This is a genomic window from Modestobacter marinus (assembly GCF_019799945.1).
In the GTDB taxonomy this organism is placed as follows: Bacteria; Actinomycetota; Actinomycetes; order Mycobacteriales; family Geodermatophilaceae; genus Modestobacter; species Modestobacter marinus_B.
The window spans coordinates 1-41,199 of record NZ_JABGCH010000036.1; the positions used below are offsets into that span (position 1 = coordinate 1).

The 41,199-nt window shown below is 70.8% G+C and carries 32 protein-coding genes; 29 read left to right on the forward strand and 3 right to left on the reverse strand.

Translation table 11 applies throughout. The features are described from left to right. Window positions 1-191: 191 nt before the first annotated feature. The 26 genes from HK417_RS21415 to HK417_RS27040 all read left to right on the forward strand — a co-directional run bounded on the left by HK417_RS21415 (window position 192) and on the right by HK417_RS27040 (window position 31,061). Window positions 192-674 carry a helix-turn-helix domain-containing protein gene (locus HK417_RS21415; protein ID WP_222271490.1) on the forward strand — a complete coding sequence of 161 codons (483 nt, stop codon included), beginning with the start codon at window positions 192-194 and terminating at the stop codon, window positions 672-674. Window positions 675-696: 22 nt separating this feature from the next. Next, window positions 697-912, forward strand: coding sequence for a hypothetical protein (locus HK417_RS21420; protein ID WP_222271499.1), 216 nt, complete (start codon window positions 697-699; stop codon window positions 910-912). Beyond that, window positions 900-1,343 (forward strand): transposase, encoded by a 444-nt coding sequence (locus tag HK417_RS21425; protein ID WP_222271509.1) that lies wholly within the window; start codon window positions 900-902, stop codon window positions 1,341-1,343. The genes HK417_RS21420 and HK417_RS21425 overlap by 13 nt, the downstream gene beginning before the upstream one ends. Before the next feature lie 79 nt (window positions 1,344-1,422). Then, window positions 1,423-1,725: a Pvc16 family protein gene (locus HK417_RS21430; protein WP_222271511.1), complete on the forward strand. Its 303-nt coding sequence runs from the start codon at window positions 1,423-1,425 to the stop codon at window positions 1,723-1,725. Between the two features lie 786 nt (window positions 1,726-2,511). After that, the gene (locus HK417_RS21435) at window positions 2,512-4,848 is read left to right on the forward strand and encodes an ATP-binding protein (RefSeq protein WP_222271513.1); all 2,337 of its coding nucleotides are present in this window, start codon (window positions 2,512-2,514) and stop codon (window positions 4,846-4,848) included. A 7-nt stretch (window positions 4,849-4,855) separates the two neighbouring features. Beyond that, a complete protein-coding gene (locus HK417_RS21440) occupies window positions 4,856-5,437 on the forward strand; it encodes a DUF4255 domain-containing protein (protein WP_222271515.1) in 582 nt (193 codons plus the stop codon). Further along, window positions 5,434-6,129 (forward strand): hypothetical protein, encoded by a 696-nt coding sequence (locus HK417_RS21445; RefSeq protein ID WP_222271517.1) that lies wholly within the window; start codon window positions 5,434-5,436, stop codon window positions 6,127-6,129. The genes HK417_RS21440 and HK417_RS21445 overlap by 4 nt, the downstream gene beginning before the upstream one ends. Before the next feature lie 40 nt (window positions 6,130-6,169). Beyond that, entirely contained in the window at window positions 6,170-7,087 is a 918-nt protein-coding gene (locus HK417_RS21450) for a hypothetical protein (RefSeq protein WP_222271518.1), read from the forward strand. A 5-nt stretch (window positions 7,088-7,092) separates the two neighbouring features. Further along, window positions 7,093-8,619, forward strand: coding sequence for a phage tail sheath family protein (locus tag HK417_RS21455; protein ID WP_222271520.1), 1,527 nt, complete (start codon window positions 7,093-7,095; stop codon window positions 8,617-8,619). 35 nt (window positions 8,620-8,654) lie between these two features. Further along, window positions 8,655-9,095, forward strand: a complete 441-nt coding sequence (locus HK417_RS21460) for a phage tail protein (protein ID WP_222271522.1) — start codon at window positions 8,655-8,657, stop codon at window positions 9,093-9,095. A gap of 25 nt (window positions 9,096-9,120) precedes the next feature. Beyond that, window positions 9,121-9,477 carry a hypothetical protein gene (locus tag HK417_RS21465; RefSeq protein WP_222271525.1) on the forward strand — a complete coding sequence of 119 codons (357 nt, stop codon included), beginning with the start codon at window positions 9,121-9,123 and terminating at the stop codon, window positions 9,475-9,477. Then, window positions 9,474-9,656 carry a DUF6760 family protein gene (locus tag HK417_RS21470; RefSeq protein WP_222271527.1) on the forward strand — a complete coding sequence of 61 codons (183 nt, stop codon included), beginning with the start codon at window positions 9,474-9,476 and terminating at the stop codon, window positions 9,654-9,656. Before HK417_RS21465 ends, HK417_RS21470 begins: the two co-directional genes overlap by 4 nt. An 11-nt stretch (window positions 9,657-9,667) precedes the next feature. Next, window positions 9,668-10,093: a phage tail protein gene (locus HK417_RS21475; protein ID WP_222271530.1), complete on the forward strand. Its 426-nt coding sequence runs from the start codon at window positions 9,668-9,670 to the stop codon at window positions 10,091-10,093. A gap of 182 nt (window positions 10,094-10,275) precedes the next feature. Further along, a complete protein-coding gene (locus tag HK417_RS21480) occupies window positions 10,276-11,430 on the forward strand; it encodes a hypothetical protein (RefSeq protein ID WP_222271531.1) in 1,155 nt (384 codons plus the stop codon). A gap of 6 nt (window positions 11,431-11,436) precedes the next feature. Beyond that, a complete protein-coding gene (locus HK417_RS21485; RefSeq protein WP_222271533.1) occupies window positions 11,437-12,120 on the forward strand; it encodes a CIS tube protein in 684 nt (227 codons plus the stop codon). Next, complete coding sequence (locus HK417_RS21490) at window positions 12,101-13,207, forward strand: phage late control D family protein (protein ID WP_222271540.1); 1,107 nt, start codon at window positions 12,101-12,103, stop codon at window positions 13,205-13,207. Before HK417_RS21485 ends, HK417_RS21490 begins: the two co-directional genes overlap by 20 nt. Further along, complete coding sequence (locus HK417_RS21495; RefSeq protein ID WP_222271549.1) at window positions 13,207-13,851, forward strand: phage baseplate assembly protein V; 645 nt, start codon at window positions 13,207-13,209, stop codon at window positions 13,849-13,851. Before HK417_RS21490 ends, HK417_RS21495 begins: the two co-directional genes overlap by 1 nt. A 9-nt stretch (window positions 13,852-13,860) precedes the next feature. After that, a complete protein-coding gene (locus HK417_RS21500; protein ID WP_222271558.1) occupies window positions 13,861-14,157 on the forward strand; it encodes a PAAR domain-containing protein in 297 nt (98 codons plus the stop codon). 2 nt (window positions 14,158-14,159) lie between these two features. Beyond that, window positions 14,160-14,585 (forward strand): GPW/gp25 family protein, encoded by a 426-nt coding sequence (locus tag HK417_RS21505; RefSeq protein WP_222271559.1) that lies wholly within the window; start codon window positions 14,160-14,162, stop codon window positions 14,583-14,585. Further along, entirely contained in the window at window positions 14,582-19,675 is a 5,094-nt protein-coding gene (locus HK417_RS21510; protein WP_222271562.1) for a hypothetical protein, read from the forward strand. Before HK417_RS21505 ends, HK417_RS21510 begins: the two co-directional genes overlap by 4 nt. Next, window positions 19,672-21,591, forward strand: a complete 1,920-nt coding sequence (locus tag HK417_RS26630; protein WP_222271564.1) for a baseplate J/gp47 family protein — start codon at window positions 19,672-19,674, stop codon at window positions 21,589-21,591. Before HK417_RS21510 ends, HK417_RS26630 begins: the two co-directional genes overlap by 4 nt. After that, entirely contained in the window at window positions 21,588-23,729 is a 2,142-nt protein-coding gene (locus HK417_RS21520; RefSeq protein ID WP_222271566.1) for a hypothetical protein, read from the forward strand. Before HK417_RS26630 ends, HK417_RS21520 begins: the two co-directional genes overlap by 4 nt. Before the next feature lie 17 nt (window positions 23,730-23,746). Further along, window positions 23,747-25,111 (forward strand): hypothetical protein, encoded by a 1,365-nt coding sequence (locus tag HK417_RS21525; protein WP_222271568.1) that lies wholly within the window; start codon window positions 23,747-23,749, stop codon window positions 25,109-25,111. Between the two features lie 27 nt (window positions 25,112-25,138). Then, complete coding sequence (locus tag HK417_RS21530) at window positions 25,139-25,945, forward strand: hypothetical protein (protein WP_222271570.1); 807 nt, start codon at window positions 25,139-25,141, stop codon at window positions 25,943-25,945. A 396-nt stretch (window positions 25,946-26,341) separates the two neighbouring features. Then, window positions 26,342-29,836, forward strand: a complete 3,495-nt coding sequence (locus HK417_RS21535; protein WP_222271572.1) for a hypothetical protein — start codon at window positions 26,342-26,344, stop codon at window positions 29,834-29,836. A gap of 913 nt (window positions 29,837-30,749) precedes the next feature. Beyond that, window positions 30,750-31,061 (forward strand): cyclic nucleotide-binding domain-containing protein, encoded by a 312-nt coding sequence (locus HK417_RS27040; protein WP_222271574.1) that lies wholly within the window; start codon window positions 30,750-30,752, stop codon window positions 31,059-31,061. A gap of 376 nt (window positions 31,062-31,437) precedes the next feature. Here HK417_RS27040 and HK417_RS21545 read toward each other — a convergent pair whose 3' ends face one another. The 3 genes from HK417_RS21545 to HK417_RS21555 all read right to left on the reverse strand — a co-directional run bounded on the left by HK417_RS21545 (window position 31,438) and on the right by HK417_RS21555 (window position 34,295). Further along, a complete protein-coding gene (locus HK417_RS21545) occupies window positions 31,438-32,478 on the reverse strand; it encodes a hypothetical protein (protein WP_222271577.1) in 1,041 nt (346 codons plus the stop codon). A gap of 27 nt (window positions 32,479-32,505) precedes the next feature. Then, window positions 32,506-32,961, reverse strand: coding sequence for a hypothetical protein (locus HK417_RS21550; RefSeq protein ID WP_222271581.1), 456 nt, complete (start codon window positions 32,959-32,961; stop codon window positions 32,506-32,508). Window positions 32,962-33,125: 164 nt separating this feature from the next. Continuing rightward, window positions 33,126-34,295, reverse strand: coding sequence for a LysM peptidoglycan-binding domain-containing protein (locus HK417_RS21555; protein WP_222271582.1), 1,170 nt, complete (start codon window positions 34,293-34,295; stop codon window positions 33,126-33,128). A gap of 703 nt (window positions 34,296-34,998) precedes the next feature. Between HK417_RS21555 and HK417_RS21565 the strand changes: the two genes are divergently transcribed. The 3 genes from HK417_RS21565 to HK417_RS21575 all read left to right on the forward strand — a co-directional run bounded on the left by HK417_RS21565 (window position 34,999) and on the right by HK417_RS21575 (window position 40,845). Then, window positions 34,999-35,766: an AfsR/SARP family transcriptional regulator gene (locus HK417_RS21565; protein WP_222271586.1), complete on the forward strand. Its 768-nt coding sequence runs from the start codon at window positions 34,999-35,001 to the stop codon at window positions 35,764-35,766. A 99-nt stretch (window positions 35,767-35,865) separates the two neighbouring features. Further along, on the forward strand, window positions 35,866-40,419 hold the full coding sequence (locus tag HK417_RS21570) for an eCIS core domain-containing protein (RefSeq protein WP_222271592.1): 4,554 nt from the start codon (window positions 35,866-35,868) through the stop codon (window positions 40,417-40,419). A gap of 9 nt (window positions 40,420-40,428) precedes the next feature. Further along, the gene (locus HK417_RS21575; RefSeq protein WP_222271595.1) at window positions 40,429-40,845 is read left to right on the forward strand and encodes a hypothetical protein; all 417 of its coding nucleotides are present in this window, start codon (window positions 40,429-40,431) and stop codon (window positions 40,843-40,845) included. Window positions 40,846-41,199: the final 354 nt, after the last annotated feature.

A 41,199-nucleotide genomic window follows, 5' to 3' on the forward strand; every position in this document is an offset into this window, starting at 1 on the left:
GAACTACGCCGGCGCCATCAACCTCGCCGCACTACTCACATGGCTCCCGTGATCCGCCAGACACGTCCTAGTGCTGCGGCTGCCAACCTTGGTCCCGCTTGGTGACACACCGGCCGGCGTCCCTGGTTGAGGTCCTAAGTGGGTGGACCGTCGCGCTCGTCTGATCCTGTCTTCCCCGCAGGAGATGAGAGATGGTGCATCGCGTGCAGGTCCGGCCCATCAGTAACGACGAGGGCAACAAGTTGCTGCGCATCGTCCGCCGGTCCAGCGGTTCGGTGGTGACCTGGCGGCGGGCTCAGATGGTGTTGCTGTCGGCCCAGGGCATGGCCGTGCCGCAGATCGCCGAGGTGACGTTCACCAGCGCCGACCGTGTGCGAGACGTGATCCACAACTTCAACGCCGACGGCTTCGACTCGCTGAGACCGCGCTACGCCGGCGGCCGACCACCGAAGTTCACCCTGGCCCAGCGGCAGGAGATCAAGAGAGCCGCGCTGAGTCGGCCGACCGACCACGGGCTGCCGTTCTCCACCTGGAGCCTGTCGAAGCTGGCCGATTTCCTGGTCGCCGAGGGGGTGGTCGACGACATCTCCCACGAGGGCCTGCGCACGCTGCTGCGCGAGGAGGGCGTCTCCTTTCCAAGCCGTCAAGACCTGGAAGACCAGCACCGATCCTGACTACGAGGCCAAGAAGAACCGGGTGCTGGAGCTCTACGCGATCGCCGACGGACACCGCCAAGTCGGCCCCGGCGACCCGGCCGTGGTGATCTGCATGGACGAGTTCGGGCCGCTGAACCTCCAACCCCACCCGGCAAGCAGTGGGCCCCGGTCGCCGCCGGCAAGGGCGAGCCCGACGCCCCGCGGCGGCGCCGCCGGCGGGCCACCTACACCCGGCCGCATGGCGTGCGGCACCTGATCGCCGGCTACGACCTGTCCACGAACAAGCTCTACGGCCACGTCAAAGCCCGTAAGGGCCGCACGGAGTTCCTCGCCTTCTGCCGCTACCTCCGCTCGCTGCATCCGGCCGGCGTGCGGATCGCGATCGTGCTGGACAACTTCAGCCCGCACCCGTCCACCCGCACCGATCCCCGGGTCGGTCGGTGGGCCGCGGCGAACAACGTCGAGCTGGCCTACGTGCCGTTCTACGGCTCCTGGCTCAACCGGATCGAGGCCCAGTTCACCGCGCTGCGCTACTTCGCCCTCGACGGCACCGACCACGACTCCCACCGCGAGCAAGCAAGCATGATCCGCCGCTACATCGCCTGGCGAAACCGGCACGTCACCGATCCCAGGCTCCGCAAGGTCATCCGCCGAGCCGAGACCATCAACAGGGCGAAGGTTGCCTGACCCGGCACTAGCCGCCGATGGCGCTGCTGCTCCGGTACCTCCCCACGCCGTGGGGCGACACACGGGTCACCCACACGAGATGCTCGGCTGCACGCTGCAAGCCCTCTACGACGACTCGATCCTGGAGGGGGCGCAGCTGTCCGGCAGCCTCGCCGGCAGCACGGATGCACTGCGGTCCACCTTGGCGCTGCTCTCCCTCGAGCAGAAGTCCTGGGTCTGGTACGCGCTCCAGAAGCCGCACCGCCTGTCGCTGAACTACGAGGTCCGGGTCGTCAACGTGGACGCGGGAGTCGGCCAGCCCGTCGTCCCGGTGTCCACTCGCAGCCTGGTGCCGGCGGCCCATCCCGGGCCGTCGACCCCGGCCCCGGAGCCGGTCCCGTGACCACCGCGGGGGCGCGTCCTGTTCGCCGACGAGCGGCGGACCACGAGCAGCCCGGTGTGCCTCGTCTCGGTCGACGACTTCCGCCGCGCCGGACATCTGGGACGGGACGCGGTGGCGCCCAACGGAGGTGCGGCCTTGCCGGACTCCCGGCGACGCGATCGTCTACCCGGGGCTGAACCGCCGCACCTGGCCGTTCGACCCGCAGCCCCAGCTGTTCCGCTGCCGTCTCACCGCAGCCGGTCGGTATGCGCTCGGACTCGCTGAGGACGGCTCGTTCTCGGCCAACGCGGTCTGGGGTCGAGTTCCTCGCCTATCCCACGACGACGACCACCCGCCGAAGACACGGGTGGTCCGCGGCACTGCCCGCGACGCGAGCACCGGCCGGCCGGCGGGAACTGCCCTGGCGCAGGCGGGGGGCGCCACCGACCCGGACGAGTGGACTGGACCGAGCGTGCGCTCACCGGGCCGGACGGCGCCTTGCACTGGCCCTGTGCTGCCAGGGGCAGACGGAGCCCAAGGGCGAGGCATTCCACCTCACCGCCACCGGAAGCCCGGAGCGCACCGGGACCCGGACGACATCTGACTCGGCTCTGATGTCGATTCTCCGCGCCGGCTGACGCGGAGCTGATCGAGGCCTGAGAACGCCCGGTAAGAATCGCGGCAGTCGAAACTCTTGAGGACCTGGTGTCTAGCTCATGCAACCGAGAATCACTCTCCCGGAAACGCACGGCGATCGCCGTCGTCCGGCTGGTGGTGAATGGCTCCGGAAAGCTCACCCACGGCGAGGTGCTGAACGGCACGGGCCGGGTCGTGGCTCGGTTTCGCGCGTGGCCGGGACTCGTGCCGGCATTGCAGAGTTGGTTGGCGCGGCAAAGCGCGGGAAACGGCACGGTGGAAGCCGAGCGAATAGACCGGACGCAGGCCGGCAAGGAAAGTCGGCCGGACCAGGTGTGGAGCGCTGAGATGGCGGACTCCACCGTTGTCGATGACGTTCCGAGGATCTCCGTCCGGAGACAGCCGGAGGCGTTCGCGAAGCTGCCGCCCGTGCCGGTGGTCGAGCTGAACTCGGCCGCGATAGCACCACTGACGGAATGGCTGGAGCTCAGGCTCGGTCATTCGCTGTTGCGGCGCATCGGCCGCGACGCGCCCGGTGTGCCCGGCTGGTCGATCGCCCCGGTCGAGGCGCTCGACCTGCTGGCCCTCGACCCGCAGTCGAGGACCGAATCCGCGCTCGTCGATCGCCTGAACTCGGCCGACGACGCCCTCATCGTGACGCGCACCTCCCTGCCCGGCCCGCTGGCACGCGTCGCCGAGGTGTTCTCGCTCTCCGATCTCGAACTGCGGCTGCTCGGCCTGGTGCTGGCGCCTGAGCTGGACGGTCGATACGCGACCGTCATCGGTGTACTGCAGGACGACCTGACCCGCCGCCGGCCCGGCCTCACGCTGCTGGCTGAGCTGCTGGCGCAGAACGAGGTCGGCACCTGGGACCTCCGGCGCGCGATCCACGCCTCGAACTCGGTCAGCTCGCAGGGATTGTTCCAACCGGCCGGGGCGGAGGGCCTTCCGGTCGACGCGGGCGTCGCTCCCAGTCGGGCAATCGTCTCCCTCCTGCTCGCTTCGTCGATCGAACGCGCAGTCACCGAGTCGGAAGCCGTGCTGCGCCGTCCGTCCCCGGTCGAGGTCCCGTTGTCCGCCGAGGAGACCGAGCTGGCGCTGCAGCTCGAACGGTGCATCTCGACGTCGTCGGCCGCGATCCACCTCGTGGGCGGCGGGCCGTCGAAGGGATGGTTCGCCAGACTGGCCGCCTCGATCGGCCTTTCCCTCGTGACTGGGGACCTGGGACAGGTCGAGCCCGGCCCACAGCGGGTCACGGCCGTCAGCGACTGGGGAGTGCTCAGCCGTCTGGCCGGAAGCGGGCTGATGGTCCTGGGGAGCGACACACTGGACGCGGTCGAACGGAGCCGGGTGGGGGCACGGCTGGCGGACATTGCGCGAACGGCGCGGTTGGTGGCCACGGACGGGGAGCCTTCGGCCGACTGGTCATGGCAGGGATCCGCCCTGCAGATGCGCGCCCCGACCATCTCGACCGCCCAACGGGCCGCGTGGTGGAGGGGCGCAGCGGCGAAAGCCGGGCTTCCGCTCGGCGCCGACGACATCCGGCGGCTGGCCGCCACCGTCCCGATCGACCCGGAGCGCATCGACCGGAGCCTGGCCGCGGCCGTCCGGCACGGGCCCGACCCCGAAAGCTTGACCGTCGCCGTGGTGCAGCGCGCGGCCCGGGAGCTCTCGTCGACGCCACTTCCACAGGGCGTCCGACAGATCGTGCCCACCTACACGTGGAACGACATCGTGCTGTCCGGCCCGCGCAAGGAGCTGCTGCAGGCGATCCCCGTGCACGTTCTGCAGGCGGGTCGCGTGCTGGAGGAGTGGGGGTTCGCCAGCCGCATCCCCTACGGGCAGGGCGTGGCCGCCCTGTTCAGCGGCCCGAGCGGCACCGGAAAGACCATGGCGGCGCAGATCATCGCCGGTGCGCTCGGCGTTGAGCTCCTCCAGGTCGACCTTTCGAAGACGATCTCGAAGTACATCGGTGAGACCGAGAAGAACCTGGAGCGCATCTTCGAGGCGGCCGAGGCATCGGGAGCCGTCCTGCTCTTCGACGAGGCCGACGCGATCTTCGGCAAGCGGACCGAGATCAAAGACGCGCACGACCGGCACGCCAATGTCGAGGTGGCCTATCTGCTCCAGCGGATGGAGTCGTTCCGCGGTTTGGCAGTCCTCACCACCAACTTCAAGCAGAACATCGACAACGCCTTCGTGCGCCGGCTGCGTTTCGTCGTGGAGTTCGCCCTTCCCACCGCGGCCGAGCGGGAACGGATCTGGCGCAAGGCCTTCCCGAAGGACGCGCCGCTGGCTCGCAACGTCGACGTCTCGCAGATGGCGAACCGGCTGCAGCTCCCGGGCGGCAGCATCCAGAACATCGCCCTGCACGCGGCCTTCATCGCGGCCGGGGACGGCGGCCCAATCTCCGCGGCGCACCTCCTGGCCGCCACCCGCCGGGAGCTGATCAAGATCGGCATGCTGACCGCGGAACGCGGCCTCGACGAGCTGGCGGCGACGTCGTGAGCGGGTCATGAGCGCCGACGCCATCGCCCGCGTGACCGTGGCGCTGCAGAACCGGCTGGCGAGCGCCATCGCAAGCCCTGTGTACGTCGGTCCGCCCATCCCCGATGACGTCGGCGGGCACAAGGCCGCGCTCTTCCTGTTCCACGTCGTCCCCAACCAGGCGCTGCGCAACGAGCCGCACTACGTGGCGCGCTCCAGCGACCCCGCGGGTCCGCTCGTCGAAGCCCCGGCGCTGCCGCTCGACCTGCGGTTCCTCGTGTCCGTCTTTCGGACGGCGGGTTCGGGCGGGGGCGGCGTGAGCGACCCGGACGAGCTGCGCACGCTGGGCCTGATCGTCCGGGCCCTCCACGAGCATCCCTTCATCGACGGCAACCAGGTGCCTGACCAGCTCGTCCGGATCACGCCCGAGCCGTACCCGATGGAAGAGCTCAGCCGAGTGTGGGCGCTGTTCCCGCAGACGTCGTACCGGACGTCGATGGTCTACCTCCTCAGCCCGGTGTCGGTCGCCGTCCCGGCGCCACCCGCAGGCCCGCCGGTCCTCCAGCGCACCTCGCGCCAAGGCCCGCTCGTCGAGGGGGTGGCGCCATGACGACCCGCCCGCCGATCGCGTTCGAGCAGGGACGGACCGACGTCGTCACGGCCGTGCTGATCCCCGTGGACGGGGTGACCCGACGCCCGGTGCGCGGCGGCCTCGACGCGCAGCTCTGGGACCCGGTGCGACAGGCCGCCCGGCCCCGACGCCTGGTGCACAACCTCAGCGGCCATGTTGTGCTCCTGAACGAGCCCGCCGAGCAGGACCTGACGTTCCGAGTCGATCCCGCAGCCGCGGGCTACCGAGGCCCGCTGTTCGTCAGGTTCAACCCCGCAAGGGACGGAGTCAGCAAGGTCGTGGCCCTCGAGCCACGAGCGGACCGCGCGTTCGACGACGGCACGACGCTGGTGCGCGGGTCGGTCGTCCGGTCGGGCGGCGGCAGTCCCGCCCAGCCCCTCCCGGTCGAGGGACTCACCGTGACGGCGAGCCCGCCGGCCGGCTCCGCGGGCCACCAGTTCCCAGCCACCACCGACGAGCGGGGGGTCTTCGCGCTCGCCGTCGGCCTGAAGCTGGCCGCGACGGCCGAAGGCCCGGCCCCGATCCCGACGGTCCTGCGCTTCGAGAAGCCGGGCCTCCCGGTACGCGAGTTCACCCTCGCCCTCGACGAAGGGCGCGCCCATGTCTTGGCGACGGCCGTCGACCTCGACAGCGACGACCAGCCCCACTTCACCCACCAGGCCCGACCGTGACGAATTGGCGTACGACGAGGAGCGGAAGGAGCACGCAGCCGTGAGCGACGACGCAGCCACGGTCGCACCAGGCACGGAGAAGCCGGGTTACGGGGCCACGCCGCCCCCGCCACCCCCGACGGACCCACTGCAGGGTGCCATCGACGAGATCCGGACGAAGGCCGACGACGCGAAGGAGGCCAAGGTCAAGGCCGAGGGCGTGTCCGCCGCGCTCGACGGCCAACTGGCGGCCTTGCTGAGCCTGAAGAAGGACAGCGACAAGGCGAAGCAGGCCTACGAGGCGGCTCACGAGCAGCTGACGATCGATCAGCAAGCCTTCGAGGACTACGACGAGTCGGCGAAGGAGGAACTCGAGAAGCAGCTCAAGGACAAGGGGATCAAGGCCGTCAACGACCTGGTCGCCGCAAAGAAGAAGGCGGACACGGACCGCGCGAACGCGGTGGCCACGGCGAGGAAGAACCTGCAGGACGCCAAGGACGCCGCCGAGGCCGCCGAGCAGGACCGCAAGGCCAAGGCGGACGACCTGGCCCAGTACAAGCAGCTGGCCACCACGATCGGCGCCAAGCACGCGAAGCTGAAGGCCCTGCGCGACGAGACGACGAAGGCCCGCCAGGCGAGCCAGCCCGGCCTCGCCTACTGGCTGCTCACGCGCAAGACCGGTTTCGAGGCGCAACTGGAGGACGTCGGCGGCTGGCTCATCGAGCCGAGCGAGCTGCCAGACCGCTTGCTCGACGCCATCAACAAGCTCGCCGCGGCCGAGGCGACGAAGGCCGCGGCCGACGGCACCGTCGCCAAGCGCCAGGCCGAGCTGGCCGAGGCCGAACGGCAGAACGCGGACCAGACGGCCAACGCCGAGAAGAAGCTCCGCGACGACCTCGCCAAAATTCCCGCTGCCCCGGCCGCCGCGGCCGCCGCGGCCGCCCCGGCCGCCACGGCGCCCGAGAAGCCCGAGGAGTGACTCCCATGCCCGAGTACCTGTCGCCAGGGGTCTACATCGAGGAGATCGAGCGCGGGCCCAAGCCGATCGAAGGCGTGGCGACGAGCACCGCCGCCTTCCTCGGCGAAACCCAGCGGGGGCCGCAGGCCCCGACGCTGATCACCAGCTACAGCGAGTACCTGCGCCTGTTCGGCGACATCTTCGGCCCCGACAAGTACATGCCGTACGCGGTCAAAATGTTTTTCGACAACGGCGGCCGCCGCTGCTACGTCACTCGCATCGTGGGCGGCGGGGCCGAGACCGCCACTGTCACGCTTTCGGGGCTGAGGGTGACGGCGACCGGCCCCGGGAACGACTACAACAAGGTCTGGGTCCGCATCAGGGAGGGGAGCACGAAGGACAAGGCTGGCAACCCGGTCGGGTTCCGCCTGACTGTCTACTACTGGGCCAATGCGCAGGACGTGCCCGCCGACGAGGGATCGATCGACACCGGCAAGCCGGCGACAATCGTCGAGGACTTCAACGACCTGAGCCCCGATCCAGCCTCTACCTCCCACGTCGAGAAGCGGGTCAACAACGGCAACTCGGCGCTGGTGAACGTCGTTCCGGAGGACCCCGCGGCGGTGCCGACGATGCCCGCGCCGGCCGCCGCGCAGCTGCCGGCCGTGAACGACGGCAATCCGGTCACCGCGGCTGACTACGAGGTCGACAACCCGGATCCGGGCAAGCGCGCGGGCCTGGCGGCGCTGGACCTGGACGCGTTCCGGGCGGTGGCGATCGTGCACGCCCCCGGCGCCCCCTACGAGGCCGCCAAGAAGGTCGTCACCCACTGCGAGAACAACCGGTTCCGGTTCGCCGTCGTCGATGCCGAGCGCGGCCACGCCAACACCTCCCTCATCGACGCCCGCAGGGACGTGGACGACACCCAGTACGGCGCGTTCTACTACCCCTGGATCTGGATCAGCGACCCGCGCAGCGGGGTACGGACGCTGGTGCCGCCCGGCGGCGCGACCTGCGGCATCTACGCGCTCACCGACAACAACCGAGGGGTCTTCAAGGCGCCCGCCAACGAGACGGTTGCAGGCGCCCTCGGTCTCGAATACGACGTCAACCAGCGCGTCCAGGACACGCTGAATCCCGCCGGGGTCAACGTGATTCGGCGTTTCCCGGGCCGGGGCATCCGGGTGTGGGGGGCGCGGACACTTTCCAGTGACCCGCTGTGGAAGTACGTCAACGTCCGGCGGCTGTTCATCTTCCTCGAGGCGTCGATCTACAACTCGACTCAGTGGGTGGTGTTCGAGCCCAACGACCAGCGGCTGTGGGCCCGAGTCAAGCAGACGGTCACGCTGTTCCTGCGGACCCAGTGGCGCGAGGGAGCGCTGCTCGGCGCCAAGGAGGAGGAGGCATTCACCGTCGCCGTGGGCCGGGAAACGATGACGGAGGACGACATCCTCAACGGTCGCCTGATCATCGAGATCGGCGTCGCGCCCGTGCGACCGGCCGAGTTCGTGGTCTTCCGGATCTTCCAGAAGACCCAGGAGGCGAAGTCATGATCCCCGTCATTCCACCGAGGAAGAAGGCCTGACCGATGGCCCGTCAAGACCCACTCCGCAAATTCCGCTTCCGGCTGGAGATCGACGGTATCGAGCAGGCGGCGTTCTCTGAGGTGACGATCGGCGACCTAGCGAGCGACCCGATCGACTACCGGGAAGGCGATGAGATCCCGACCGTCCGAAAGCTCAGCGGTCTGACGAAGTACGCCAACGTCACGTTGAAGTGGGGCATCACCGACTCGGTCGAGCTTGCCGAATGGCACCAGCAGATCGTCGGGGGCGCCACTCTGCTCACCGACATCCGCAAGACCGTGGTCATCCGAATCCAGGACGAGGCGGGCACCGACAAGGCGGCCTTCGAGGTCACCCGGGCCTGGCCGTGCAAGTACGACCCGAGCGACCTCAACGCGACCGGGAACGAAGTCGCCATCGACTCCCTCGAGCTCTGCAACGAGGGCATCCGGCGAATTCAGTAAACGGACTCAGTAGCGAGGAGCTGCCATGTTCGCGACCGAGATCGACTTCACCCTGCCGAAGGGCTATCTCGACCCGGACGGGGTGTTGCACACCGAGGGTGTGATGCGGCTGGCGACGGCCGCGGACGAGATCCTGCCCCTCAAAGACCCACGCGTGCAGCAGAACCCGGCCTACCTGACGATCATTGTGCTGGCCCGCGTGATCACCCGCCTCGGTGCGGTGCGCGACGTCAACACCAAGGTGGTCGAAGGGCTGTTCGCCAGCGATCTGAACTATCTGCAGAAGCTGTACGAACAGCTCAACCTCGAGGATCTCGATGCGGTCGAGCCCGCCGTCGACCACCCTTCTTCGCCGGGTTTCCAGATCGTGGGAAACCCATGAGGGCTTATCCCGTCGACGAGCTCTTCGAGGAGATGGCCTTCATCGCCTACCACTTCCACTGGGCGCGGACCGAGCTGATGGCGTTGGAGCACGGCGAGCGGCGCCGGTGGTGCGAGGAGATCTCCGCGATCAACCGGCAGCTCTCCGGGTCCCCGAGCAATCCCTTCGAGATCGCCTGAGGAGGTGACACATGGCTCGACCCGATCCCTATCGGGCGTTTCGCTTCATCGTCGAATTCGACGGCACCGAGGCGGGCGGATTCCAGTCGGTTTCCGGCATCGATCGCCAGACCACGGTCGAGCCTTATCACGAAGGCGGCGTCAACGAGTTCGAGCACCAGTTCGTCGTCAAGACCACCTATCCGCCGCTGGTCCTGAAGCGCGGACTCGTCGACGCCATGCTGTGGGACTGGCACCAGGACGTCATCGCGGGCACGGTCGTGCGGCGGACGATCTCGGTGGTCCTGTTGGACGACGCCCGCGACGAGGTTTGGCGCTGGATCTGTGAGAACGCCTACCCCACCAAGTGGACCGGCGGCGAACTCGACGCGCTGTCCGCGGCCGTGGCCACGGAGGCGGTCGAGTTCGCCCATCGCGGAATCACTCGGCAGGCATGATGATCGGCCGCCTCCCCGTCCGGCCCCTGCCCATGGGCAGGCACTCCGCCCCCAGCCGCACGCTGGAGGTGCGGTACCCGGCGCCCCGGTTCGGTCATCGACCGCTCTCCCTGGTGTTCCGCCGACCCCCGACCGCGCAGGCCCCGCCGCGGCCCTCCGCCGGGCCGCCCATCGAGGTGTCGGTGCACTTCGCCGTCCTGCTCCACTGGGCCGACCGGCTGCGGCTGATCGTGCAACAGGCCGTGGCGCCTGCGCCGCTGCCGCCGATTGCGCCGCGCCTGCTGACCCGCGGGCCCGTCGAGCCTGCAGCGCGGACGACTGCACCGCGGCCGGATCCGCCGGGCAGCCTCCTCGCCTGGCCACGCCCCGCCCCGATGGAGGGCGCGCCGGGCGTCGCTGGGGCAGCCGCCGCGATGGACCGAACGGTGATCCGGCTCGTCCGCATCCTCGAACACGTGCTGCGCCGGGCTTCGATCGCTCCCGTCGCCGCACGCGTGCCGGCTCTGCCGCCCGCGCTCGCCCCGATGCGGTGGTATATCGAAAAGCCGGCGGCGGTGGCGCCGCTGACCGTCGGCCGGGCCGGGCCATGGCAGGCGCGGCCAAGAGGGACGGGCCGGCCGCAACCGATGCGCCCGGAACGCGTCGCCGGACCGCCGCTCGTCCGGGCCTCCGCCGCGCCTGCCGCCTCGGCCACGGCGCCGCCGGTCCGCGGTCAGCGGGCAGCCACCGACCTCAGGCCGGAACCGGCCCGCCGCCCCGACACCGCACGTCGTCGGCCGGGCCGCCCGCGGCCCGCCGCCGATGTCGCCGGGACGCCGGGTCGGGCGCCGCGCCGCCCGACCGGGTTCCGACCAGCGTGGTCTGGCGCGCAGCCGCGGATGACCCCAACTGCCGGGCCGATCGGGCTGATCGGGTCCGGTGCGGCGGCGGAGCACGGGGTGCAGGCCGGGGCGATTCGCCGCCTGCCGACGCCGCAGGCCGGGCCGGAGCCGCATCCGACGACGTCCGAGCCGCGTCCCCTGGCTAGGCGGACCTTGCTGCACCGACATCCAGGTGCGCCCGACCCGCTCGCCGGCGCACGTCGGACGGGCCGCACGGGCGCGCCATCCGTCCACGACGGGATCAGTGCGTGGGCGACCCGGCCGGCCGCACGGATCCACCGGAGGACCCCAGAGGCTCCGGCCGGTCCGAGGCCCGGTTCGGTCGTGCCGGACGTGCCGGCCGGGCGGCCTGCGCCCAGCTCCCCACCGTTCGACCTCGACCAGCTCGACCGGGATCTGTGGCGGCGGTTCGAGAAGCGGATCCGGGTGGAACAGCAACGGCGCGGGCGGGGGTGATCGGGAATGGCTCAGGAGTTGGCGAAGGCGACCATCGTCCCGTTGGATGGCGGCGCCGCCCGAACGGCTTTCGAAGTGTTGTTCAACCCGACCGAGTACAGCGTCGAGTACTCCGCGGCTTTCGCCGAGACCGCGCTGCCCGGCCTCAACAACCCCATCATCCAGTTCGTCAACGGCAACGCCCAGGTGCTGACCATGGACCTGCTGTTCGACACCTTCACCAACCACGGCAGCAAAGACGTCAGCACGGTGACCAAGCCGTTCATCGACATGGTGTTGATCGACGGGGAGTTGCACGCCCCGCCGCGGGTCGAGTTCCGCTGGGGCGAGTTCGTGTTCACAGCCGTGGTGGAAAAGATCACCCAGCGGTTCACGATGTTCCGTTCCGACGGCATCCCGGTTCGGGCCACCCTCTCCGTCACCTTCAAGCAGTACCAGACTCTCGCCGACCAGCTCATCAATCCCCGGCGCAACTCGGCGGACAAGACGAAGCGCCGCGTCTTCGAGGCGCACGACAGCATCTGGCTGCTCGCCGCGCGCGAATACGGGCAGCCCCGTTACTGGCGGCTGATCGCCACCGAGAACGACATCGACGATCCCCGGCGTATCGAGCCCGGGCGGGTGTTGGTACTGCCGCCGATCGACCGGGACGAGCAGAGGGAGGCCGCCGATGCGGATCGCGGAGCTTGAGCCGAACCTCGGCGCCTTCTACGTACCCGCCTTCGTCATCAAGGTCAGCGGCGAGGACGTGCTGCGCGATTTGTGCCTGGCGGTCTCGCAGGTCAGCGTCGACCTCAAGGAGAAGGCGGCGGGCCGCTTCTCGTTCACCATCGAGAGCGCGTTCGACTGGAAAGCGGGCGAGTTCCTGGCCACCCGGAAAAAGGAGCGGATCGACCTGCTCGAGCTGTTCGCGTTCGGGAAGAAGGTCGAGATCGCGGTGGGCTACGGGGGTCCGGCGGAGCTGGCCACGCCGATGCTGACCGGCGTCGTCACCGAGATCAGCACCGACTTCCAGGCCGGGGGGAGCCCCGCGCTGTCGATCAGCGGCTTCGACGACCTCTACCCGCTGACCATCGGCAGGAGCTCCCGGGACTGGGAGAACAAGCCCGACAGCTTCGCGGTGAACGACCTCGTGGAGCCTCTGGTGACCGCCGACGTCCGCCCGACCACCCCGGTCAAGCTGCGCATCGACCAGAACAACGAGAGCGACATGGCGTTCGTCGGCAAGCTCGCCGAGCGGAACGGGGCCACGTTCTACTACCGCGACCGGACGTTCTACTTCGGCCCCCGCCAGAGCGCCAAGAGCGAGGTCGTCGAGCTGCTGTGGGGCCAGGGCCTGCTCGGGTTCAGCCCGGAAGCGAACCTGTCGCGCCAGATCACCGAGGTTCAGGTGCACGGCCGGTCGGCGAACAAGGGCGAGGTGATCGTCGGCAAAGCCAAGCGCGGCGACGAGTCGGGGCGCGAGCCGGGGACCAAGAGCGGTGGGCAGCGCCTCGTCCCGCTGGCGGCCGATCCGGTGCTGCACATGCGCGCCGCCGTCCGCACCCAGGCCGAGGCCGACGCCCGGGCCAAGGCGGTGCTGGACGACCGGGCCCAGGATTTCGTGACCGGCAGCGGCGAATCGATCGGCGTTCCCTCGATCGTGCCGGACACGACCATCGGCTTGCGCGGGCTCGGGCGGGCGTTCAGCAGGGACTACCTCGTGGCGGAGGCCACCCACAAGCTCGACCACGGGGGTTACCGCACGAGGTTCACCGTTGCGAGGGCGTCGATCTGATGGACGCGACACTGTGGCAACCGGCCGCCGAGTCCGAACGGCAGTCCGACGGCTTCCTCGCAGGCCTCGCCGTCGGCGTGGTCACCGACAACCAGGACCCGGATGACCTGGCGCGCGTGCGGGTGCAGCTGCCGTGGCACATCGGCACCGACACAAGCTACTGGGCCCGCTCGGCCATGCCGCTCGCCGGCGACGACCGCGGCACCTACTTCGTCCCCGAGATCGGCGACGAGGTACTGGTCGGGGCCGAGGACGGGGACCCCTCGCACCTGTACGTGCTCGGCATGCTGTGGAACGGCAAGCAGAAGCCCCCGGTGCAGGGCGACGCCGGAAAGAACAACACTCGGCTGATCAAGAGCCGGTCGGGGCACACCGTCCGCTTCAACGACGACCCGGCGAAACCCGAGGTCGAGGTGGCGCTGGCCGACGGCAAGCGGATCCTGCTCGACAAGGACACGGTCGTCATCGACGACGCGAACCGCAACGTCATCACGTTCACCGCGACCTCGGGAACGATCCAGATCAGCGCCGCGCAGAAGCTCAGCCTGACCGCGCCCACGGTCGCGATCGAGGCCACGACATCGCTGAACGTCAAGTCGTCGGGAACGCTCGCGCTCAGCGGCTCCCTCGTCCAGATCAACTGAGGAGACACGATGGGGCAGCCAGCCGCCCGGGTCGGTGACATCACCAGCCACGGCACCCCGCTCAGCCTCGGCCCGGGGTGCCCGACCGTGTTGATCGGGGGCAAGCCAGCGTGGCGCGCGGGCGGCGACGCCCACGTCTGCCCGCTGTTCGACGGGCCGAAGGCGCACGTCGGCGGCGTGCTCGCGGTCGGGAGCGCCACCGTGCTCATCGGCGGCCTGCCCGCCGCGCGCCAGGGCGACCAGGTCGTCGAGGTGGGCGCGCCCAACAAGATCGCGGTTGGCCTGCCCACCGTGCTGATCGGCTAGCCATGACCGTCAGCGACGACCGACTGGGCCGCGAATTCCTCGGGGTCGGCTGGGCGTTCCCGCCCCGCATCGACTCCGCAACGGGCCTGCCCGCGCGGGTGTCCTACGAGGAGGACATCCGGCAGTCGATCCTGATCATCCTCACCACGGCCAAGGGCGAGCGGGTGATGCGGCCCGACTTCGGCTGCGGCATCCACGACCTCGTGTTCGCGGCGGTCTCCGCCCAGGTCGTCGCGCAGATCGAGGCGACGGTACGCGACGCGCTGCGCACCTACGAGGCCCGCATCGAGGTCCGCGCGGTGACGGTCGGCACCGCCAACCTGGCGCGAGGCTTCCTCGAAGTGGTCATCGATTACGAGGTCCGGGCGACCAACCAGCCCGGCAACTTCGTGTACCCGTTCTACTTCCGGGAGTCGGCGAGCCGATGACCACCTATCGGACCCTCCTCGCGGCAGGCGCCCACCCGACGGTCGATCCCCGTCGGGCCGCGGCGCTGCGGACCTATCTGCGTCGTCTGGCGTCGTCGCTCACGCCGTCCTGGAGGCCGACCGAAGAACGCGACGATTTCGGCTGGGCCCTGCTCGCGATCGCCGCCCGGCTCGGCGAGGAGACGACCCGGCGGCTGGACCAGACGCCCGAACGGGACGCGATCGCGTTCTTCGACTTCCTCGGGCTGCCGCCGATGCCACCGCGCGCCGCCACCGGTGTGCTGGCCATGGCGCTGGCCGAGGGCGCGCTCCTTCCCGTGGTCGCGCCGGTCCGCACGCAGGTCGAGGTGACCGCGGGGGACGACGACGTGCCGTTCGAGACGCTCCACAAGCTGCGGATCGTGCCGGGCCGGATCGCCGAACTGGTCGCCGTCGATCCCGCCACCGATCACATCGAGCTGGCTCCGGCGCAGGTCACCGCGCTGGAACGACCCGCGCCGACCCTGGCGGGCTACTCGGTGGTGGCCGCCGCGGCCGCGGGCAGCGCGACCCTGCAGCTCAGCCCCACGGTCGGGCTGGCTCCCGAGGACGTCCTGCGCATCGGGACGGCGGCGTACCGGATCTCGACGGTCGACAAGAGCTCCGGCATCGTGACCCTCCACGACGAGCTGGAGGCCCCGGTCGCCCCCGACACGACCGTGACCAGGATCGCGACGTTCACGTCGTTCACCCTGCGGGACCAGCAGGGGCACGCCTTCTACGTCGGGCACTCCACGCTGTTCGACCTGAAGCAGCGCGCCACGATCTCGCTCGTCGTCAGGCCGCCGCACCTGGCCCGAGAGCTGGCCCGGCTCGACGTCGACTACGCGATGTGGGGCACGAAGGAGGGCGCGTCCGCGCCCGACTGGCATCCGCTGGTGCTGCTCGGCACCACCGACGGCACCCTCGAGCTCCGCAAGCCGGACGCGGGCACCGTCGAGGAGGTCGCGGTCGACGGCCGCAAGAGCCGCTGGCTGCGCGCCCAGCTCCCCGGCCCGGTGAGCCGGCTGCGCAGCCTCAGCTCGCCCGTGGCGCAGATCCAGGTCAGCGTCGCCTCCGCTGAGCCTTCCGAGCCTGGGCCGACCGCGCCGGCTCCGGCCACGGCCGAAGGCAGCGGCACCATCGCTCAGGCCTTCTACAACGGCACCCCGCTCTCCACGGCGCGCCGGTTCTTCCCGTTCGGCCCCGAGCCGCTGCGGTTCGACACGTTCGCCCTCGCCGCGCCCGAGGCGCTGTCCAAGAAGGGCGCCACCGCCACGGTGGACATCAGGATGGTGGACTCTTCGCTGGCCACATTTGACATCGTCACCGTGGCCGCCGCGGCGACCGTTCGCGGCTACGGCGTCGGCCTCAATGGTGATCTCCAGGCGCTGACGTTCCGCTCCGACGGCGGCCTGCGCTGGAACGCGCTGCCCGCGATCAGCGGCGACGGGCGGCGGATTCTCCTGGCGGGCGCCACCGCGCTCGAGACCGCGACGACGGGCACCGACCTGGTGGTCGCCGTCGACCGCACAGCGAAGGTGTGGGCGGCCACGATCAAGCGGACCGACGCGCAGCCGGCGCCGACGGTCGATGTGGCGTGGAAGGAGCTGCCTGACCTCGAGGCGTCGGCCGACACGGCACTGACGACCACCAACGGTCGGCCGCCTGGTCCGGTCCTCGCGCCTGCGCCGTCCGCGTCCGAGTTGTCGGCGGTCCTGTTCGGCGTGGCAGGCGGCAAGCTGCACGCGCTGAAGATCCCCAAGACCGCCCCGCCGGTCGGCGGCGTCTGGCAGGAGGTGGCGGGCGGCGCGGGGCCGACACTGGATGGGGCCTGGCGGCTCACCCCGGTGCAGGGCCCGGACTGGCCCGGGCGTCCGGAAAAGGTCGAGCTGGTGGCGCTCGCCCCGGACGGCGCCTTGTGGCTGGGCGGGGTCAGCAAGGTCGAGACGACGGCGGACCCGCCGACCGTGACGTGGAACCAGCTGGACGGCGCGGCTCCCGCGGCCGACGACATCGCGCCCGCCGCCACCCGGTTCCGGCCCCCTGGCGGGGGCGCAGATCGGCTCTGGATCGCCTACGCGCGGCGCGGCGACGCTGAGGCGAAGCCGCCGACACCACCGACGCTCCAGGGCCTGCTCCGTGTCGGGGAAGGCACACCGTCGCCCCACAACGGCCCGCCGGGTTCGGTGCTGGCGACGCGGACCGCGCTGCACGCCAACCCGGGCGTGTACAGCACCGACGATCGCCCCGTCACGGTCGGCCTCGGCGCGAACGGCGCGCTCGTCTGGCGGGTCCCTGACACGATCGACGCCACCCCGCCACCCCCGCGCGAGACGCCGACCGGGCGGCCGCTCCTGCTGCCCGGCGGAACCCCCCGCCCGCCCGAGGTGGTGCTCGGCGGGACCGAGGAGCGCCTCTTCCGCGCCGCGCTCGTACCGTTGATCGTCGTCGACTACGCGCTGCACAACGTCGTCACGCCGGACAGCAAGGACGCCCCGCATTGGGTCGAGATCGGCGACCCGCCCACCGCCTTGGTCAAGCTCGACGCGGTGAACCGTCAGTTCGTGCAGGGGACCTTGCGCGTCTACCGGGTCGACGTCCCGCTCGAGGTCGGCGCATCGCTCACCTTCCTGCAGCGCGTCAAGTCGTCCAAGGGGGACTTCACGGGCACGGTCGACCCGGCCGACCGGACCCTCGTGACGCTCGACACCGCCGACACGGTCACCAAGGTAGGCGCGCGATTGATCATCGACGAGGTCAGCTACCGGGTGGACGGCATGACCGCTGCCACCCCGCCGGTCGCCACCCTGTCCACTGCGGTGCTCGGGAACGCAGCCACTGTCGTCTACGAGCCCACCCGACCCATACAGTCGCTGGCGGGTGCCACGGTGCGCGCCACCGACGTAGCCACGTTGGCCGAGCTCACCACGACGGCCGCCAGGGTCTCCGCGCTCCGGTTCCGGCCGCCTGCCGACCCCGTCCGCCAAGAGCCGAGCTTGCAGGGGCACAGGGCGGACGGGGGGCCGCTGCGCGTGCTCGTGGCGGAGGCCTGGAAAACCCAACCGCCACTGCAGGGGTTGGTCCAGGTCCTGGGCGTGCGCACCGATCTCCTCGAATGGACGGAGAGCGCGCTCGAGCGCGGCTACCAGAACCCCGAGCTGTCCTGGGAGTACTACGACGGGGAAGGCTGGCGGCGCATCGCGACCGGCTTCGTCGACGGCACCGTCAACCTGTCCCGCAGCGGATGCGTCCAGTTCGAGGTGCCCGACGATCTCGCGACGACCGACGTCGGCGGCAAGACCGACTACTGGATCCGGGCCCGGCTCATCGGCGGGGACTACGGCCGCCCGAGCTATGTCGTGGTGACCGACGGCAAGAAGCAGACGGTGACCATTGACACCGCCGACATGCACCCGCCCGAGATCCTGTCGACCGAGGCAAGCTTCGTGCTGGACAAAGAGCTGGACCCGGAGGTCCTGCTCGTCGAGAACAACCTCGACGTCCGCGACCAGACCCAGGCTGCGGTGGTGCCCGAGGCCCGGTTCGACCTCTTCCAGGGCGCGGTGGCCCTGTACGACGCCGACGACGCCGATCGCGCGGTGTACGTCGGGCTCACCGGTCCGATCGGCCGCGGGTCGCTGTCCCTGCTCGTCGACGCCACCGACCAGGACGGCACCGGAACGCTCACCGTGGACCTCCGCACCGCCGACGGCTGGCGGGCGGTCGGCGTGGACGACCGCACCGCGGCCCTTCGCCGCCGCGGGATGCTCACCCTGACGCTCGAAGTCGACCCGGTCACGGTCCGGCTGTTCGGGACCGAGCGGGTCTGGCTGCGGTGCCGTCCCGCTCCGGCGGAGGCCGCGACCTGGGCGCCCAAGGTGCGGGGGCTCTTCCTCAACGCCGTCGAGATCAGCCAGGCGCGCACCGTCCAGAACGAGGTCCTCGGCTCCAGCCTGGGCGAGCCGGCCCTCACCGTCGTGCTCGCCGAGGCGCCGGTGCTGCCCGACACCGTCCGGATCCGGGTGCGCGAGCGGTTGAGCGACGAGGAGCGGGCCGCCCTCGAAGCCGCGCAGAAGACTGCGGGCGAGCCGGGTCGCGAACCGCCGGACCCCGTGGTGGTCACGGGGATCGAACAGGTCCCGGGGGCGTGGGTGCTGTGGCGGCGCGTGGACAGCCTGATCGGGCAGAGCGCCGACGCCCGGGTCTACGTGCTCGACCCCGGCTCGGGCCGGGTGACATTCGGCGACGGTCGCCACGGCAAGATCCCGCCCGCCGGGCGGGACTGCATCCGGGCGTTCGCCTACCAGCAGGGCGGCGGCGAGGCGGGCAACGTGGCGGCCTGGTCGGAGGCCAAGGTGACCTCGGCGGTGGAAGGCGTCGACACGGTCGTCCTGCCGGTCGACGCCGCGGGCGGATTCGGCGCCGCGGGCGCCGCGTCGGAGGTCGCCGCGGCCGTCCGTGCGTCCCTGCTCGCCACGGCGCCCGACCTGCTCCGCCACGCGGGCCAGGGGCTCAGCCCCGCGGACATCGAGGCGTTGGCCGTCGCGTCCGCCACCGACGTCGTCCGCGCCCGGTGCGCCCGTCCGACCGGCCCGCGCACGCCGATCACCGTCACGCTCTCGGTGCGCGACGGTGATCGGCGACGTCCGGTGCCGACGCTGGCCCGGCGCGACGCCGTCGCCGCGTTCCTGCGCGACGTCGGTTGGGGTGCGTTGGGCGAGCACGGGATCGACGTCACGGCGCCGACCTACGTCGGGGTGGCGGTGCGCGTCGACCTCGTCGCCGCGCGGGGGTTCATCGCCGACGTCGAGGATGCGGCGAAGGCGATCCTCACCACGCTGTTCCATCCCGTCGACGGCGGTCCGGACGGCACCGGCTGGCCGTTCGGCCGCACCCCGACCGACAGCGACGTGCTGCGTGCGCTGCACGGGATCGCCGGGCTCGACCGGGTGTCGGCGATCGCGCTCACCCCGATCGGCGCCAGCGTCCACGTGCCCGACGACGGCCAGGTGACCGCCGAGCCCATCGACATCACGGTGGTCGTGACCACGCTGGAGGGGCAGCCGTGAGCGACATCGTCCCCCGCATCGACACCATCGAGTTCGACGAGCTGGTCGAGCAGGCCCGTGGTGACATCCCCCGCTACGCCCCGCACTGGACCGACCACAACCTCCACGACCCCGGCATGACGCTGATCGACCTGCTGGCGTGGATCGTCGACCAGCAGGTCTTCCGCGCGGGTTTCGTCGGCGGGCGCCACCGCACGGCGTTCGCCGCGCTCCTCGGGCGGCAGGCCACGGGCCCGACGCCCGCCCGGGGCCTGATCTGGCCCGACCGCCCGGTCCGGGAGGGACGGTTCGTGGCGGTCGGATCCGACGTGGTCTGCCAGCAGCACGTCGACCTGGACTTCGCCCTCGCCTGGGACAACCCCACCGGCGACATCGGGGCGGGCTCGCTCTACTTCCCACCGGTGCGCCTCGTCGGCGTCGGCCGCACGCTCGACGGCGTCGCGCTCGCCGCGCCCTCGGCGTCGGGCGGCGGCGGCTCGTGGACGCTCGGCGCGAGTGGCCGGCTGGCGAACACCGCGGTGTCGCTGCAGTTCGACGGGCCGCTGGGCGCCACGGGCCCGGCCCAGGTCGCCCTCGGCATCGACGTGGCGCCGCCGCCGGGCCCCGCGCCCGCGCCGGGCGACCGGGAGTGGGGTCCGGTGACCTTCACCTACCGGGCAGGCACGGACCGGTGGGTCGAGCTCGACGTCGTGCACGAAGGCACGGCGGGCCTGGCCGTCACGGGCGTCGTCGTCCTCACGGTGCCGCCGACCGGAGGCGCGACCGGCAGTTCCGAGCTCCGGCTCGAGTTCGCGCGCGGGTTCTTCCCCGTCGCCCCGCAGATCCGGGCGGTGGACGTCAATGTGCTCCCGATCGTGCAGCGCCGCCGGGAGGCGCCCGCGAAGCTCGGTGACGGCAACGGCCAGCCCGACCAGGAGTTCGCGCTCGACACCACCGATCTCGTGCCGCCGCCGTCACGGCCGCGCGGTCCGGACCTGGAGATCCGGGTTGGAGGGGAGACCTGGCAGCAGCAGACCGACTTCGCCCGGTCGGGCCCCGACGACCCGCACTACGTCCGCTACCCCGATCACGTGCTGTTCGGCAACGGGGTGAACGGCCGACGCCCCGGCCGGGACATGCCGATCGTCGTGACCGAGCTGGCCCGCACCCGGGGGGTGGCGGGCAACCTCCGCCACGGCCTGCCGTGGTCAGTGCCCGCGCTCGGGCCGGGCACCTACGGGCAGAACCGCCAGTCGCTCGCGGGCGGTGCGGACCGCACAACCGCCGACGATCTGGTTCTCGCGGCCCGCGAAGCCGCCGTCGGGCGCGCGGCGCTCCTGACCGACGCCGAGCTGGCGGCGGCGGCCCGCGGGTTGACCGGGATGGCTGTCGGCCGCGCCGAGGTCGTCGCCCGCTTCGACCGCAGGCTGGGCGACCGCCGCATCGACGGGGTGCGCACCCTCGTCGTCCTTCCCCAGCAGCCTGCGTGGACCGATGACGGCAGCCCGCCGGACGTCGAGACGCCGTCGCAGGCCTACCTCGACGAGGTGGCCACCCGGCTCGCGCCCCGGCGGGTGCTGGGCGAGCGGCTCGTGGTGCAGGGCCCGGTCGTCGTGGCCGTCGACGTGGCGATCACGGCCACCGTCGAGGCCGGGGCGGTGCTCGCCGACGTCGAGCGCGCTGTCCGTCGGGCGGTCCACCGCAGGCTCGCGGCGGTGGCGGGCGCCGACGCGGACCCACCGTGGCCCCTGGGCCGGGACCTCGCCGCGATGGACCTGACGGCCGTCGCCGCCACCGTCCCCGGGGTGCGCGACGTCCTGACCGTGCGGATCGGCCGGGCGGGCGGCCCGCTCGGTACGGACCCGATCCCGGCGCCGCCCGACGGGCTCGTCGTGGCCGGGCGCGTCGACGTGGACGCGACGGGAGGTGCCCGATGACCGTCGTCGAGGAACGGATGTACCGGTTCGAGCGGGCCGAGCAGTGGGCCGCAGGCGCGCGGCGCGGCCTGGAGCTGCGCGGCGACCGGCTGGTCGTGCCGGACCGGCTGGGCCTCGTACCGATCCCGGGCCGCGCCGAGGGCGACGTGCTGCCCGCCGTCGACGGCTGCGGCGTCCTGTGGTGGCTGCGGCCTGCGTCCCGGCAACTCGTCCGCCGACCGCTGCCGGGCACCCGCGGCCCGGTCGAGTGCGGAACCCTCGACGGCCCCGGCCGCGCCCGCCGGTTGCTCTGCGGGCGGGGGGTCGTCTGGGTCCTCGGTGACCGGCGCCTCGACCGCTACGCCGCCGCCACGCTGCAGGGCCTCACCCCGGTCGATCCCGTCGAGGGCTGGCGCGCGAGCGACGCGGCCGAGGACGGCGCCGACGGGGTGTGGCTGGTCGAGGTCGACACGGTGGGGGAGTGGCGGCTGCGGCACGTCGACTGCTGGGGACGGACCTGCAGGCCACCGATCGCTGTTCCCGACGCCCACGGCGACGCGCCCGTCCTCGCCGCGACCGGCGACGGCGCGTGGATCGTGGTCCTCGACCCGGCAGCACCTGCTGTCGGCTACGTGGTCGAATCCGCCACCGGCGAGGTCCGGCCCGTTGCGCTCGACCTCGCCGGACCGACGCTGATGACCACCGCGCGCGGCACCCGGATCCACCTCCTCGGCGCCGCTGCCGCAGGCCGCGCTGTCTACCAGGTGCTGAACCTGGCGGGCGGTGTCGAGGACCACCAGGAGCTCGACCTGCCGCTCGGCGGGCCGACGGCACTCGTCGGCGGCCCGGCGGGGCTCGTCGTGGCCTGCGAGCGCGGCCTGGCTGACCTCACAACCCGACCGGGCGGCGCGGGCGAGCGCACGTCGACGTTCATCACCCCGGCGCTGGTGTCGCCGCTAGGCCCGCGCTGGGGCTGGAGCCGGGCCGAGATCGACGTGGCGTTGCCCGCGGGCACGGCGATGGACGTCACCTTCGCGGCGGCCGATGAGGAGTGGCTCGCCGTCCGCACCGCAAGCCTGCTGGCGGGGCCGCTGCCCGCCGACCTCGTCGACCGGCTGGAGACGCTGCTGCCCTGGCGGGACGATCGGGCCATCACCTACCGCGGCGACGCGGGCAGCGGGGAGGTCGAGCGGCTCGCAGGGCTGCTCGACGGGGTGCCGGAGACCACGCTGTGGGTGCGCGTGCGCCTGCGCACCCCGCCCGGCCGCACCCCGCCGGAGTTGGTCGCGCTCCGGGTCCGCTACCCCGACGTGTCCTATCTCGACCACCTGCCCGCCGTCTACCGTGACGACGAGCTGGCGGCCGCGGAACTGCGCCGGATCCTGGCCCCGTACGAGGTGGTCTTCGACGGCCTCGACGAGCGGCTGGCCCTCGTCGCGGCGGCCGTCGACCCGGCAACCGTCGGCGACGACCGCACCGACTACCTGCTGAGCTGGCTGGGGTTCCCGCCGCTCGGCGATCTCGCGCCCGGGCGGCGGTGGGCGCTCGTCGACCACGCCGCGAAGCTGCTCGAGCTGCGGGGCACGCGCCTGGGCCTTGAGCTGCTGCTCGAGCTCGTGACCGAGGGGCGAGCCACCGTGACCGACAGCGCTGACGAGCCCGCCGCCTGGTTCCTCGGGGCGGGCGCGGGCGCCTCCGTCGGCGCGGCGCCCGCCCGCCTGGGCGTCGACACGATCAGCCTGGGGCAGCGGCCCCCCGCTGCGCGGGCGGGAACGATGGTCGTCGGCTGGACGCCGCTGGGGCGGGGCTGTCCGGACCCGGAGCTCGTGCTGGCCGAGCGGGCCGCCACGGTGACAGTCACCGTGGAGGTTGACCGGGCGCAGCAACGGAAACTGCAGCCGGTGATCGAGCGGCTGGTGCCCGCGTTCGTCCCCGCCCACTGCCGGCTGAACGTCCGCTACACCGCCGCCGACGCCGCCGACCGCAGCAGGCGACTGGACATCGACTTCCAGCTGGACGCGGCGGCGCTGCACAGCGCCGTGCACTGGCGCCTCGGCGCCACGACCCGGCTCGGCGCGTGGACCCTGCCCGCACCGCCCCGCCGCCCCGTCGTCCTCGACCACGGCGTCCCGCCGCGTGGCCGCCAGCGACTGCACTAGCGACGAAGGAGCGATCGATGTCCACGACGAACCCGGCAGAGCGCAGCGTGTGGTCGGCACGACCCAGCTTCCGGCCCAGGCAGATGCTCACCGCCCACCAGCTCAACGCGGGTCTGGCCGACGAGGTCCTCCGGGAACGGCTACTCAACCGGGCCGTGCACGGCTACGGCGTGGTCGTCGGGCTCGGGCTGGTCGTCGACGAAGCCGGCAACCTGGTCGTCGAGCGCGGGTGCGTCGAGCTGACAGGCGGGCTCGCCCTGGACCGCCACGGCCGCATGCTCTACTGGAAGGGCGGGCACCTCGGTCCGTCCGACATCGTCGGCGGGCCCCCGACCGCCGCGGGGCGCTACACCCTCACCGCCCACTTCGCCAGCCACCCGCCGGAGGCCGACGGCTGCTTCCCGTTCGCGGGCGAGCGGGCCCAGTGGTGCAAGGAGGGCGTGGTCTTCAGCCTGCGACCGGAGTGCGACCCGGTCGACCGACGCTGCGCGGTCCACCCGGACGGCGCATGCATCGGCCACGACGCCTACATGTGCCGCCGGACCGGAGCCCGCCCCGGCCCCGATCCCTCGAACGTCCCGGTGAGCCCCGACGTCGGCTGGGTGCTCGCCAAACCGGGGGAGCTGTGCGCCACGGGCCTCGACGGTTGGTGGTACGACCCCGACCCCGAAGTCGGCGTCCCGATCGCCTGCGTGGCGATGCGCGACCTGGCCGAGCCGGGATGTGAACCGCGCTACGGGTTCGCGGCAGAACAGCAGGACGTCTGCGCGGTGCGGCCCATCGTCTACCGCAACCCGCTGCTGTACGAGCTGGTGGAAGGCTGCGACGTGCGGCTGCCGCGGGTGCAGGAGATCTCGTGGCAGGACTGGATCGCCCGCGGCTGGCGGGAACGGATCCCGTGGGCCGAGTTCGCCGAGCGGATCGCCGCGGGGTTGGAGATCCGGTTCACCCAACCCATCCAGATTCCGACGATCCACCATGCCAGCATCTTCGTTACGGTCGTCCGCGAGGACGAGGACACCGGTTACTGGATGAGCCGCAGACTGCCGACGCGGTTGGCCCCGATCGACGAGGAGCAGGGGACGGTGCGAGGCGTCCGGCTGGAGCTGGACCGCGACTGGCTGCAGGACGAGGTGAAGTTGCGCCGGTCGTGGCTCAACGGTGGGAGCCGGTTCGAGGTGACGATCCGGGGCCAGCTGTTGCGCGACGCCTGCGGACGCATGCTGGACGCCCGTCCCCTCGACATCGCACCCGGCGAGCGCGGTCACGAGCGGCCCGGCGGTGACTTCGTCTCGGCGTTCCGCGTCGCCGAGCGCCCACGCATCGACTACGGCGTCAACGCCGGCGTCGACCCCGGCACCGCGGACAGCTCCGCGGACTGACCGCGCCACGACCCGAGGGAGACGGCCATGACGACCACCGAGCGCACCCACGCGCTTCCCGAGACGACGAAGCCGACCACCATCGAGGCTGTCACTTTCCGTGACGGCATGATCGTCACCGCGGACGACCTGGACGCGGCCATGCGGTACCCGACCAGCCTGCTGCTCACCGTGTTCCGGGCCTTCTTCGGGTGCGGTGTCGTCTGCGGCCTGGAGTTGCGGCTGAAGCAGCCGACCGGCGGAGGCTGGGTGCTGTGCATCGACCGCGGGGTGGCCGTCGACGGCCACGGCCATCCCATCGAGCTGTGCGCCGCCGTGGAGCTCGACCTGAGCCCCGAGGCGTGCGCCTGCGAGCCGCCGCCGGACAAGGTCGGCATCGCTGTGCGGCGCATCACCTCCGACCAGGCGCCGCACGACGCCTGCACGTGTGACCTCGATGAGCCCCGGTTCGACTGCCGCCGGGTCCGCGACCACGTCGTGGTGAAGGCGTTCACCGAGCCGGAACTCGAGGCGCTGGGCGACCGGATCTGCCGTCGGACAGCGGACGACAAGACCCCGGTTTGCACCGTTCTGACCGCCTGCTCGCCGGACGCCTGTGGGGAGAGTTGGATCCTGCTGGGCTGCGTGACTCTCGACAAAGACAAGGGCGGCATCGTCGGCCCGCCGGACACCAGCGGCCGGAAGTGGGTGAAGCCGGTCGAGGCCCTCTGCGGGGGCCTTGTCGACCGACTTGTCGACGGCATCACGTCGCTGGAGAACACGGCGACCGACCTTTCCAAGCTGTCGGATCGGGTCGCCGCCCTCGAGAAGCAGCAGCCTCCGGTGAACCCGTAGCAGACCGCGATGGCTCCGACTGCTGCGTCTCTGGTCCACCAGGCGGCCCCGGAACGCCGCCCGACCGCGGCCGCGGGCACGCCGCGGCGACCGACCCGGGTGGCGCCCGCTGACCTGCAGCGTCGCCTGGGTAACCGCGGCGTGGCGACTCTGCTGCGTCGCGACGCGGCCGGTGGCGCACCGTCGACCTCTGGTGCGATCTCGGCGACGACGACGCCCGCGGGTGGACGGCAGCTCGGAGGCGGCGCTCGGGTGGAGGCTGTACCCGCCGTGCCGGGTCGCGTGCTCGAGGCGACCCTCACGGCGGTCGCGCCCGGGGGGACAGGCCCGCGCGGATCGGCCCCGGACGTAGCGTCCCAGGCGGCCCTGGGCGATCCGTCAGGCGCGGTGTCCTCCGTGGCGCCCCCGCCGGCAGGCGTGGGTGTTAGTGAGCCGCCGGCGCCCGCGCGCTCGCAGGAGTCGCCTGCGCCCGCGCGCTCGCAGGAGTCGCCTGCGTCCGCCAACCTTGCTCCGACCCCCTCCGGTGAAGCGGCACGCGGTGAGGAGCCGCAGCAGCCGCAGGCGCCGGGACCGGGGCAGGCGGTCGCGGCGGGGCCGCAAGCAGAGACCGAACAGCCACCGTCGCCGCTCGAGGCGATGGCTCCGACGGTCACCGCGATCACCCGGCGAGCAGCACAGACAGCACGCCACAGCCCAGCCCCCTCCACCGTGGCCAACGCGCAGGCCGCGGCGATGCGTCCGGCGACCGAGCAGCAGAGAAGCGCGGCGCTCGCGACGGTGAACAAGCTGGACAGCGCGCAGGAGAGCACGCAGGACTTCGAACGGGCCGCGTTCAGAGCCGCCCTGCGTGAGGCGATCGAGAAGGCGACACCGACTCCGACCACCGAAGAAAAGGCGCACGAGGTGGTCGAGAGCGGCGCGCAGACCGCGAGCGCGACCCTTCAAGGACAGCTGGCGGGCCAGAAGGACGCCGCGGTCGGTCCCTTGAGGCAGCCGGGCGACGTCCGGCCGCAAGACCTGGGGCCCGAGCCACCGCAGGTCGCCCTCCAGCCGGAGCAGGTAGGCGAGATGCCGGCACCGGTCTCCGCCGCAGCCGCCGTGCCACCCGCCCTGCCCCCGGAGCGGCTGGACTACTCCGAGGACCGGCAGGCGACCAACCAGGCGATGGAGGAGAACGGCGTCTCCCGCGCACAGCTGGAGAAGGGGAACGAGCCGGAGTTCGGACAGACCCTGGAAGCCAGGTCGCAGGCGGAGCAGCACGAGGCGCAGGCGGCCACGACGTACCGAGCCTCGGAGGCCGACCTCCGCGCCGGCGCGAAGAGCCGCGCGCAGGGCACGCTGGCGGGCGGGCTCACCGCCATGCATGGTGCCCGCGCGGTGGCCATCGGGAAGGTCGCCGGCCGGCAGGTCGGGACGATGACCAAGGACGAGGGCGAACGCCGCCGCGTCACCGCGACCATCGAGGGGATCAAGAACCAGACCCGGGCCGACGTCGACACGATCCTCAAGGAGATGGACAGCGAGGCCAGTCGGATCTTCGGCGAGGGCCTCACTGCTGCCGAACGTGCTTACGAAGAGGTCTTCGAGGAGGAGAAGGGCGGCGTCGGCACGTGGCTGACGACCTGGGGCTCCGACTGGGAGGAGCTCATCGAGAGCTCCCTGAAGAGGGCCCGGGACGAGTACCTGCGACAGGTCGACATCGCCATCGACAAGGTCGCCGACTGCGTCGACACCAAGCTCGCCGCCGCGAAGAAGCGGGTCATCGAGGGGCGGGCCCAGGTCCGGGCTTTCGTCGACGGCCTCGATCAGAGCGTCCGAGCGTTCGGCCAGGAGGCGCTGACCTCCGTCGAGGGCGAGTTCGACGCCATGACCCAGACCATCGATGCGCGCAGGGACGCGCTGGTCGACAACCTGACCACCCAGTTCACGGCCTCCTACGAGCGGATGTCCGCGAAGGAGCAGGAGCTCCGCGAGGCCAACAAGTCCCTGTGGCAGCGGGTCTACGACGCCACGGTCGGTGTCATCCAGAAGATCCTCGCGTTCAAGGACCTGCTGCTCAGCATCCTGGCGAAGGCGTCGGACGTCGTCGGCAACATCATCACCGACCCGATCGGCTTCCTCGGGAACTTGGTCGCGGGCGTCGCCCTCGGTCTGGAGAATTTTGTCGCCAACATCGGCAAGCACCTGCAGAAGGGCCTGATGGACTGGCTCTTCGGCGCCCTGGGCAAGGCGGGGATCACGATGCCCGAGACCCTGGACCTCCAGGGCATCGTCAGCATCGCCCTGCAGGTCCTCGGTCTCACCTACGCCAACTTCCGTGCCCGCGCGGTCAAGATCGTGGGGGAGCCGGTCGTCTCGGCGCTCGAGAAGACGGCGGAAGTCTTCACCATCCTCGTGACCGAGGGCGTCCCCGGGCTCTGGCGGTTCGTCAAGGAGAAGCTCGCCGAGCTGAAGTCGATGGTGCTGGACGCCATCTGGGACTTCATCAAGGGGGAGGTCATCGAGGCGGGCATCGCCTGGCTCGTCGGCCTGCTGAATCCAGCGTCCGCCTTCTTCAAGGCGTGCAAGGCCATCTACGACATCATCATGTTCTTCATCAACCGGGGCTCGCAGATCGTCGACCTCGTCAACGCCGTGCTGGACTCGGTCGGTGCCGTTGCCAAGGGCTCGATCGGGGTGGCGGCGAAGTTCGTCGAGGATGCCCTCGCCAAGGCCATACCCGTGGCGATCGGCTTCCTCGCCAGCCTGCTGGGACTCGGCGACATCAGCGCCACCATCCGCAAGACGATCGACAAGGCGCGCGCGCCGGTCGACGAAGCGATCGACTGGGTGATCGGGCAGGCAGTCAAGCTCGTCAAGGCTGCAGGCAAGCTGATCGGCGGAGCGTTGGGCAAGAAGAAGCGGCCCGACGAGGTCGCCGAGGACGACCCTGAAAAGGCGGCGAAGGTCGAAGCCGGCCTCGCGGCGATCGATGCCGAAGAGGAGAGCCGCCTTGAGGAGGAAAGACTGACTCGGGAGGCTGCGGAAGCCGTGGCGGCCACGGTGCGGAAGGATCATCCGGTGTTCACGTCGATCACTGTCATCGACGCCGAGGGCAGGTGGGACTACGACTATGTCGCCAGCCCGGGAAAGAAGAAGGAGGGTGCGCTGCACGCAGAGGATTCCGGGATAATCTACCTAACCGGCCTTGACTCGGTGGAGCCGGTCCTGAGTGATGTCGGCAGGCTTGAACACGGGGTATCGAGTCCGCAGAAGAGGGATTACTCGTCGGCTCCAAAGGTTCTTGAGCGGGACATCGGAGAGAGCCTGGCACGCGCGACGAGCCTTCCGCTTGAGGGGAAGGACGACCCCTGGAGGATGCTGACGACCAAGGGCGCGACCGTGGAGACTCCAGACGGTTCTCCGGACCAGCAGCCCCCGCCTGCCAGTCTCTCGCCGACGCCTGACCGTCGTCTGCTGGAGCAACCGACGGTCACATCGCCGATGGATGAGACCTGGGACCCGCTCACGAAGAGGGGTAAGAGAAGAGAGCACAATCCCGCTCACTCGGTGCAGCCTGACTTCCTCCTCGTCGGACCGAAGAAAATCGAGGTCTTCGAAGTCACTCTAGACGCGTCCTTCAGGCTGGGCCGTCAAGAGAAGGGCATGAAATTGAGCAAGGGCGCTAAGAAGTATCACGTTGCGCACAAGATCGAGCAGCTTGCCAACGTCGAACACCTCGCACGGCGCTTCCCGGGCCTTCCGATAGTCTTCAACATCCAGACGGGAGGGCAGCCATTGTTTAAGGACGGCGAAGTTCAGAAAGCGATCGAGGTGGAGTTACGAAATCTCCGAACGAAGTTTGCGAAAGAAGGGCTGGGCAACACCGTCACAGTTGCCTGGCGCACGTAGTGCGTAAGGACTCTGTCCCTCAAGCGCGAAAGTCGGTCTCCACTGGTGTCTCGTCGGGTTGAGCATCAGTCCGAGACTCCGCGGGGGATGCTGCCCAGGTCGTGGATGCCGGGCCGCCGGGCGTGGCATGAGGCAGAAGGTCGCGCACAAGTTCAGGGCAGGTCGGCAGTCCATCAGCAAGTGAAACGCCAGTACCCAGGACGAGGTGGGACTGGGCTTTGGCGTAAGCCTCCCGGAGCAGTTGCCCCCTCGTCGTCGCGTAGGGAAGTCCCAGACATCCGCCCCCTCGCGTCGAGGCCGGATCGAAAGGGCTTGTAGGTGAAGGTTGTGGGCAAGTCTGGCTGCGGGGGCGACGTGGGGACAAGCCCTTCAAAATATTGCCAACACGGTGATGGATGACTGTCTTGTCGACCTCGGCCGGGAACGTCACTGCATGGCACGGGTTGACCGACTCGCAGCGCCCGAAACTCCAAGGGACAGCATCCCTACAGCTATCTCTGGGACCAGGTTGGTCAAGGGCGCGACCTGTGGCTTCTCCACAGCGCCGCCCCGTCCGCGTGCACGCGTTAAGAGCCTGTTGATCCGGGGACTTTGGCGGCGGACGATGGGAGGCGTGCACGGCAGACTGCCGGCGAGCCGGTGGAGGTCGTCTTCGCGCGGCTCGGACACGCCGGCGCGACCATCACCTTGACCGTGTACCAGCAGGTGCACTCCGGCATGGGGGCGGCAGGCCGCAGACCGGTTCGCCGCGTTGCTCGACGGCTGAGCGCAGCGCCCAAGCCGCGATGTATCAAACTTCATCACGAGCCCCTTCCGGGCCCTGAAAGAGAACCACCCCCGGCTCCTGACCTGCAGGAACACCGGGGTGAAGGTGGTGTCCGAGGGGGGACTTGGGCACCCCGAGCAGCGACGGGTGGAGCCGGGTGAGTGTCTCCACCAGGCCGGCAGCCAGCCGGACCTGGTCTTCTTCGTCACCTCGGGTCGCTTCATCCTCCGAAACAGCACCGGAGATCGGGTGGCGGACAAGACCGGCGGTCAGCTGATTGGGGAGACCGCCGCACTTGACGGAGGAGCGCGGACCGTGACGGTCGAGGCCGAGGGCGTCGCGTCGGTGCTGGCTCTGCCTGCGGAGAGCTTCCGGCGGCGACTGCAGGAGGATGCCCGGGCCGCGTACGAGGTAGCGGTGTTCACCGCCAGGATTCTCCGAGACGTGAGTCGAGCCTGACAGGCGACTGATGCCATCGCCGTCCTGATCGTGGTCGCTCTGGCCGGAATCCTCGGTGTCCACATCAGCCCTCCTCGCCCGACGGAGGCGCCCGGCGCGCGAGCGTCCGTGACGCCGCCGCCCTCAGCTCGCCATCGGGCGCCGCCACGGCGGGTCTGTGCGCCGAGTCCTCAAGCGGCGATCGGGGGCCAGGTACCGGAGCGGGCAGTCGATGGCCGTCGGACTCGCCCGGGGCGAGCGGCCGCGCGAGTCTGACGGGACCCTCTGCTGCGCGTCATGGCAGGCTGCGGCGCACAGCACCCGGTGGGCCTGAGATCGCTCCCGTCCCGGCGCTGTCGCCGTCCCGCCCGACCGGGCCGGTCGGGTCGAGCACCGCTCAGTCAGCTCCGAGGTCGGGTCGACGGCGCAGATACACGACGGCTGCGGCCAGAACACCCAGGAGCGTGAGCACGTGCACCCTGGAGGCGGCGTCCCACAGCAGAGCGGCAAAGCCTACGAGGGCAGCGAGCACCCCGGGTGTGAACAACCAGCTCCACGCGCTGACCATGCCCGGGAAGACGGGACCGTGCTCCCGGGACCGGGCCTCGCGCTCCCGCTCCCGCCGCAGCCATCGCTCCTCCTGACCGGAGCGCTCCGCTCGAGCGACCGCTTGGGTCCAGCGCTGCTCGCGCCGCCGGGTGGCCCTCCGGGCCAAATGCCGGCGCAGCCGCGAGCGGGAGCCGTCGGTCCAGAAGCCCTCCGGCATGGCCAGCAGGTCGTACACGTAGACGGCGGCGACGAAGAACGCGAGGGACGTGGCGAAGGCCACGATCGCCAAGTCGTCGGCGAGGAGACGTTCCCCGGGTTTCGGGCCCTCGATGAGCATTCCCACGAGTGCCGTCAGGACGAAGCCGGCCAGCAGAGCCGCGACGGTCTTCTTGGAGTCCACCTTGGCGCGGAGTTCGGCCTCCTGGTGGTCCACGGTCGGCACGGCGAATTCGATGCTGCCGTTCCCGTGCAGGAGGTTCTGGACGGACTCGGCAGTCACGCACACGGCGCCGGCCTCGGGGAACGGCCGGTGACGTGCTCGGGTGAGTTCCGTCAGGAGGTTGCTGAGTCGGCCCTCGTGCCCAATCAGGACGACCGTGGTCTGGGACTCGAGCGGCGCCTGGGTCGAGTGGACGAGGGCGTCCAGCCCCGCAGTCGGGCTCTCCGGAGTCAGCGCGGTGCTGGTCTCCTGTGGAGCCCGGAGGGACGCCGAACGGCGGAGATGGCAGCACGTCCGCTGGGCCTGACGACGCGCGCTCACCAGGTAGAGCGTCGGTCGGACCTGGCGCTGCACCAGGGCGTCGCGGAGCCGGGCGACTTGGTCCTGCCCGTGCTCACCGAGCCAGCCGTCGACGTGCGCCGCGTGCCGGACGAGGATCCACCGGACCACCGCGTCGTCCCCTCCCGGAGTCGGCCGTCAGTGAAGCGGGCACAAGTGGCGGACGGGGCGGCGAATCCGCGCCGGGTCGAACGGTGCCCTGCGAGCCAGCCAGTCGGCGTACGGACGTGCTATCCGAACGTACTCGGAAGCCTCCGCCGGGTCCTCAAGTGCAGGAAACGTGCCGGGGAGGTGCTCCAGGTCGAGCAGGTCCAGCCCGTCCCTACTGCGCTCCACCTCGACCCACCAGCCTGGGGAGCCGGTCTCGCCTGCCCACTTGGCGCCCTCGATGGCGGTCTTGCGCACCGACGGCCTGTCTGGCTCGACCGCCGGGCCCCGACCGCCGGTGAGGACGACGCATCCGCGCCGGACCACCGAGCGTCCGATCACTCTTGCCGGCTCCAGGGCCTCCCTGTCGTCGCCGCCGAACACGGCGACGACAGGCGTCCGGGGGACGGCGTTGACCACTGTCGTCGGTGCATCCTCTGGAGACATGTCCCGAGCGTGCGCTCTGACCCGTCACGCGGGCGTCACTGCGCAGTCAGTGAGCGGCATGCCGCGGCGAGTGGCCCGAGGACGGGGGGACTGTCGCTCGTGGCTGCGGAGATTGGGCGCGCTGGTAGGACCATTGAGACCATCCTTGCCGTGGATCCCTCGGCTCAGAACACGGCCTTCTTGAAGTTGATGTGGACGGCACTTTGGCCGGAGACGTTCTCGAGCTGGGTGCTGTTGATCGGGAAGGCGCCCCCGGCGGCGAACTCCGGCACCTTCGTCTTGACCTCGGAGTCCAGGATGGTCAGGTCGGGAGCGTCGACGTCCATCGCCTTCCCAGCGATATGCGGGGAGGCATTGGCCGTTCTGCTGCCGCCCTTCTTGTCGGTCCAGGTCGTCTGGGCAGGTGACGCGACGAGGGGCAGTGTGCGGGCGTCTGACTTCACGCGGCCGCCGCCGCCGTAGTAGAGGGCGAAGAAGAACGGCAGCCAGACTGACTCGTCAGCGAGGGACGCCTCCGCGAACGTGTCCCAGTCGAGCGAGTCCTTGAGCCAGTCGGTTCTATTGGCGTACTCGTCGACCGCGGCCCGGTTGGCGTTGCAGTAGTCGCGCAGGATCTGCAGCTGCTTGTTGCCGTCGCGCTTGGTCGAGTTGACGGTGACGACCTGGCTGAAGGTGCCGTCGGCGTTACGGGCGGTGATGACATCGACCGGTGTGCTGACCGCAGGGGGCCCGGCCGGTGGGATCACCGGCTTCCCCGTCACGGGCGCGGCCCCGGGCGGGGCGGGCTCCGGGCCAGGAGGGCCTGGCTCGCCGAAGATGCTGTCCCAGGCGCCCCGCGCCCACTCCACTGCGCCCCCGACCCGGTCGAGGATGCCGCCGTCCTCGGTCGTGCTAGGCACCGGCGCGACGGTGGGCGGCTCGACGGCAGGACCTGGCGCGGGCGCGGCGTCGGGTATCACGATCGTCTCACCGGCGTTGAAACCGAACCGATCACCCTTCGGTGTTGACCACTTCTTGATCTTGTCGGCGTTCGCGTCCGAGAGTGCCTGCAGAGTCACGCCGAAAGCCGTGGCGATCGACTGCAGGGTCTCCCCAGGCATGACAACGTGAGTCCTCTGCGCTACTGCGGAGGCGGACGGCGGCGCGGCCTCTGGGGCGCGGTCGATCAGCGTCGTCCGCAGGAGCCGCCCGACAGCCGCGTTGCCGACCGACCGCTGTAAGGCGTGGAGTTGCCGCCCGCGCTGGGATTCGACCGCGGCACCGGCCTGACGCACCTTGCTGCCGACGCGGCGCTCATTTCGCTCGGGGAGCCTGGCCGGCGGCGAGTAGGACATGGAAGCCACCCTAGGCACCCTGCGGCATTCCCAGTAGCGGGCGGCCGTGCGACTTGAATGGACACGCCGAGGGTGCGCGGCGTGTTGGGTCCCACCTGAAGAGGTACGCGGAAACGTGGCTTGAAGGTCGGCTGCACTGTGCGGATGGGCGCTCGCCACTGACATCGCCGTGTCCTACACACTGGCCAAGGGGAGGTCGTCCGGGACGGCTTGTTCGCGCCGGGAAACACGATCAGCAGCGGCTTGTCCTATGGGGGATGGATGGGCCTTCGACCACCACTCGGCGGACGAGTTCAGCCCGACCGTGCACGGTCAGGCGGGCATTAGCGTGGGACACGGGGACCTCCGGGTCGTCGGTGAGGCGTCAGCACCCACACCTTCGCCCGGAGGTCTCCATGCTGTCTCAGCTCGACATTCCTCTCCACGAGAACCCTGCGGTCGTGACGGTGTCGTGACGCGCACGGCTCTAGCCTGCGCACGCCGGAGACGAGAGGCAGGGAGGTCGTCCCTCACTACCTCGTCACGGCAGCACACCGTCGGCCACGGGACCGGGAGCAGCACCGGGGGAGCGCAAGAGATGACGGTCGAGGAAAGAAGTCCCGCGCTGCCCCAAGCGCGGCCGGTTCTGATCTGCCTCCTTGGGGACTTCCGGTTGCTCAAGGCCGGAGCTGAAGTCCCGATGCGAGGGGCCGGCAAGACGGCCATGCTCCTGACCCTCCTGGCGCTGGGCCGCGAGCACCGCGTCTCCCGCCAGGTCCTGCTGGGGGCGCTGTGGCCCGACAGCGAGGAGTCACGCGGCTCGCACGCCCTCAGCAGCATGCTCCACGGGCTCCACGAGACGCTGGGCGACGCGCTGGCCGGGGCCCCGCCCGTGGTCCACCGGTCCGGCGGCCTGGAGCTGCGGCCCAAGTCCGACGGCGGCTGGGTGTTGTGCGTCGATCCGGGCGTGGCCATCGACGGCCGCGGCTACCCGATCGAGCTGTGCGCTGCCGTGGAGCTCGACCTGAGCCCGGAGGCGTGCGCATGCGAGCCGCCGCCGGACAAGGTCTGCATCGCCGTCCGGCGGATCACCTCCGACGAGGCGCCGCACGATGCCTGCACGTGCGACCTTGATGAACCCCGGTTCGACTGCCGCCGAGTCCGCGACCACGTCGTCGTGAAGGCGTTCACCGAGCCGGAGATCTTCGCGCTGGGTGACCGGGTGTGCCGTCGGACGGTGGACGACAAGACCCCGGTCTGCACCGCCCTGAGCGCCTGCTCCGCGTGCGCCTGCGGGGAGAGCTGGATCCTGCTGGGCTGCGTGACCCTCGACAAGGACAATGGCATCGTCGACCCGCCGGACACCAGCGAGCGGCGGTGGGTAAAGCCCATCGCCGCCCTCTGCTCGGGCGTGCTCGACCGGGTCAACGAGCTGGAGAAGACGGTGGAGGGCCTGAAGCCGTCGGTCGCGCCGAGCCCCACAGGCGCGTAACCCCACCTGATGGCCACGCCTCAGCCGACCACGACTCGCCGGTCCGGGTCGGCTCCCAGGCAGGCCGCGTCCGCCCCGGTCCCGGCGACCCGCGCGTCGATGACGCCTGCCCAGATGCAGCAGCGTTTCGGCAACCGAGGCGTCTCGATCCTCCTGCGGAAGGCCACGGCTTATCCCGAGGGCGATGCGGGCCGTGCGAACCCGGACGCCGAGTCCGTCGGGTCGCTCCCGGCTGAAGGCGAGGCGCTCGCCCCTCCTCAGACGGCCCGGATGGAGAGGGCCTTCGACCACGACTTCGGCGACGTTCGAATCCACACGGACAGCGCCTCGGCAGGAGCTGCGGAGCAGCTGCAGGCTCACGCCTTCACCATCGGCTCCGACATCTACTTCGGCCGAGGGGAGTTCAGGCCGGGCACAGCCGAGGGTGACCGCCTGCTCGCGCACGAGCTCAGCCACGTGGTGCAGCACGACGAGGGGCGGCTCGACGGCCCGGGCGTCTCACGGCCGACGGATCCGAGCGAGCGCGAGGCCGACCAGGGGATCCCCGCGGCCGAGCCGGCGATCGACACGGCGGCAGAGCACGCAGTGGTGGTCGAGCCCGGCCCCGAACCCGGCGGGGCGACCGCACCGACTAACACGATCCACCGCTCGGCGACGACGGCGCTGCAGCAGGACGTGCCCAGCTCGGAGTACCCGACACCCGAAAGTGCCGTGCCGCAGCCGGCGGCGGCGCCGGCTGGTGCGGAGGACGACGCGCCGATCCGGCCCGCGACCACGACTGCGGCACCGGAGCCGGCTGCGGCCACCGCTGCGGCGCCGGCACCCTCCCGAGCACCGGCGCTCACCGCCGCGACAGGTCCAGCCACCGCGTCCCCCCGCGGGCCGTCGCCCGCCGCTGCCGTCCGGTCACCGGCCTCTGCGGGGCGGACCGGCGCCCAGGTGGACAGCGCTGGTGCCGCCCTAGCGGTTCCCGCCCTCGACGTCCAGGGCGGCGCGCCCGGTGGCGCACTCGCGGAAACGCCCGCAGTGGCGTCGGCGACGCCGGACCTGGTGGACGCCACCGAGTGGGCCGCGCGAGCGCGGGCCACCGAGTGGGCCGCGCGAGCGCGGGAGGAGGGGGTGCGTGCGGGCGCCGGCCTTCGCGCCACGGCCGCGGAGACGCTCGCCCGCATCGAGGCCGCTGCGCTCACGGCCGTGGCCGAGGTCCACATCCGCTTCGCCGACGCCCGGGGCCGGCTCGAGGTCGCCGCAGCCGACGCGCGCCAGGTCATCGCGACCGCCGAGCAAAGCGGCGCCGCGAGGGTCGAGGCAGGCGTCGGCGCGGCGGAGGCAGGCCTCGAGGCCTACTTCGCCCAACGCAGCGCTCAGGCGGCCGAGACGGTCGGTGGTGCCCGGGGACGGTATGCCGCCGTGGTCGAGACCGAGGCCACCCGCGTGGTCGACGAGTCGGCGGTGCGCGCCGAACGGGCCAAGGCCCTGGGCGAGCAGTCCGGCCGCAGCGACGAACCGGAGCTGAGCGAGGGTCTGGTCGACATCGCCCGGCAGGTTGCCGAGGGTGTGGCCGAGCAGTGCATCCAGACGGGCGCCGACGCCGCGGTCGAGGTCCGCAACGCAGGTGCCGCCCGTGACGACGGTTTCGACGGCTACGCCGAGGACTACTTCGCGACCCTTGCCGACGCCCGCCAGAAAACCCTCGCTGCGCTGGCCACCATCCGCGACGACGCCCTCGAAGGACTGTCGGCTCAGGCCGAGCGGCTCTCCGACGAGGTCGGCGCGCAGCTCACCGTGGCCATGAGCGGTCTCGACGGCCAGGAGGAGAACCTGGTCGGCTGGATCACCGAGGAGGGCGGGACGGAGAGCGCCTCGACGTCGGACAAGGCAGAGGCGTGGGCCGACTTCCTCGGTCAGGCTTTCTATCAGCTCGCCGAGTCCTACGACCTGGCCGGCGCGGACGTGGATGCCGCCCTCGCCGACCCGGGCGAGGACCTTGATCCGGCCGCCGTCGAGCAGGTCCGCCGGACCGTGGGTGCGGAGCTGGCTTCACTGTGGGTGCAGTACGCCGCTCCGTTGCTGGCCGAGGAGATGCGCCTGACCGGCTTGCTGGACTGGCAGGGCGGTGAGCTGGAGACGGGCCTCGCCGCGGCGGTGCGGAGCGCCACCGGCGAGCTGGAGGGAGCGGCCGCGCAGGCTGTCGACGGCCTGGCGGACCTGGGCGCGCGGTCTGCCGACTTCGCCGGACAGTGTGCCGAGCAGGCCGTACGGGTTGCGCAGGAGGGCACTGCGGCGGCCCACAGCGAGGTGGGCCGGGCCGAAGCGGAATTCCGCTCGGGTCTCGACGGCGAACTCGAGGACGCCACGTCGACGCTCCGCGATGCCGTCGACGAGCAGCTGTCCTGGGAGGACGAGCAGATCGGTAAGGCCGCCCAGGAAATTGCCCGGGGCCAGGCCCGGGCCGCCGTCGAGTACGAGACCACCAAAGTGGAAGCCGAGGCCCGCAACGAGCAGACCTCGGAGCCCACCATCTCGCGCAGTTGGCTCGGCGACTTGTGGGACGTGTTCAGCAACTGGGCCCAGAGCGTGTTGGAGTGGTTCCAGGAAAAGCTCGGGCGGATCTGGGGCTCCATCATCGGCGGCATTCTCGCCGCCTTGATCTACGTCGTCGGCGTGGTGGTCGCCGCGGTCGCCTGGGTGCTGGCCCAGGTCGTCAACCTGGTGTGGGGCTTCCTCTGGGGCGAGACGGCGATCCCGGGCGCCGGCGGCGGCGTGGTCGCCTTCATCGGGGACCTGATCGCCGGAATCCTGATCTACGGGGACGTCCGCGACATCATCAAATACGGGTTGATCCGCCCATTGCAGGGCGAGGGACCCTGGTGGTTCAACCTGACGATGGTCGTGATTGCCGCCATCGGCCTCATTCCGGTGTTCGGCGACATATTCAAGGCGGTGAAGGCCAGGAAGCTGCTCAAGGCAGGGTTGAAGGAGATCGCCGAACGCCTGGTCAAGGAGCTCGGTCGGGAGCTGGCCGACAAGCTGATGAAGGAGGTCGGCGAGGAGGCGGCCGAGGAGCTGCTGGAGAAGCTCGGCAAGGAAGCCCTGCAGAAAGCGGCCGCCGACCTCTCGGGCTCAGCGATCAAGGAGATCATCGAGAAGCTGGGCGAACGCGCGGTCAAGAAGCTCCTGGAGGAGCTGGGCGGCGCCGCCGTCGAGCGGGTCGGCAAGGAGCTCTCCCAGGATGCCGTCGAGAAGCTGCTGCGCACGGTGGGCGGGAACACGGTCCACGAGCTCTCCGAGAAGCTGGGCAAGGACGCGGTTGAGAAGCTGCTCACCGGCCTGCGGGGCGTCACGGTCAAGGAATACCTGGACCTGCTCGGGGACTCGGTGCTCAAGAGGCTCGCCGGGGATCTGGACGGCTACGCAGTCAAGGAGTTGGTCGACGAGCTGGGCGGCGACGTCATCAAGAGGCTCGCAGCAACCCTGGACGGATCCGCGGTCAAGAGCCTCCTCGACGAGCTGGGCGGCGAGGCGCTGAAGAGGCTCGGCGCGAAGCTGGACGGCACCGTGGTCAAGCAGCTCGTGGGCGACCTCGGTGCCGCCGAAGTCAAGCGTCTCCTCCAGGTGCTGGGCGACGACGCCTTCACCAAGCTGGCCGGCGAGGTCGGCGGTGCGGTCATCAAGGAGCTGGAGCGGGATCTGGGCTCTGCGGTTCTGACGAAGCTGTCCGCCGACCTGACCGGCACGGCGATCAAGCAGCTCGCCGACGACCTCGGCGCCGAGGTCGTCAAGAAGCTGTCCGCCGACCTCTCCGGCACCGCCGTCAAGCAGCTCGCCGATGACCTGGGCAAGGATCTGCTCCAGCGACTCGTTGCCGACCTCTCCGGTGGGGTGATCAAGCAGCTCGGCGACGAGCTCGGCACCGACGTGCTCAAGAAGCTGGCCGGCGACCTCTCCGGGACAGCCATCAAGGAGTACTTCGACGCCCTCGGCGGCCCGCTGCTGAAAGAGCTCGGCGAGAGCATGGACGGACAGGCCATCAAGGCCCTCGTGGACGAGCTGGGTGCCCAGACCGTCAAGGACCTGGGCGGCAAGGCGATCAAGGAGATCGGCACTCACCTCGGCCCGGCGGAGATCAAGCAGTGGGTCGCCGACCTCGGCGTGGCGCGGCTCAAGGTGGTCGCCGAGAAGTACGGCGGCGACGCCATGAAGCACTACGGCAGCGCCTGGATGAAGGCCTACCAGGGCATCACCGCCCAGACCTTCCAGCACGTGGTGGTGGGCGACGGCATCGCAGGGGCGGTGAAGGGCTGCCACGACACCGCCAACTTCGTGGCCCGGCACGTCACCTCGGTCGGTGCGGAGAGGGTGCACATCGTCAGTCAGACGGTGGCGGGAGCCATTACGCGCTTTAGGTACTCGACCATCAACGCGGTGAGCGGACTGCCCAACCAGGGGATCAAGCTCAAGACCACGATGCAGGACCTAGCGGCCAACTGGGGGACCATCTCCGACGAACTGACAAAGGCTCTGGACCAGCTCATCCGGAACAAGGCCTTCCCCTCCGCCCCGGGCCCGGGACCAGCGATTCATGGCGTGCAGGGCGCCACGTGGAACTGGTTCTTCCGCAACGGCATGATCGACAGCATCTTCCCAATCTAGGTGGGTTCCATGACGCAACGGCAGTCCATCGTCACCCTCCGGCCGAGTCCACAGCCCGACCGGATAGTCGAGGTCGCAGACGCGGATGCCGACGTGGTCTTCCGAGACTGGCTCGGGACACTCGACTGGCCCCTTCTGGAGCTGCTCGTGGAGTGCACCGCTGTCCAGGTCGGTGCGGGCGGCGACTTCGCCCACACGATCTACGACGACGACGGCGATGCCGCGGACGACCCGTTCGACGGCGTGCGGATCACCGCGGGATTCCGTGACGATGCCAGCGTCGTCGTCAGCCGGCCGGACTACGACCGGATCGTCGCCGACGTCTGCGACATCGCCAGGGCACATCCGCCCGAGCCGCTCCCGCAGTGGTGGCCCAAGTTCCTCGAGAAGTGCCGGTCGATCGCCGATCGCGCGGACCGCGCTTGAGCCCATTGGGTCCAGCGTCCCGGAGCATCAGGCTTACGCGTCGGGCGTCTTGCCATCCAGCTCGACGAGTGCGCTCAGGTTGATGTCGTCCGGGACTGGCCCCGGTTCGGTTGACTCCTTGACCTGCCCCATGGGTCGGTTACCTCGAGAGCTTTGAGGGTTCGGGCTTTCCAGTGAAGGTTCGTGCCGTGCCGAGACCGTATCCATCCGAGTTTCGTGCCCGCGCTGTTGCCCTGGTGCGCGCCGGTCGTCCGATCAGCCAAGTCGCGGTTGAGCTCGGCATCACCCGAGTTCCGCAGTTGATGGGCACACGAGGCGGGTAGCGCGGGAGAAGCTGCTGGTCGGCGGGTCGCG

What these genes read in the sequence shown, in the direction of transcription:
- HK417_RS21510 (WP_222271562.1), top strand. Translation starts at nt 14,582, where the DNA reads ATGACCACCTATCGGACCCTCCTCGCGGCAGGCGCCCACCCGACGGTC.
- HK417_RS21430 (WP_222271511.1), top strand. Translation starts at nt 1,423, where the DNA reads ATGCTCGGCTGCACGCTGCAAGCCCTCTACGACGACTCGATCCTGGAG.
- HK417_RS21570 (WP_222271592.1), top strand. Translation starts at nt 35,866, where the DNA reads ATGACGCCTGCCCAGATGCAGCAGCGTTTCGGCAACCGAGGCGTCTCG.
- HK417_RS21415 (WP_222271490.1), top strand. Translation starts at nt 192, where the DNA reads ATGGTGCATCGCGTGCAGGTCCGGCCCATCAGTAACGACGAGGGCAAC.
- HK417_RS21470 (WP_222271527.1), top strand. Translation starts at nt 9,474, where the DNA reads ATGAGGGCTTATCCCGTCGACGAGCTCTTCGAGGAGATGGCCTTCATC.
- HK417_RS21445 (WP_222271517.1), top strand. Translation starts at nt 5,434, where the DNA reads ATGACGACCCGCCCGCCGATCGCGTTCGAGCAGGGACGGACCGACGTC.
- HK417_RS21490 (WP_222271540.1), top strand. Translation starts at nt 12,101, where the DNA reads ATGCGGATCGCGGAGCTTGAGCCGAACCTCGGCGCCTTCTACGTACCC.
- HK417_RS21465 (WP_222271525.1), top strand. Translation starts at nt 9,121, where the DNA reads ATGTTCGCGACCGAGATCGACTTCACCCTGCCGAAGGGCTATCTCGAC.
- HK417_RS21485 (WP_222271533.1), top strand. Translation starts at nt 11,437, where the DNA reads ATGGCTCAGGAGTTGGCGAAGGCGACCATCGTCCCGTTGGATGGCGGC.
- HK417_RS21455 (WP_222271520.1), top strand. Translation starts at nt 7,093, where the DNA reads ATGCCCGAGTACCTGTCGCCAGGGGTCTACATCGAGGAGATCGAGCGC.
- HK417_RS21440 (WP_222271515.1), top strand. Translation starts at nt 4,856, where the DNA reads ATGAGCGCCGACGCCATCGCCCGCGTGACCGTGGCGCTGCAGAACCGG.
- HK417_RS21495 (WP_222271549.1), top strand. Translation starts at nt 13,207, where the DNA reads ATGGACGCGACACTGTGGCAACCGGCCGCCGAGTCCGAACGGCAGTCC.
- HK417_RS21520 (WP_222271566.1), top strand. Translation starts at nt 21,588, where the DNA reads ATGACCGTCGTCGAGGAACGGATGTACCGGTTCGAGCGGGCCGAGCAG.
- HK417_RS21505 (WP_222271559.1), top strand. Translation starts at nt 14,160, where the DNA reads ATGACCGTCAGCGACGACCGACTGGGCCGCGAATTCCTCGGGGTCGGC.
- HK417_RS21555 (WP_222271582.1), bottom strand. Translation starts at nt 34,295, where the DNA reads ATGTCCTACTCGCCGCCGGCCAGGCTCCCCGAGCGAAATGAGCGCCGC.
- HK417_RS21550 (WP_222271581.1), bottom strand. Translation starts at nt 32,961, where the DNA reads ATGTCTCCAGAGGATGCACCGACGACAGTGGTCAACGCCGTCCCCCGG.
- HK417_RS21565 (WP_222271586.1), top strand. Translation starts at nt 34,999, where the DNA reads ATGCTCCTGACCCTCCTGGCGCTGGGCCGCGAGCACCGCGTCTCCCGC.
- HK417_RS21475 (WP_222271530.1), top strand. Translation starts at nt 9,668, where the DNA reads ATGGCTCGACCCGATCCCTATCGGGCGTTTCGCTTCATCGTCGAATTC.
- HK417_RS21500 (WP_222271558.1), top strand. Translation starts at nt 13,861, where the DNA reads ATGGGGCAGCCAGCCGCCCGGGTCGGTGACATCACCAGCCACGGCACC.
- HK417_RS21525 (WP_222271568.1), top strand. Translation starts at nt 23,747, where the DNA reads ATGTCCACGACGAACCCGGCAGAGCGCAGCGTGTGGTCGGCACGACCC.
- HK417_RS21575 (WP_222271595.1), top strand. Translation starts at nt 40,429, where the DNA reads ATGACGCAACGGCAGTCCATCGTCACCCTCCGGCCGAGTCCACAGCCC.
- HK417_RS21530 (WP_222271570.1), top strand. Translation starts at nt 25,139, where the DNA reads ATGACGACCACCGAGCGCACCCACGCGCTTCCCGAGACGACGAAGCCG.
- HK417_RS21460 (WP_222271522.1), top strand. Translation starts at nt 8,655, where the DNA reads ATGGCCCGTCAAGACCCACTCCGCAAATTCCGCTTCCGGCTGGAGATC.